This is a genomic window from Niallia sp. M35 (assembly GCF_050971705.1).
Lineage (GTDB): Bacteria > Bacillota > Bacilli > Bacillales > Cytobacillaceae > Niallia > Niallia circulans_A.
Genome location: NZ_JBPCEP010000014.1, coordinates 1 through 57,671, shown reverse-complemented (window position 1 = coordinate 57,671; position 57,671 = coordinate 1). Strand labels below are relative to the sequence as shown.

Annotated in this window: 63 protein-coding genes, 1 pseudogene and 1 other annotated feature (1 of these 65 running past the window's edge); of the genes and pseudogenes, 46 read left to right on the top strand and 18 right to left on the bottom strand. The window is 33.6% G+C overall.

From position 1 onward, the window contains the following. A protein-coding gene (locus NiCM35_RS19335) for a YqzH family protein (RefSeq protein WP_095332911.1) crosses the window boundary here: on the bottom strand, positions 1-11 show its start. 184 nt of this gene lie to the left of the window's left edge; 11 of the gene's 195 nt are visible here — the first part of the coding sequence; it begins with the start codon at positions 9-11; its stop codon lies off the left edge, out of view. Between the two features lie 775 nt (positions 12-786). Between NiCM35_RS19335 and NiCM35_RS19330 the strand changes: the two genes are divergently transcribed. The 12 genes and pseudogenes from NiCM35_RS19330 to NiCM35_RS19275 all read left to right on the top strand — a co-directional run bounded on the left by NiCM35_RS19330 (position 787) and on the right by NiCM35_RS19275 (position 13,989). Beyond that, the gene (locus NiCM35_RS19330) at positions 787-1,248 is read left to right on the top strand and encodes a MarR family transcriptional regulator (protein WP_123257890.1); all 462 of its coding nucleotides are present in this window, start codon (positions 787-789) and stop codon (positions 1,246-1,248) included. A 20-nt stretch (positions 1,249-1,268) separates the two neighbouring features. Next, positions 1,269-2,459, top strand: coding sequence for an MFS transporter (locus tag NiCM35_RS19325; protein WP_433780585.1), 1,191 nt, complete (start codon positions 1,269-1,271; stop codon positions 2,457-2,459). Between the two features lie 257 nt (positions 2,460-2,716). Then, positions 2,717-3,229, top strand: a complete 513-nt coding sequence (msrA, locus tag NiCM35_RS19320; RefSeq protein WP_095332916.1) for a peptide-methionine (S)-S-oxide reductase MsrA — start codon at positions 2,717-2,719, stop codon at positions 3,227-3,229. Between the two features lie 204 nt (positions 3,230-3,433). After that, positions 3,434-5,146: a methyl-accepting chemotaxis protein gene (locus NiCM35_RS19315; protein WP_433780583.1), complete on the top strand. Its 1,713-nt coding sequence runs from the start codon at positions 3,434-3,436 to the stop codon at positions 5,144-5,146. A gap of 287 nt (positions 5,147-5,433) precedes the next feature. Further along, positions 5,434-5,895: pseudogene (locus NiCM35_RS19310) on the top strand (Type 1 glutamine amidotransferase-like domain-containing protein); the annotation flags it as partial. 99 nt (positions 5,896-5,994) lie between these two features. Then, positions 5,995-6,672 carry a VOC family protein gene (locus NiCM35_RS19305; protein WP_433780581.1) on the top strand — a complete coding sequence of 226 codons (678 nt, stop codon included), beginning with the start codon at positions 5,995-5,997 and terminating at the stop codon, positions 6,670-6,672. Between the two features lie 260 nt (positions 6,673-6,932). Then, positions 6,933-7,625, top strand: a complete 693-nt coding sequence (locus tag NiCM35_RS19300; protein ID WP_433780580.1) for a response regulator transcription factor — start codon at positions 6,933-6,935, stop codon at positions 7,623-7,625. A gap of 10 nt (positions 7,626-7,635) precedes the next feature. Beyond that, positions 7,636-9,036, top strand: coding sequence for a sensor histidine kinase (locus NiCM35_RS19295; protein ID WP_433780578.1), 1,401 nt, complete (start codon positions 7,636-7,638; stop codon positions 9,034-9,036). A gap of 221 nt (positions 9,037-9,257) precedes the next feature. Then, positions 9,258-10,010, top strand: a complete 753-nt coding sequence (locus tag NiCM35_RS19290) for an ABC transporter ATP-binding protein (RefSeq protein WP_433780576.1) — start codon at positions 9,258-9,260, stop codon at positions 10,008-10,010. Continuing rightward, on the top strand, positions 10,007-12,535 hold the full coding sequence (locus tag NiCM35_RS19285) for an FtsX-like permease family protein (RefSeq protein ID WP_433780574.1): 2,529 nt from the start codon (positions 10,007-10,009) through the stop codon (positions 12,533-12,535). The genes NiCM35_RS19290 and NiCM35_RS19285 overlap by 4 nt, the downstream gene beginning before the upstream one ends. 763 nt (positions 12,536-13,298) lie before the next feature. Beyond that, complete coding sequence (locus tag NiCM35_RS19280; RefSeq protein WP_163188100.1) at positions 13,299-13,502, top strand: helix-turn-helix transcriptional regulator; 204 nt, start codon at positions 13,299-13,301, stop codon at positions 13,500-13,502. Then, complete coding sequence (locus NiCM35_RS19275; protein ID WP_371473764.1) at positions 13,492-13,989, top strand: DUF3278 domain-containing protein; 498 nt, start codon at positions 13,492-13,494, stop codon at positions 13,987-13,989. The genes NiCM35_RS19280 and NiCM35_RS19275 overlap by 11 nt, the downstream gene beginning before the upstream one ends. A gap of 373 nt (positions 13,990-14,362) precedes the next feature. Here NiCM35_RS19275 and NiCM35_RS19270 read toward each other — a convergent pair whose 3' ends face one another. After that, positions 14,363-15,583, bottom strand: coding sequence for an MFS transporter (locus NiCM35_RS19270; protein WP_164463796.1), 1,221 nt, complete (start codon positions 15,581-15,583; stop codon positions 14,363-14,365). Between the two features lie 66 nt (positions 15,584-15,649). Next, positions 15,650-15,905 (bottom strand) — a binding site (T-box leader). Between the two features lie 304 nt (positions 15,906-16,209). Between NiCM35_RS19270 and NiCM35_RS19265 the strand changes: the two genes are divergently transcribed. Beyond that, the gene (locus tag NiCM35_RS19265; RefSeq protein WP_095334221.1) at positions 16,210-16,515 is read left to right on the top strand and encodes an ArsR/SmtB family transcription factor; all 306 of its coding nucleotides are present in this window, start codon (positions 16,210-16,212) and stop codon (positions 16,513-16,515) included. Between the two features lie 101 nt (positions 16,516-16,616). Beyond that, positions 16,617-17,765: an MFS transporter gene (locus NiCM35_RS19260; RefSeq protein WP_371473803.1), complete on the top strand. Its 1,149-nt coding sequence runs from the start codon at positions 16,617-16,619 to the stop codon at positions 17,763-17,765. 96 nt (positions 17,766-17,861) lie between these two features. Here the strand turns inward: NiCM35_RS19260 and NiCM35_RS19255 are convergent, their stop codons facing one another. Together NiCM35_RS19255 and NiCM35_RS19250 are read right to left on the bottom strand one after the other, a co-directional pair. Beyond that, positions 17,862-18,770, bottom strand: a complete 909-nt coding sequence (locus tag NiCM35_RS19255) for an alpha/beta hydrolase (protein ID WP_095334219.1) — start codon at positions 18,768-18,770, stop codon at positions 17,862-17,864. Between the two features lie 224 nt (positions 18,771-18,994). Further along, complete coding sequence (locus NiCM35_RS19250) at positions 18,995-19,129, bottom strand: hypothetical protein (RefSeq protein WP_433780665.1); 135 nt, start codon at positions 19,127-19,129, stop codon at positions 18,995-18,997. 121 nt (positions 19,130-19,250) lie between these two features. Here NiCM35_RS19250 and NiCM35_RS19245 point away from each other — a divergent pair, with 121 nt between their 5' ends. Both NiCM35_RS19245 and NiCM35_RS19240 read left to right on the top strand, forming a co-directional pair. Next, complete coding sequence (locus NiCM35_RS19245) at positions 19,251-19,700, top strand: OsmC family protein (RefSeq protein ID WP_341182236.1); 450 nt, start codon at positions 19,251-19,253, stop codon at positions 19,698-19,700. A gap of 25 nt (positions 19,701-19,725) precedes the next feature. After that, positions 19,726-19,974 (top strand): YqkE family protein, encoded by a 249-nt coding sequence (locus NiCM35_RS19240; protein WP_371473773.1) that lies wholly within the window; start codon positions 19,726-19,728, stop codon positions 19,972-19,974. 40 nt (positions 19,975-20,014) lie between these two features. Here the strand turns inward: NiCM35_RS19240 and NiCM35_RS19235 are convergent, their stop codons facing one another. After that, the gene (locus NiCM35_RS19235; protein ID WP_433780571.1) at positions 20,015-20,329 is read right to left on the bottom strand and encodes a hypothetical protein; all 315 of its coding nucleotides are present in this window, start codon (positions 20,327-20,329) and stop codon (positions 20,015-20,017) included. Between the two features lie 193 nt (positions 20,330-20,522). Between NiCM35_RS19235 and NiCM35_RS19230 the strand changes: the two genes are divergently transcribed. Both NiCM35_RS19230 and NiCM35_RS19225 read left to right on the top strand, forming a co-directional pair. Beyond that, on the top strand, positions 20,523-21,035 hold the full coding sequence (locus NiCM35_RS19230) for a ribonuclease FAU-1 family protein (RefSeq protein ID WP_235850364.1): 513 nt from the start codon (positions 20,523-20,525) through the stop codon (positions 21,033-21,035). Positions 21,036-21,044: 9 nt separating this feature from the next. Then, positions 21,045-21,431 carry a short-chain dehydrogenase gene (locus NiCM35_RS19225; protein WP_413230972.1) on the top strand — a complete coding sequence of 129 codons (387 nt, stop codon included), beginning with the start codon at positions 21,045-21,047 and terminating at the stop codon, positions 21,429-21,431. Positions 21,432-21,967: 536 nt separating this feature from the next. Here the strand turns inward: NiCM35_RS19225 and NiCM35_RS19220 are convergent. The 3 genes from NiCM35_RS19220 to NiCM35_RS19210 form a co-directional block, all read right to left on the bottom strand. Next, complete coding sequence (locus tag NiCM35_RS19220) at positions 21,968-22,408, bottom strand: hypothetical protein (RefSeq protein WP_095334210.1); 441 nt, start codon at positions 22,406-22,408, stop codon at positions 21,968-21,970. Then, on the bottom strand, positions 22,405-22,611 hold the full coding sequence (locus NiCM35_RS19215; protein WP_047941067.1) for a helix-turn-helix transcriptional regulator: 207 nt from the start codon (positions 22,609-22,611) through the stop codon (positions 22,405-22,407). The genes NiCM35_RS19220 and NiCM35_RS19215 overlap by 4 nt, the downstream gene beginning before the upstream one ends. 141 nt (positions 22,612-22,752) lie before the next feature. Next, a complete protein-coding gene (locus tag NiCM35_RS19210) occupies positions 22,753-23,640 on the bottom strand; it encodes a ribokinase (RefSeq protein WP_433780568.1) in 888 nt (295 codons plus the stop codon). Positions 23,641-23,826: 186 nt separating this feature from the next. Here NiCM35_RS19210 and NiCM35_RS19205 point away from each other — a divergent pair, with 186 nt between their 5' ends. From NiCM35_RS19205 to NiCM35_RS19125, 17 genes are all read left to right on the top strand, one after another. Then, positions 23,827-24,378, top strand: a complete 552-nt coding sequence (locus NiCM35_RS19205) for a short-chain dehydrogenase (protein WP_095334207.1) — start codon at positions 23,827-23,829, stop codon at positions 24,376-24,378. A gap of 31 nt (positions 24,379-24,409) precedes the next feature. Next, positions 24,410-24,739 carry an HIT domain-containing protein gene (locus tag NiCM35_RS19200; protein WP_433780567.1) on the top strand — a complete coding sequence of 110 codons (330 nt, stop codon included), beginning with the start codon at positions 24,410-24,412 and terminating at the stop codon, positions 24,737-24,739. A gap of 216 nt (positions 24,740-24,955) precedes the next feature. Continuing rightward, on the top strand, positions 24,956-25,564 hold the full coding sequence (locus NiCM35_RS19195) for a histidine phosphatase family protein (RefSeq protein WP_433780566.1): 609 nt from the start codon (positions 24,956-24,958) through the stop codon (positions 25,562-25,564). A gap of 284 nt (positions 25,565-25,848) precedes the next feature. Further along, positions 25,849-28,248: a YncE family protein gene (locus NiCM35_RS19190; RefSeq protein WP_433780564.1), complete on the top strand. Its 2,400-nt coding sequence runs from the start codon at positions 25,849-25,851 to the stop codon at positions 28,246-28,248. 127 nt (positions 28,249-28,375) lie between these two features. Then, positions 28,376-29,137, top strand: coding sequence for a GNAT family N-acetyltransferase (locus NiCM35_RS19185; RefSeq protein ID WP_123259255.1), 762 nt, complete (start codon positions 28,376-28,378; stop codon positions 29,135-29,137). 127 nt (positions 29,138-29,264) lie between these two features. After that, positions 29,265-29,795, top strand: coding sequence for an RNA polymerase sigma factor (locus tag NiCM35_RS19180; RefSeq protein WP_433780562.1), 531 nt, complete (start codon positions 29,265-29,267; stop codon positions 29,793-29,795). Continuing rightward, positions 29,779-30,492 carry a DUF4367 domain-containing protein gene (locus NiCM35_RS19175; RefSeq protein ID WP_341160823.1) on the top strand — a complete coding sequence of 238 codons (714 nt, stop codon included), beginning with the start codon at positions 29,779-29,781 and terminating at the stop codon, positions 30,490-30,492. The genes NiCM35_RS19180 and NiCM35_RS19175 overlap by 17 nt, the downstream gene beginning before the upstream one ends. A 412-nt stretch (positions 30,493-30,904) precedes the next feature. After that, a complete protein-coding gene (locus tag NiCM35_RS19170; protein ID WP_123257881.1) occupies positions 30,905-31,306 on the top strand; it encodes a GNAT family N-acetyltransferase in 402 nt (133 codons plus the stop codon). Between the two features lie 42 nt (positions 31,307-31,348). Continuing rightward, positions 31,349-32,203, top strand: a complete 855-nt coding sequence (locus tag NiCM35_RS19165; RefSeq protein ID WP_433780559.1) for a DUF2785 domain-containing protein — start codon at positions 31,349-31,351, stop codon at positions 32,201-32,203. Between the two features lie 2 nt (positions 32,204-32,205). Then, positions 32,206-32,748 (top strand): DUF4269 domain-containing protein, encoded by a 543-nt coding sequence (locus tag NiCM35_RS19160; RefSeq protein WP_123257879.1) that lies wholly within the window; start codon positions 32,206-32,208, stop codon positions 32,746-32,748. Positions 32,749-32,776: 28 nt separating this feature from the next. Continuing rightward, complete coding sequence (locus NiCM35_RS19155) at positions 32,777-33,484, top strand: alpha/beta hydrolase family protein (RefSeq protein WP_433780557.1); 708 nt, start codon at positions 32,777-32,779, stop codon at positions 33,482-33,484. A 207-nt stretch (positions 33,485-33,691) separates the two neighbouring features. Further along, on the top strand, positions 33,692-34,102 hold the full coding sequence (locus tag NiCM35_RS19150) for a hypothetical protein (protein WP_249928295.1): 411 nt from the start codon (positions 33,692-33,694) through the stop codon (positions 34,100-34,102). A gap of 380 nt (positions 34,103-34,482) precedes the next feature. Beyond that, positions 34,483-35,187, top strand: coding sequence for a FadR/GntR family transcriptional regulator (locus NiCM35_RS19145; protein ID WP_095334201.1), 705 nt, complete (start codon positions 34,483-34,485; stop codon positions 35,185-35,187). A 101-nt stretch (positions 35,188-35,288) separates the two neighbouring features. Further along, on the top strand, positions 35,289-36,542 hold the full coding sequence (locus NiCM35_RS19140) for an enolase C-terminal domain-like protein (protein WP_095334200.1): 1,254 nt from the start codon (positions 35,289-35,291) through the stop codon (positions 36,540-36,542). 192 nt (positions 36,543-36,734) lie between these two features. After that, positions 36,735-37,745 carry a zinc-dependent alcohol dehydrogenase gene (locus NiCM35_RS19135; RefSeq protein WP_095334199.1) on the top strand — a complete coding sequence of 337 codons (1,011 nt, stop codon included), beginning with the start codon at positions 36,735-36,737 and terminating at the stop codon, positions 37,743-37,745. A 13-nt stretch (positions 37,746-37,758) separates the two neighbouring features. After that, positions 37,759-38,514 carry a 2-dehydro-3-deoxy-D-gluconate 5-dehydrogenase KduD gene (gene kduD / locus NiCM35_RS19130; RefSeq protein ID WP_095322430.1) on the top strand — a complete coding sequence of 252 codons (756 nt, stop codon included), beginning with the start codon at positions 37,759-37,761 and terminating at the stop codon, positions 38,512-38,514. Positions 38,515-38,624: 110 nt separating this feature from the next. Continuing rightward, the gene (locus NiCM35_RS19125) at positions 38,625-39,989 is read left to right on the top strand and encodes an MFS transporter (RefSeq protein ID WP_095334197.1); all 1,365 of its coding nucleotides are present in this window, start codon (positions 38,625-38,627) and stop codon (positions 39,987-39,989) included. Positions 39,990-41,299: 1,310 nt separating this feature from the next. Here the strand turns inward: NiCM35_RS19125 and NiCM35_RS19120 are convergent. Both NiCM35_RS19120 and NiCM35_RS19115 read right to left on the bottom strand, forming a co-directional pair. Beyond that, positions 41,300-41,563, bottom strand: a complete 264-nt coding sequence (locus NiCM35_RS19120) for a hypothetical protein (protein ID WP_123259138.1) — start codon at positions 41,561-41,563, stop codon at positions 41,300-41,302. A gap of 51 nt (positions 41,564-41,614) precedes the next feature. After that, positions 41,615-42,187 carry a hypothetical protein gene (locus tag NiCM35_RS19115; RefSeq protein ID WP_095334196.1) on the bottom strand — a complete coding sequence of 191 codons (573 nt, stop codon included), beginning with the start codon at positions 42,185-42,187 and terminating at the stop codon, positions 41,615-41,617. 508 nt (positions 42,188-42,695) lie between these two features. On the opposite strand from NiCM35_RS19115, the gene NiCM35_RS19110 reads away from it, so the two are divergent. Continuing rightward, positions 42,696-43,253, top strand: coding sequence for a CPBP family intramembrane glutamic endopeptidase (locus NiCM35_RS19110; protein WP_095334194.1), 558 nt, complete (start codon positions 42,696-42,698; stop codon positions 43,251-43,253). Between the two features lie 1,102 nt (positions 43,254-44,355). Next, the gene (locus NiCM35_RS19105; RefSeq protein ID WP_095334191.1) at positions 44,356-44,901 is read left to right on the top strand and encodes a ribonuclease FAU-1 family protein; all 546 of its coding nucleotides are present in this window, start codon (positions 44,356-44,358) and stop codon (positions 44,899-44,901) included. A gap of 209 nt (positions 44,902-45,110) precedes the next feature. On the opposite strand, the gene NiCM35_RS19100 is transcribed toward NiCM35_RS19105, so the two are convergent. After that, the gene (locus tag NiCM35_RS19100) at positions 45,111-45,419 is read right to left on the bottom strand and encodes a hypothetical protein (RefSeq protein WP_235850363.1); all 309 of its coding nucleotides are present in this window, start codon (positions 45,417-45,419) and stop codon (positions 45,111-45,113) included. Positions 45,420-45,575: 156 nt separating this feature from the next. Here NiCM35_RS19100 and NiCM35_RS19095 point away from each other — a divergent pair, with 156 nt between their 5' ends. Next, a complete protein-coding gene (locus NiCM35_RS19095; RefSeq protein ID WP_123257875.1) occupies positions 45,576-46,553 on the top strand; it encodes an HD domain-containing protein in 978 nt (325 codons plus the stop codon). Between the two features lie 139 nt (positions 46,554-46,692). Here NiCM35_RS19095 and fosM read toward each other — a convergent pair whose 3' ends face one another. Next, entirely contained in the window at positions 46,693-47,118 is a 426-nt protein-coding gene (gene fosM / locus NiCM35_RS19090) for a FosM family fosfomycin resistance protein (protein ID WP_123257874.1), read from the bottom strand. Positions 47,119-47,259: 141 nt separating this feature from the next. Then, on the bottom strand, positions 47,260-47,700 hold the full coding sequence (locus tag NiCM35_RS19085) for a GNAT family N-acetyltransferase (RefSeq protein ID WP_433780552.1): 441 nt from the start codon (positions 47,698-47,700) through the stop codon (positions 47,260-47,262). A 107-nt stretch (positions 47,701-47,807) separates the two neighbouring features. Between NiCM35_RS19085 and pdxR the strand changes: the two genes are divergently transcribed. Further along, positions 47,808-49,211, top strand: a complete 1,404-nt coding sequence (gene pdxR, locus NiCM35_RS19080; RefSeq protein WP_433780550.1) for a MocR-like pyridoxine biosynthesis transcription factor PdxR — start codon at positions 47,808-47,810, stop codon at positions 49,209-49,211. Between the two features lie 82 nt (positions 49,212-49,293). On the opposite strand, the gene NiCM35_RS19075 is transcribed toward pdxR, so the two are convergent. Together NiCM35_RS19075 and NiCM35_RS19070 are read right to left on the bottom strand one after the other, a co-directional pair. Next, entirely contained in the window at positions 49,294-49,851 is a 558-nt protein-coding gene (locus NiCM35_RS19075; protein ID WP_095334182.1) for a cysteine hydrolase family protein, read from the bottom strand. Between the two features lie 100 nt (positions 49,852-49,951). Further along, positions 49,952-50,188 (bottom strand): DUF3977 family protein, encoded by a 237-nt coding sequence (locus tag NiCM35_RS19070; RefSeq protein WP_095334180.1) that lies wholly within the window; start codon positions 50,186-50,188, stop codon positions 49,952-49,954. Positions 50,189-50,482: 294 nt separating this feature from the next. On the opposite strand from NiCM35_RS19070, the gene NiCM35_RS19065 reads away from it, so the two are divergent. Continuing rightward, a complete protein-coding gene (locus NiCM35_RS19065) occupies positions 50,483-50,725 on the top strand; it encodes a hypothetical protein (RefSeq protein ID WP_433780548.1) in 243 nt (80 codons plus the stop codon). Positions 50,726-50,967: 242 nt separating this feature from the next. Here the strand turns inward: NiCM35_RS19065 and NiCM35_RS19060 are convergent, their stop codons facing one another. Beyond that, positions 50,968-51,879 (bottom strand): aldo/keto reductase, encoded by a 912-nt coding sequence (locus NiCM35_RS19060; RefSeq protein ID WP_123257869.1) that lies wholly within the window; start codon positions 51,877-51,879, stop codon positions 50,968-50,970. Between the two features lie 71 nt (positions 51,880-51,950). Further along, positions 51,951-52,091, bottom strand: a complete 141-nt coding sequence (mciZ, locus tag NiCM35_RS19055; RefSeq protein ID WP_433780545.1) for a Z-ring formation inhibitor MciZ — start codon at positions 52,089-52,091, stop codon at positions 51,951-51,953. A gap of 90 nt (positions 52,092-52,181) precedes the next feature. Here mciZ and NiCM35_RS19050 point away from each other — a divergent pair, with 90 nt between their 5' ends. Together NiCM35_RS19050 and NiCM35_RS19045 are read left to right on the top strand one after the other, a co-directional pair. Next, on the top strand, positions 52,182-52,730 hold the full coding sequence (locus NiCM35_RS19050; protein ID WP_123257868.1) for an NUDIX domain-containing protein: 549 nt from the start codon (positions 52,182-52,184) through the stop codon (positions 52,728-52,730). Positions 52,731-52,732: 2 nt separating this feature from the next. Next, positions 52,733-53,902: an endonuclease Q family protein gene (locus tag NiCM35_RS19045; protein WP_433780544.1), complete on the top strand. Its 1,170-nt coding sequence runs from the start codon at positions 52,733-52,735 to the stop codon at positions 53,900-53,902. A 36-nt stretch (positions 53,903-53,938) separates the two neighbouring features. Here NiCM35_RS19045 and NiCM35_RS19040 read toward each other — a convergent pair whose 3' ends face one another. Then, positions 53,939-54,496, bottom strand: a complete 558-nt coding sequence (locus tag NiCM35_RS19040; RefSeq protein ID WP_123257866.1) for a GNAT family N-acetyltransferase — start codon at positions 54,494-54,496, stop codon at positions 53,939-53,941. A 154-nt stretch (positions 54,497-54,650) separates the two neighbouring features. On the opposite strand from NiCM35_RS19040, the gene spoIIM reads away from it, so the two are divergent. The 4 genes from spoIIM (at position 54,651) to xerD (ending at position 57,290) form a co-directional block, all read left to right on the top strand. Beyond that, a complete protein-coding gene (gene spoIIM / locus NiCM35_RS19035; protein WP_123257865.1) occupies positions 54,651-55,319 on the top strand; it encodes a stage II sporulation protein M in 669 nt (222 codons plus the stop codon). 144 nt (positions 55,320-55,463) lie between these two features. Then, positions 55,464-55,928, top strand: coding sequence for a ferric iron uptake transcriptional regulator (fur, locus tag NiCM35_RS19030; RefSeq protein ID WP_095334167.1), 465 nt, complete (start codon positions 55,464-55,466; stop codon positions 55,926-55,928). A 233-nt stretch (positions 55,929-56,161) separates the two neighbouring features. Next, on the top strand, positions 56,162-56,392 hold the full coding sequence (locus NiCM35_RS19025; RefSeq protein ID WP_095334165.1) for a YqzK family protein: 231 nt from the start codon (positions 56,162-56,164) through the stop codon (positions 56,390-56,392). A gap of 4 nt (positions 56,393-56,396) precedes the next feature. Then, positions 56,397-57,290: a site-specific tyrosine recombinase XerD gene (gene xerD, locus NiCM35_RS19020; RefSeq protein ID WP_433780542.1), complete on the top strand. Its 894-nt coding sequence runs from the start codon at positions 56,397-56,399 to the stop codon at positions 57,288-57,290. The last annotated feature ends 381 nt before the right edge of the window (positions 57,291-57,671 follow it).

The window sequence follows — 57,671 nt, the reverse complement described above, 5'->3', positions numbered from 1 at the left end:
AATGTATTCATCTTATCTTTCCTTATTAATGAGTAGTTTTTCTTTTAATAATAAAAAGTGAAAAAATTAGATTATCCGTATAAACACTGAATGTACTAATACCTTTCAAGGAAAAAGTAATATAACTACTATTTTACTACTTTTGGACGAATCTTGATATGTTGAAATAATCTAGAAAAGGAAAAATCCTTCCATTGTGAAAATTAAATACGGAATAGATAGGCACTTTAAAACAAAGTGTCTCAGACTGTAGACAAACTCCTGTATTTTTGGAAATAGAAGTTTAACTAAAGAATATTTATTAACCTCTTTGAATCAGGGGGTTACTTTCCACTCCGGGGGTTCGCTTTCCGTGGGGCTCGCGCTGAGCCGCTTCGGCTTTCAGCCTGCAGGGTCTCAGACTGTCTCGCTAATCCCACAGGAGTCTCACCCCCTCCACTCCAAGCAACGCATAAAAATGCAATTCTACTTCACAAATATCTTTTTGTCTACAAACTGAGGCACTTTAAAACAAAGTGTCTATTTTTATGTTTTAGAAGATTGGCGTGTGATTTAAGGAAAATACAAATGAATCAACTCTTTGGGATAAGTATTAGAAGAAAAACGATTAGAATCTGGTGTATCACAAAATAAGCTAGCAGTTCACGATGGAGTTTTCAGTAAATCTAGAAAAATATTAACCAGTTAATTATTTTTTGTGAAATATGTATTTTATATTGACTATGATAAAATCTTAATATAAACTACAAATAATTAACTGGTTAACAAAAAGATGAGGTGATTTAAATGGACAAAAACACAGAAGCACTAGAGGCTTTAGAACAATTCATCAAGGAAAGAGAAGCTGTTGATAAAATAAGAAAACAGATGAAAATAAGCCAAGAAGAATCAATTATATCGGATTGGACACTGACTCAATTACACATCGTGGCAACTATTAAAGAAAGTGGAAGAGCAAATAATACTACATTATCTGAAAGTTTAAATGTATCTAAACCAGCGATTACAAAAGCTGTCAGGAAATTATTAGAGCATCATATCTTAGAAAAGGTACAAGATGAAGATAACAAAAAAGAAATTTACTACTTGCTAACAAAATCAGGAGAAATGCTTGCTCTTATCCATGCACAACTACATAAACAGGCAAGGGAACGTTATTTGCGTATTTTGAATGAATTTAAACCAGCTGAATTAGAGATCATTATTCGCTTTTTAAATGCTATAACGGAAAGTATAAAGTCTCAATAAGTCTAAAAAGGAGAATATGTATGTCTCGAAAAATGTCTCAAACGAAAATGTTATCTTTATATTTGTTGAGTATTAGTAGTTTTTTCGTTTCTTTAAATCAAAATATTTATACACCGGTGATTCCGCTTATTCGAGATTCCTTTAATGTTTCTATCAGTTGGGTGAATTTTACTGTTAGTAGTTTTATTTTTATCATAGCACTGATTCAAATTATTTTAGGGACTATGATAGATACGAAAAATCAAAAACATTTATTAATACTTAGTTTTATTTTCATTGCTATTTCAACGATTGCCTGTTCGTTTGTAACCAATTTTATACTCTTTATGATTTTTCGGATTGTTCAAGCAATCGGTGCAGGGATTGTCCCTTTAGTGGCAATAAATATGATTTCACACTTATTTGAAGGGGAGAAAAGAGGGAGTGCCATGGGTACGTATCAAATATTGCTCACCCTTGCTCCCGCAGTTGCCCCAATATTAGGAGGAATATTAGGAGAACATTTTGGTTATCCAGGGATTTTCCTATTTCTTTTTATTGTTGCGATCGTCTTGCTGCTGTTTATTATATATACACTTCCTGATAGTGGTGAAAAAGTATATAGTCAGAGAATATCACCAAACTTTATTCAAACCTATCAGGCTATCTTTTCCAACAAAGTAGGTTTTATAACGATAACAGTAAGTTTTTTTATCTTTTTCATTTACTTCGCTATTATCGTATTTTTACCGATACTACTCAACGACCATTATCATATATCCTTGCAAAATATCGGGTTATTATATTTACCTTTAACAGTAAGTATGATTTTAGGGAGTATGCTCTTCAAAAAATTGCAGATAAGAATATCGTGGAGAAAACTGTTTACGATTGTTCTTTTTTTGATGCCTCTGCTCATTATAATTTTTGGTTTACTTCATACGAAATCAATCATAGGGTTAAGTATTCTATTATTTATGTATGGGATAACAGTAGGGTTTGCTTCTCCCTTATTTTCAACGGTTATCAGTAATGAATATAATGAAAACCGTGGTGCTGCTTTAGGTTTGTTTAATTTCATTCGTTATTCTGGTATGGCAGTCGGAGGCATGTTTATTGGATTAAGTCGCATACTACCAAGCTCTTACATCTTTATCTTTTTAGGTGTGTTACTACTTCTTCTTTCTTTATTTCAATATTCAAGTTTAAAAAAGACTTGGAAACAAAGATAGCCTAAACACTATAAACAGTCCATTTTAAGTTTGATTAGCGTTTTTTCTGAAGTGAATGGGTCTATAAATAATAAAGGAAGAGGTTAAATGAAGCATTGTTAGATGTAGTATGACGATAGTGATTTCTCTTTCTTAAGTTTAAAAAAATAGTATCTTTGTACAAAGTATTATATACTAATTTTTATCTAATAAAAGGATTATCACTAATTTTTGATAAAATAAATGATAAGTTCGAACCTATAGGGAGATGAGATAAAATGGAAAAAGCAACTTTTGCAGGTGGATGTTTTTGGTGCATGGTATCCCCATTTGAAGAACAGCCAGGTATTGGCGGTATTGTTTCAGGTTATAGCGGGGGACATGTGGAAAATCCAACTTATGAACAGGTGAAAACTGGAACGACAGGACATTTTGAAGTAGTGGAAATCACATATGATCCTGAAGTCTTTCCATATGAACGTTTATTAGAGTTATATTGGCAGCAAATTGATCCGACAGATCCAGATGGCCAATTTCATGATCGTGGGCCACAGTATCGAACAGCTATTTTTTATCATAATGATAAGCAAAAAGAACTTGCAGAGAAATCAAAACAAGCTATGGCGGCAAGCGGAAAATTTAGCAAGCCCATTGTTACATTAATTGAACCAGCAGCTATCTTCTATCCAGCAGAGGACTATCATCAAGATTATCATAAGAAGAATAAGCAGCATTATAAAGAGGATAGAGAAAAGTCAGGAAGAGATGTGTTTATTAAAGAACACTGGTAAAAAAAGAAGCGAATTTTGCTAAACAAACTGTCTGTAATGATAGATTGTAGCAAAATTCGCTTTTTGTGTTTTCTTTGAGTCTATCTTCCTATGTTTTGTTTGATTATCCTAAACAGCAATAAATATTTTTATTTTTAGGCTAAAGTATTGTCGATACTTGTCGATATGATATAAGGATTAGATCAATGAAAAGAGGTAGCTTCAATGAAATTTTTACAAAATATCAATATTTCTAAAAAAATATTGATTATCATTATGTTTAGTACTATTGGACTGGTGCTGATCGGATTATTTGGAATGTATGGAATAAAAGAGATGGCGAAAAGTTCCAAAGAAATGTATGAAGAAAATCTATTACCTAATACTTACATAGCAAAGATCCAAAACTATCGCCGCACGAACGATAGCTTAGTTATAGAGCTAATGATAACAGAGGATAAAAAGAGAAATGAAGAGTTATTAGAGACTATTAAAAAGAATTCGGAAGAATCGGATAAATATGTCAAAAAGTTAGATGCTATTTCGCTTTCCAAAAAAGAAGAGGATGAATATAAAATTTTTAAAGATGCCTATACAGGCTTTAGAAGTCTTCAAGATGAAGTGATATCATTAGCAAACAATAATTTAAATGACTCTGCCTATAATCTTTATACGAAAAATCTTGAATCGAAGAGAAATATTATTAATAGCCAATTGGATAAACTCCAAACAGCAAATGAGGAAAATGCAGAACAGATATCAAATGAAAATAACAAGTATTATATGAAAATGATATATATTTCTTGGGGAGTTATATTTGTTGCTGTTGTACTTGCTGTATTATTAGGTCTCTATATTTCCGCAATGATTGTTAGCCCAATTAAACGTCTACAGATTTTAATGGAAAGAGGAGGACAAGGAGATTTCTCTGCAAGATCAAGTTATAAGGCAAAGGATGAAGTAGGTTCTCTATCCGATAGTTATAATAGGATGGCGGATGGTATGAAGGCGCTTATCGAAATGTTATCGGAAACGTCCCATCATCTCGCTTCATCATCGGAACAATTGAGTTCCAGTTCAGAAGAAAGCAGCAAAGCAAGTGAACATATTTCTGAAACAATCCAGCAGCTTGCAGAAGGGTCTGAAACACAAATGAGATTGATGGAATCAAGCTCAGCTGGTATCCGTAATGTAAATGAAACGACTGGACATATAACAGTGCGTGCAAAAAAAGTGGCAGAAACAGCAGAGCAAACAGCGGATGTATCGCATGAGGGTGCAAAACGTATTTCAGAAGTAACGACACAAATGAAATCCATTAATAATAATGTGGTGACGCTTGCTGAATCAATAGCTACATTAGAAACTAGAATAAATCAAATAGGAGATATTACTATGGTAATATCGGACATTTCTTCCCAAACCAATTTATTAGCATTAAATGCAGCCATTGAAGCGGCAAGAGCTGGAGAACAAGGAAAAGGTTTTGCTGTTGTAGCGGATGAGGTAAGGAAATTAGCGGAACAAACTGCTGGATCGGCTGAGCAAATTACTGGTCTCATCAGCCAAATTCAAATTGATTCTAAGAATACTTCCTTATCGATGACAACTGCTGCAAATGATGTAGATGCAGGAATAACAATTGTCCAAGATGCAGGAGAATCATTCCATAGAATCGAACATTCTGTACAAGAACTAGTTATATTAGTAGAGGAAGTAAGTCAATCGCTTGATCAATTAAAAGAACATACGAATACAATCAATGGTTCGATTTTGGAAGTGAATTCGATGGCAAGTGAAGCAGCAGCAAGTACAGAAAATGTATCTGCTGCAACCGAAGAACAGGTTGCATCCATGCAAGAAATAGCAGCTTCTTCTACATCATTAGCACAATTAGCTTCCGATTTACAAGATAAGATAAAGCAATTTAAAATATAAAATTTCATAGAGAATTGCTTAAAAATGTATAGCAGTTCTTTTCATTTAGTATTCGAATAGGTATGTAAGCAAATATAAACCCGAACTATTATACGGAAATGTTAGTGGGAATTTCGTATAATAGTTCGGTTTTTTTTATTCAAAAGAAATGAAAGAATGATAGATTTAGAACTTGATCTAGAGGTTGTAGCACAACCCTTTCTTATGTGTTCAAAGGAATATCGTATAGTAATAGCGTATTTAAAAATCTTTATCCTTTTGGCTATGTCCTCAAAATATAATGTAAAATTAATTATAGTATTCCGAAAAAAGATGCACATGCTCTAATCGAAAATGCTTCCGTTATATTCTTGTTGGGTGGAGATACACTTAACTTAAATAGTTTTTTGCAGGAATATGAACTGTTTGATTTGATTCGAAAAAGCAAGGCTGTTGTAATGGGGGCAAGCGCTGGTGCAATCAATATGTCCGCAAAATGGTTATGCTCAAAACATTTTGGCTATGAAGTGGAAATAAGCACTGTATATGATGGAATTAGTCTTGGCAATTTTTCGATTCTGTCTCATTTTGACCTAGAAAATAACCTTGCATTGGTTCAAAAAGAACTATCTCCTTTATCAGAGGAAATTGACATTTATGCATCGAATAAAGATTGTGCTGTACGAGTAAAGGAAGATAAAGTGGACATTTTAGGTGAGGTGTATTTAATTTCCCACTCAAATATTAAGAAATTAGAGGAGACTCTCTAATTTTTATTGAAGTGTAAGCAATACTTTAGACTACTAAGGATGATATATATTAGAATTAACGGAGTATTAGAAATATTAACGAAAGTGGGGATATAGATAATGGAAGTAAAACTGCTAACTCTGCAAACGAATAATATCAAAGAAATGAAGAGTTTTTATGTAGAGACTCTTGGATTTCCATTGATTAAGGAAGATAGTCATAGCTTTTGCATTAAAGCGGGTTCAAGCAAATTGAAATTTACATCAGAAAATGTATTGGGTAATCCATATTACCACTTTGCTTTTAACATTTTTGCTAATAAATTTGCAGAAGCAAAGTCATGGGTAAAAGAAAGGGTTGCATTAAATGTTAATGATGAGGGAGAAGATGAAGTGTATTTTTCCAATTTCCAAGCTCATTCTCTCTATTTTTATGATCCTTCTGGAAATATAGTAGAGTTTATTTCAAGGAACTCTATTTCCGAACAAGATGAGGCTCCTTTTTCTAGTGAAAGTGTCATAAACATCAGCGAGATAGGGGTAACGGTCAGTGATGTAGCAGCCGCAGGGAAAAGATTGATGAAAGTGGGAATTAATGAACGGGATAATCAACCTTTAGATCTAACATCCATCAACTTTATGGGAGAAAAATCAAAAGGCATCTTCTTAATCCTTAATAAACCAGGAAGAGAATGGTTCTTCTCTAATAAAATTTCAGCTGTATTCCCTCTGGAAATTATCACCTCTCAACATCACACAATCGTGGTTGATGTAGAAGGGAATTTAGAAGTTAGCTAGAATGAATATAAAAATTTTTCCTTGTTGATAAATTCAGAGGTTGGAAAAGATATAAATCTTTGTATGGGAGATTGGTAAAAAAGTATTTGAAAGATTAATACCTTCTAAATTTAATAGGAAGTATATGGTACCAAAGGATCATCCTACTTTTAAAAACATTGCATTGACAATCACTATAGCAAAATATAGACTCAAATTATAATAGGTAAATATGGAAATTAATGGACGGTGATCTGTTGATAGATGGAGGAGTGGCTGAATTGACTTTCAACAACATTTTAATCGTGGATGATCATGAGGAAATTATCCTATTGATGACAGATTTTCTTGAAATAGAAAACTATCAAGTCTATAGTGCAAAAAATACGAATGAAGCGAGTGATATATTACATCAAACAAAAATAGATTGTATTCTTCTAGACGTTATGATGCCAGGGATGGATGGATTTAGTTTTTGTAAAAACATTCGCAAAGAATCTGATATCCCTATTCTATTTTTAAGTGCATATGAAACAGATACTGATAAAATTAGAGGTCTTACACTTGGAGCAGATGATTATATTGTTAAATCCGCTAGTCCTAGTGAAATAGTAGCTAGGATTAAAGCTGTTGAAAGAAGAATGAGTCTTACAAGAGAGCGTGGCTTAGGGGAAAAAAAGATACTTTCCATCGGCAATCTAATATTAAACAAAAACACAAGGTCAGTAACAGTTGGTACACAAGAAGTGGACCTTACAGCCATTGAGTTTAATTTATTAGAATATTTTATGGAGAATGAAGGAATTGTATTATCCTATGAACAAATAATTGCAAGAATTTGGCATGATGAATTTACAGGGTATCACAGTGTCCGCGTTCATGTTGCTAATTTAAGGGAAAAACTAGCTGTTTTTTCTTCTATTCCGGAAATAAAAACGATTAGATCAGTTGGTTATCTATTACAAAAAGGATGATAACGTAAATATGCATAAAATAAGTTTTAAGTTATTGATTTTTATTAGCTTTCTCGTCATTTTTTTTGTTCCAGTATCAATAACAAAGTTAATTTTCCATAAAGTGATAGATAACCACTCTCAATTTGATGATATAACCTATGAGAGGAACGAGTGGATAGAGAAAAATGTTTTGGATATGGATGGCAGAGTATTCTTTGAAGAAGATTGGCGAGAGCAGTTAATCCATAAAGCGGAGGAAGATAATGTAGAATTATTTATTATTAATCGAGAAGGGGAAATAACCTATACAAAAGGAATAGTAGAATCCAGAAATGCATTAATTGATAAAAAGGATGATCAAACAACAGGCGTAAGATATGAACAATATGATTTTGGTGGTTTTGATCAATATAATATATATGCTGAAGATTCACTAATAGCTTCTGTATATATTAGTTACCCAATATCGGATCAGGCAGTGATTAATAACCATCCAAATTATGATCTCGCAATATTAACTGGGATAATTACAATTGTTGCTGGTTTGATTATCATCTTCTTTCATAAAAATTTGATTAAGCCATTGTCTGCTCTTAATCGTTCTTCTCAACAAATCTCTAATGAAAATTATCATGTTACTTTGCCAGCTTCCAGAATTAAAGAAGTGAACAATAGTACAGAAGCTTTTATGAAGATGGCGCATAAACTTGAATTAGCAAAGCAGAAAAATAAACAGTTGGAGGAGGAAAGAAAACTATTTGTTTCTTCTATTGTTCATGATTTGAGAACACCTATTTTTTCGTTAAGAGGTTTCTTGGAAGGATTACAGAAAGGGATTATTACAAAAGAAAAAAAGAAAATACAATATGTTGAAATGTGTTTGAAACAAGCTGATCATTTGAATGAATTAGTTTCATCATTGGCTGATTATTCTAAAATTGAAGGACAAATTAAGCTGGGAAAAATAACCACTTTCACTATGCTAGATATAATATCTGATGTGAAAGAACTGTTGTATTATAGCTTGGCTCAAAAAAATATAATGGTTGAAGTAAATATTGTAACGAATAAGCAAATTAGTGGTGACTTTTCATTGCTGAAAAGAGCTTTTGAAAATATATTGGCTAATAGCATCCGCCACAGCCCAGAAAATGGAACAATCGAGGTTATAATAAAAGAGGATAAAGGCTATGTAGAGACCGTAATTGTAGATAATGGAGAAGGTTTCGTTGAAAGTGAATTGGATTATGTATTTAAACCATTATATAGAGGAGAATCTGCAAGAAGTGGTCCAAATCAAAGGATGGGACTAGGGTTAACCATTACACATGTAATCATTCAAAAACATGAAGGGATTATTAAAGCGACTAATGATAAGAAAAAAGGAGCAAAAGTGATTGTACGGATCCCTATTAATGGTTCAGCATAATATACTTCCTCAAACAAAAAAGAATCGACAATGGAAAGAACTATCTATCCATTGTCGATTCTTTTTTTTCGAGTAAACGCAGGTAACTATTTTTTTTCGAGTAAACGCAGGTAACTATTTTATTTTGATAGTAAATGAATGTTTCTTGATAGAATCTTGATAAATCTCTGATCCTGCCTTTATATTGCCTAATTATAATGGGAATGAAGGAGGGATTCACAATGAAAGTTCTAGAAGTCAACAGACTATCAAAAAAATATGGACATGGTCTAAGTGAAATAAGAGCTCTTGAGCAAATAAATTTAGAGGTTGAAAAGGGGGAATTTGTTGCAATAATGGGAACAAGTGGTTCAGGAAAATCGACATTGTTAAATATGATATCTGGGCTGGACACTTACGATGAAGGGGAGGTTCTTATAAGTGGTGAAAATATAAAAGGATATTCCGATTATCAATTGACACGCTTACGAAGTGAAAAAATAGGGTTTATTTTTCAATTTTTCCATTTAATCCCTGTGTTATCAGTATTAGAGAATGTTACCTTGCCAGGTATGCTAAAGCAACACAAAAAAGGAGACATAGAGAAAAAAGCCATTGATATATTACGTTTAGTCGGATTAGGCTCATTTATCCATTCTAAACCAACCCTGTTGTCAGGTGGTCAACAACAAAGGGTAGCAATTGCCAGAGCACTAATAAATGAACCTGACTTGATTCTGGCAGATGAACCTACAGGAAGTCTTGATTCAAAAACATCAAAAGAAATGATGGCAATCCTGCAAAGATTTAGTCATACCTTACATCATACTATCGTGCTGGTAACACATGATCCAACTGTTGCGGCCTATGCAGATCGTGTAGTTTTTATGAGTGATGGGAAAATTGCGGATGTGCTTTCATTAGCTAACACGAATCTAGAATGTCAGGAGAAAATAAGAATTATCTCCTCGAAAGTAGAGGGTTTAGGTGTATGAAGCAATTATGTAAAGCAGCAGGGAAATTCTTGTTATTCCATAAAACGAGACATCTTTTTTTGATTATTGGTGTGACATTAGGTGTTGCCTTAATTATTGCTATACAAGTATTAATTGCTAGTATTGAAGCATCCAATGAAATAGCAATTAAGGAACAATATGGAGACTATGATTTAGTAGTAGGATATCAGACGGCAGAGAAATCTGTTTCAGCAGGTGAAATAGAAGAAATGAAAAATCTAGAATCTGTTGAGAAAACTACTCGCTTTCTATATCCATATTTAGACAAAGAGTCGGAAATGAATATGTTGGGGGAACCAATATATGCAGGTTTTGAGAATGAAGAATTAGCATTTGAATATCCGGTTGTCTCACTAGCAAAAGGTGCATTTCCCCAAAAAGAGGAAGTATTGGTTTCTTCCCAATATGCGAAACAACATCAATTAGAAATAGGCTCAACTGTGGAAATGAAATTTCCTCCTAATGGTACGAAAGAAGTGACTATCTCTGGATTTACTGTTGATAATCAAGCACTAAGTAATATGGCTATTTTTGATTATGAATGGCTTCAAGAAGCAACTTCTAAAAAGAATCATACGACGGCAGTGATTATCCAATTGGACAATCATGAAAATAAGCAAATGGTCATTAATCAATTACGTCAAATAAATCCAGAGTTTTTTATCGACTCACGCAGTGAAATCGATAAGGAGCGAGAAAATATCGGCGGGATTGGTCCAGTTATTCAAGGTCTCAACATTGCCATTTATCTAGTTAGTGCTTTAATTATCATTAGTACGATGCGTATGTCAGTTCAAGAGAAGCAAAAGGAATTGGCGACATTAAGAATATTAGGTTTTGAAAGAAAGCATATCTACTGTCTTGTACTGATTGAATCCTTGATATTAGGATTCATATCTTTAGTCGCAGGATTAATTATTGGGATTTTGCTTCCTGTAGGAGCACTCGATTTCTTTATAGATAGAATGAATGTCGGGCAAGGTGTGATTATCTTCCCATGGTCTGACTTGTTAATGAATTTAGGAATATTTAGCCTTGTCATTTTATTTTCTTCACTTGTTCCTGCTTATCAAGCAAGTTTAGCACCGCCGGTAGTTGCTTATCGTGGTTCAAGCAAAGTTCAGGCTTTATCCAAAAGATATACCGTAATAAGTATAGCTATTAGCTTGGTTACTGCTGTTGCCTATTTGATAAATGTTTACTTCATACAGAGCAAATCAATGTTTGTGATAAACGGAGTGTTATTCATTGTTTGTGCGTTTACGAGTATACCGCTTATGTTTGCTTTCAGTGTTAAATTGTTAGATTGGATTGCTAAGTTTATTAGGATACCAGTAGAATTTCTATTAGCCGCTCGAAATTTATTAAGGCAATTAAACAGGAATGTACAGCTTTCAGCCATTTTTACAATTGGTATTGTCATTACGGTAATTGGAATGGTTATTTTAACTACTATAAAAGATGAAACGACTGATATGATAAAAGAGAACAATCCAAACGATTTGAGAGTAATTTCCGTTGCTTCAGAATTAGCAGAAGGATTTCCGTACTCTTTCTATGAAAAAGTGGAGAAAGATCCTGATCTAGAAGCATTTTACTATACGAATGAAGTGGTTTTCTTAATAGAAAATCTCCCTCCAAATAAAAGGGAATTGTCTGAAGTAGTATTAGGCATTAGTGGAACAGACCTTCAACATAGTTTTGATTCTGGTAGTATTAAGACTGATGGTTTATCAACTCCAGAAGAGATGAGTGAAAATGGCGTTATGCTAACAGAACAAACGGCTGAGGAGTATGGATTTAATATAGGAGATACTATTATAGTGAATGTGTCAGAGGATTTTAATGAGTTAGATGAAAAAGAGTTTGTAGTAGAAGGAATTATTACTGATACCGAGCATATTGGGGATGCTGACTATCATTTTTTTACAACTAGAGAAAATATGAAAGCAATGTTTGGGATTGACACACTTTATCAGGTAGAAATGAACATTCTGCATGGAGATAAGAAAGAAAAAGTTAAGTTGATTCAATCCTTATTACAGGATCCTGCATATTCCAATACAATTCTCTATAGCCGTGCTGAAGAGTTGGCAGAGTTGGAGCAGCAGTTCCTTCAACGAGTATTCCTTCTTTACTTGGCAGTAGCCATGATGATTATATTTACTGTTATTGGGTTAATGAACAGTACTGCCAGCAGTATTAAGGAAAGACTGAAAGAACTTAGTATGTTGCGAGTATTGGGGAGTACTAAGAAGAGGTTACTTTCATTATTACTAATGGAAGGCGCATTACTAACAACAACAGCTGGTGTATTAGCGATTGGATTATCTACTTTATCGACATATTGCTTCATTCAAGGCTTGGATGCCAATACATTTGCAGTATTACCAAAACTTCTGTTGGGATTATTTTTATTATCACCTTTGATTGGTTTAGGAGCCGTCTTAATTCCCGCACTATGGGCAACAAGATTAGACCTAATGAAAGGAATGAGAGAATAACTTGATTAAATTTGATAAAGTTATAGTTTTAAATCTCTTGATAACAAATTAATTGATTGCGGCTTGCTTTTTTCAAAAGTTCCAGTTATTAATGTGGTTCTTAAGCTGTTTATTGTGTAGAAAATGGAGCAAGTTTGTAAAATAAAAAGAAATAAAGAGACTGGGACATAAGTATTTCAATTAAATTTAATCTCGAACAATTATACGTACACACTAAAAAAAATTCGTATAATTGTTTGGTTTTTTTATTTATTTTAAGAAAGAAGTTTTGTGGTAATCGCACGCAGACTGAATACACTGCGCTTTCCATGGGGCGAGCGCCAAGCCTCCTCGTCACTACGTTCCAGCGGGGTCTTGGACTTTCTCGCAGCTCCCATAGGAGTCTCCGTGTATTCAGTCTGCTCCGTTTTATTTTCTTTTGAAAAAAATGCTGGAACTAAATAATCTTTAAAAACGGAGTGAAATGGAGCGGAGGACACTCAACTCCTGCGGGAAGTAGAGCAAAGCCTAAGACCCCACAGGCTTGAAGCCGAGGAGGCTTAGGTTGCTCCCCGCGGAAAGGGAGTGTCTGTAGCGTAATGGAACGAATTGGTTTCCCTACTAATTTAGAGATTGTTCGTCTTTATCCATTAATTATTTTGTTATGTCCCACTCTCTTTTTAGTTGGGATAACTAGTCTATGAAAAAATGTCATGTATAATTGACATTTTATCAAAATGTCATATATAATGTACTTATAGGTCTTCGTGAAAGGATGTCTAACTTGAACAGGGTCAAAGAGTATAGGAAACATTGCAGTTTAACCCAAATTGAACTCGCTAAGAAAGTAGGTGTAGCAAGACAGACCATTAATTTAATTGAGAATGATAAATATAATCCCTCTTTGTCTTTATGTATTTCCTTAGCCAAGGAGCTTAACACAGACCTTAATACACTATTTTGGGAGGATAATACTAATGAGGAATAAGATACTTAATCGTTTTATAGGGGTTTATGATGATCGAGATGAATACCAGCTCTATGAAATCCATAAAGAATTAGCCTTTTCTGGAATTATGCTGTGGTATTTGACTACACTATTAATGATTATTAGTCTCATTATCGACACAATTCATCATACACTTTCATTTGCAACTCCTTCGCTTTTCATTGTTAATATGATTTATGCAATTTTGACACTTATAAAAATAAGAAAAAAGCAGCTTGATGAAACGGATTGTGCTTCTATAGAAGAGTACGAAGAAAAGAAAAAGCAATTGAAAAAAACGTCATTCCTAGCTGGCATTCAATGGGGCTTAAGTATGTTAATTTTGATGGAATATGTATTTCCGTATTTGTCAACAGGTGAATTAAACCTTGAGTGGTGGAACGTATTAATCTGGCTTTTAGGTGGAATGTTATTTGGTATGACAATGTATTTGTTCTCTAAATCAAAGCTGCAGAAACACTTTTGATATAGTTCGGCTTTCGCTGTAAGATCCTGAACATATGATACTTGCTTATAAAGGGAGCTTATGATCCAAAAGGGTATAATAAAACGAAGATAATACTAATTATTGAGAGACATAGAAACATGGAAAAAGATTGTATTTATTATTTTAGCTGTATTATCTCATGTTTCTTTCATTTGGCTGTCCTTAACTAATGTTGAATACAATAATGCTGGAAATGCAGACAAAAAGAATTACTCGTATTCCTAATAAAAAATTAGTTTAGTTTGCTGGCAAAAGTCCTTGAGAGTAATCCCATTCTCAAGGACTTTTGTATTTTTGCTGTATTCAAGATCTAATTATAAAGAAAAGCATTAACCAGTATATGTATTCAATATTATTCCTCCATATAAAACGCTGCTTTCGAAGGCCGTGTATTAAAGATAAATAATATAATCGTTACTGCAAACATTATGATGCTTCCTAATATGATAACAGACTTAATGGAAATCATTTCAGCCATTATCCCAAAAAGTATGGTCGAAATAATGATAAAAAAGGCTTCAATGCATCTGTACACACTGCCAACCCTTCCCATTACATGTACGGGAATATTCTTTTGATAAAATGTGTTAAATCCTGTGTTGAGAAAAGCCATCGAAAAGGAAAGAACAAAAAAACCAATTGCCGCTATCAAAAAATTAGCGGAAAATGCATAAATCATATACCCGACTGATACCATCAAGGATCCAAGTCCAATCAGCCAAGAGGTAGCAACCTTTTTAACAATTATGATATTAACTAGTGCGCCAACAATTATCCCCGCACCAGCAATACTCACGAGAAATCCATAATCTCTCTCTGACAATAGAAGTACTTCTCTTGAAAACGCTGCTTCCAGTGAATCTACTGCAGTTGCTAAAACCATTATTGTACTAAAGAGTAAATAAATAATGATAATATAGAGATGGTTCCGGCTAAAATCTACAACTAATCTCCAATCTTGTCTTAAAATCTTTAAAGATATTTTTTTATCTTCTGTTTCAATAAAATCATTTCTTTCAATATTTGGCAGAATAAGTGTGATAAGAGCTGAAATGAAAAGAGCTATTGCATTACTATAGATGGCAAAATTAGGTGTACCAATCATAAATAGCATTCCCGCAATGGCAGGTCCTATCACAAATGCTCCAGAATCAATTAAGCTTCGAAGTGAATTAAACCTTTTTCTTTGATCTGGAGGAATTAACTTGGTAATGTACGGTACTGACGTTTGTTCATACATGGAACTAGCTACATTAATAAAAAAAACGATTGTATAAATGGCAGAAAGAGATGATAGGGAAGGCAATAAGGCAATGAACACTGCTTGGAATATGTTCAGCAAAACCATCAAATGCTTTTTATTCAATCGGTCTATTAAACTACCGGACCAAAAGTTTGTAAAAAATGCAGATAGAGCCCTAAGTATATATAACCCCGAAACAGCAAGTACCCCCATCCTATCAAGAACGATTAAATTTAGCGCTATAAAATAGACCCATTCTCCAATACTGGAAATACCAATGCTTGATAATAAGATAGAAGGGTATTTCCACGACTTCACTAACTTGTTTATACGCAATTTATTTCCTCCTTAAAATGCAAAATTGGATAATAAAAAAACTCACCCCCAAGATTTAGTCTTGAGGACGAGTTGCTGCGCGCCGTGGTGCCACCCCAGTTTGACAATATGTTACCATATTGTCCTTTGTAGGTACGGTATGAAGAACATACATATACCCTAGCTCGATAACAGGAGCATCTGTCACACCATCACCCATATGGATCCGATGTGCCGCTCAGAGGCTTGCTTCCAACCATTATTCTTACTCCTTTCCACCAACAGGAGCTCTCTTTGAAGAATTGCATGATTGTACTCTTCTCTTCATCGCATGTATTTGTTTGTGGCATTTTAATGTTATTTACCATATCAAACCTTCGCGGGGATGTAAAGAAATTTTAATATGAATGTGTATATTTACTTTTTTTGAAGGGGCAAGGTAGCTCTATTGTATTTACGATAACAGGGGGTACTTCAATTTCTGCAAGCTATGCAAGTGCTTAAAAAGCCATATGACTATTGAGTTCTTCTAATAACTCCTGCGTATCAATGATGTATTGAAATCTTAATGAAATAAAGGCTATATTTTGTGATAATAGTATACTAGTAAGTTTACCAAACTTGCTATATTTTTCAATAAAATGTATGATAGTTTTATGATTATCGAACAAAAAAATAAAGATCAAATTAAAGTACAAATATTTAAGGCTTTGGCTGATGAATCCCGACTAGAAATTATCCGGATTCTTAGAGATCAAAAAACAGAATTAAGTTGTGGAGAGGTAGGTGAAAAAATTAATATTACAAAATCAACAGCTTCATACCATTTTAAAACTCTAAGAGAGGCGGGACTAACATCAACTCGTAAAGAAACTCGAAATAAGTATGTTAAATTAAATTTGGACACGTTTGAGAAGTATTTACCTGGTTTCCTAGATTCATTGTAATCTAGGGTGTTTTTTTGCAATACAGTTCGATAATCATTAAACTATAGAACAATGGAGTGACAGTTTTGAATAAGAAAATATCTATTACTTTTTTCTTAATTATGTTTGTTATTGGTACTGATACTTTTTTAATATCGCCACTAATCCCAACTTTACAAAGTGCTTATCACATACCGATAAGTTGGTCAGGATGGTTGGTAAGCAGTTATGCTTTGGGATATGCCATTTTTGCTTTAATAGCAGGACCAATCTCTGATGGAGCAAATCGCAAGAAAATAATGATTGTTGGTTTGGCTGGATTTTCTATATCCACTTTTATGTGTGGACTGGCAGCAAACTTTTGGACCATGATTATATTTAGATTGTTGGCAGGAATAAGTGCTGCTTTTGTAACACCGCAAGTCTGGGCTTCGATCCCCATTTTGTCTAGGCAGCAAGACATTATAAAAATAATGGGCTATGCAACTGGCGGTTTGGCTTTTTCTCAATTAATAGGAATTCCGATTGGAAGTTTATTGGCAACCTTTAGCTGGCATACCCCTTTTTACATAATTTCTTTTTTTTCTATTTTTTTGATTGTAGTTGTTTTCTATTTTATGCCTTCCATTAAAGCCATAAAGGATAGTGAAAAACAATCAGTTTTCAAGCGATATCGAGGTATATTTAAAACGGAAAATTCCATAAAATATTTCACAGCTTATTTTATATTCCAAGTAGGTAATTTTGCTGTATTCTCTTATATTGGTACTTGGTTTTCCAATCGTTTTTCGTTAAATGTATCTGAAATTGGCTTAGCAATGATGGTATTAGGACTTGGCAATATTATTGGCTCTTTTTTTGGGAGTGGATTGGTGAAAAAGTTAGGAGAACCAAAATCTTTACTCGCAGCCTTAGTAATGTTAATTTTGTTTTACTCAGCACTTCCATTTGTACCCAATTTGTTTATAGGGGAGTTGTTTTTCTTTTTCATATTCTTAATTAACGGAACTCTTTTTCCAGTATTTATGAGTATTTTGCAAAGCTTAACACACTCAGCTCGTGGGACTGTTTCCTCTTTAGCGAATGCTGCTATGTATGCGGGGACAACCATTGGCGGAGTTATTGGAGGGATTCTTTTTAGCCGAATTTTTGGTTTTACAGCAATAACATTTTTTACGGTAATCATGTATTTAACCTCTATTCTCTTATATAAAAGCAGTGGATTATTTAAAAACAGGCAAGATGAGCTTTCCAAGAAGGCGATCTTATAACAAATAAAGAATTAATTATAAGAAAAGCCATCGTTTCGATGGCTTAATCTGAATACATTATTATTTAGTAGAATTAATGTTGTTAAGCCTTAAATTTTAACTTTGCACATATTCCTTTAAAAAGTCATCGACGGCTTTTTCATAAGCCTCTTTGTTTTCATTATAGCTTTGAGCATGTGTACCATTAACAGCGAAAAATAATTTTTTCGGCCCCTTTTTTTTATCGAAAAGTTTTTGTGTCATTTCTGGCAAGATAAAATCATCTTTCTTGCTATGGATAAATAACATCGGACTTTTTATTTTATCAATGACAGAGATAGGGGAAATATCTTTAATCGAATAGCGAGCTCTGGCACGTAAGAATAAATTAGCGATAGGAATAAAGACTTTTCCAGGCAGTTTTATTTCCTGTTTGATGACATAATTTAACAGCTCCTTGAAATCGGAAAAAGGACAATCTGCAATATAGAAATCGGCTCCATCCTCGATTCCTCCAGCATAAAGAATCATTGTTGCTGCACCCATCGATTCCCCATGAATCCCTAAAAGTATATCTTTTCCTTTTTCTCGTTTAAGCCAATCGACAATTTGCTTTAAGTCGAATTTTTCGTAATAGCCAAAGCTTGTATTTTTCCCGCCCGATTCTCCATGTCTGCGATGATCATAAATAATACCGTTGAAGCCTCTTTCTAAAAATAGGTTCATATACTTAATCGAACTCGTTTTATTTTCCGTGACTCCATGGGAAATAATGATATATTTCTTCGTATCAAAAGGCTCTACTAGGATTGCTTTTAAATCATAACCATAAGGAGATGGAATGGTAATTTCTTGTTTAGTTAAATTTTCATAAGAAACAGGGTCTAATCTACCAGCTTCTTTTTCTCTATTTACAATAAAATCATTGTCTTTTTTCTTCATATACATTAATCGATTGGAACAGTATAAACCAATGGAAGTAATAAATAATAACACAGAAAATAAATAACGAAACAGCTTTCTCAAACCGATTCCTCCAGTAAGTTGAAAAATTTAGCAGAAACTAATTTGAGTGTATCATTTCTTTAGAAAGAAACAAAATGGACAACTTCTTTAATTATTAAAAATTAGACGTATACAGATGCATGGTATGATAAAAAATTTTATGCGAAATGAAATAAATGGTTACAAATAAAGGCAGATGAGAGAGAAGAAGCCACACCTTCATAGAAGGTGTGGTGAAGAATAGATTATTGTTTAGAATTTTGTCTGTTTGTTGGATGAATGGCCTTTTCTAATTCTTCTACGGCAATTGTTTGTTTGACAGTATCTGCATTAGGCTTACCAGCTTGACTGTAGCCTTTGTCACGTTTCTGAGTCATCATTCTTTCCTCCTTGTGTAGAAGTGATGATACTAGCAATCGTCTTAGTATCCAATTCTCTAATATAACTTGAGTAAAAAAATATGTTATTATACATACAGCATAGTAAAAAGAAGGGTGAATTATGGCAGAACATCATTTTTATTTAAAAGCTGATTGGCCAGGATATCGAAATGATATTGGGACAATCGAAAGTGGCAATTTAAAAACAAAAATATCGATTCCAAAAGAAATGGAAGGACCTGGTGTCGGTACTAATCCAGATGAAATGCTTCTCGGAGCAGCAGCAACTTGCTTTATTATTACCCTTGCTGCAATGATGGAAAGAAGTAGACTTGAGAAGGAAAGTTTAACATTAGAATCAGAAGCAGTAGTTGATGTCACAAACGGTATATTTACTTACCAGAAAATTATTCATCGCCCGAAGATTGTGCTCAAAAAAGACGCTGCTGAAAAAGACATAAAGCTTGCGGCAAAACTTGCGCACAAGGCGGAAGCAAGCTGCATGATTACAAGAGCAATTAAAGGGAATGTAGAAGTCGAATTAGAAGAAACAATAGAACTTGCACTGTAAAATCCAAAGAAGGAGGGGGATTCAGATGGTAAAGCAGCGGAGACATGTACCAAAAACAAAACAGGAGGATAAGCCTGTTACATTAGGGGATCTTCTAAATGAACAGTTAGCAGATCAACTGAAAAATAAAAAGCAAGAACTAAAACAACAAGAAGAGGCCAAGCAAAAAGCAGAAGAAGAAAGAAAAAGAGAAGAACGTCGACAAAGAGAAAAAAATAAAAGTTTTGAAGAACTGTTAAATGAAAATGCAATGAATTGGAAGGATTTTAAGTAAGAAGAAAAGGATATCGATAAAGGTATCCTTTTTTTAATAATTACTTTATTTCTGTTGTTTTGGTGAAATTTTCTTCTTTTATTTGACTATTTTCTAGGGGAAGCAAAGCTTGGAATTCTTGAAATAACACAACAATTTCCGTTTGTTCATTGATTAAAGCAATATTGGCATCATAGTCTTGTTCAGTCTGATAGGTCGTGATTTCCAGCCATTTTGTCGGATCATCATTACTTTGTAAATAGGTTGTTGTTGAATTGATATACTTGCGATAGATGTTGCTTGCTTTCTCTTGAATATAGAAATATTCTTTGATTTTATCGATTGGTATATGATATTCATATACTTTTACATACATTTTCTCTCCTCCTTCGTTTTTAATTAATTTGTGATTCTTATTTTAGCATGTTTACAAAGCCATTTAGTGAGAATGTATCAAGATAAGAATATTTTGTGCTGAATATTCTGTGGATTTGATCTGGATAAATGTTTGTTTTGCCTATAATATAGGGGAAAAAGAGTTAAGTTGAATCGAATTTGGAGATGGTAGAGTGGTAAACTTGCAATTAAAGGGTAGAGAAAACATAGTCGAACGGAAAATTCGCTATGATTCTACTATAGAAGAATATCAATGCAAACTTCTTCAATCGGATAAAAGGAAAATCACCCTCTTGCATCAAGTGGAAAAGTCATTTGAAATGAGGAAAGGCAAACAAAAACTAGTTATTCCGAAAGGGACCTATACGTTTGCTTATTATTGGTTGGATCAGCCATATAATTTATATTTTTGGCGAGATACAACTGGAAAATATTTAGGAGCGTATTTCAATATTGTGAGAAAAAATTGGTTTCAAAATGATATGGTTATCTATGAAGATTTAATTATTGATATTGTCATTAAACCTAATCAAATGTATTATATTTTGGATCAAGAAGAATTACCTCAGCCCATTGAAACGTTTGAAAAAGGGTTTGTTCAAAAAGCATTACAACAATTGTTAAAGCGGAAAGATGGTATTCTTACAGAGGTTTCTAGAGAAACAGCAGATTTTTTTCGCTCATAAAATGGAGCTATGTACTTATTTAGCTTAAATTGGCGGAATTTATTTGAAAGGGTGAAAAGCTTGGCTATTACCCACGAATTTGGGATCATTCAAAATTTCAATAAACGGCATGTATATAATCATTACACCCCTGATCTTTATGATTGTATACCTGTAAATGATCATTTTATACAAGAGTTGATAAAACCATTAGCAATGATGAAAACATATTTCCATACATATGAACGACCGGCTAATGGTTTGGCCTATTACGGAATAACACTTATACCTCCTGAATCATTACCAATATTTTTAGATATTGTTGCGGATAAAAAATCAGGGGAGCTTATCGATCTAGCTCGAAAAATAACAGCAGCGCAGGAAGCAGAAAAATACATGATTCACTATGGGATTTAAGCCATAGTAAATCATGTATTTTTGTCGCTTTATTTTTTACTTTTACTTTGAAAATAAGGAATATCCAGAAACGTAAGACCTATTGCTAAGCCTAGACAGGTAAAAGAAAATGCAAAAGTCTTCTGATCCGGATGAAAAAAATAAGAAAATAGATAATTAACTAAGCTGAATAAGAGAAAAAAGCAAATACATTGCGATACCTTCTTCGCCAATAAAGACCAGCTAAAGTTTTTCTTCCACGTGAATACTGCCATCCATAGTAAGTAAAATATAAAACAAAATAGGAATATGATATATCCAATGATAAAATAAAAGGGAAACGTGGTATTAAAATCTTTATAGATAAAATAAAAAGCTATTCCAGTTAGGAGGAAAAAAATAATATATAAAAAAAGGGTTAGCCTGCTAAAAAAATTATTCATATTACACCTTTTTCTAACTTTTATTAATACTATGATTCTAGCATTACACTACAATAATTATAAGCGAAAGTGGTAGATTAATCCAGCAGGCTAAAATAAATGTCAGTAAGAGAGTTAAACTTCATCCTCATCATCCAAATCTCTTCCTTTTTTATTCCGTAAATAATAAGTATAAAGTACAGGTATGATCCCGCATATAAATACTATTCCGCCAATAAGAACACCATTTACGATACGCTCTCTATCAGAGAGGATTATCAGAATTCCAATAAGCACGGAAAGCAGAGTGACAATAGTAATAGAAAGAGATAGCCCCTTTTTAGGGTCCTTTTTGCTGTTTTCATGATCGACGCTTATATTCATTGATAGATAAGCTGAAATGATGCTAGTAATAATAAATACATACCATAACGGATTGTCTCTCATTCCAGCTAAGCCCTTTGTAATAAGGTCATAAGCTAATATGCCAATAATTCCAAGCGTTTGAATGATATAGGCTACTTTAATATTTTGTAAGTTTTTCATAATTAGACGTTCATCTTTTATTTTTTTCATTTTTCTTCCTCCTTGTCTACCCAAAATAATTCATCTAATGTTCTGTTGAGGGAATAACAGAGCTCAAGACAAAGTTTTAAAGTAGGATTGTATTTTCCTTTTTCAATAAGACTGATTGTTTGACGAGTAACGCCAATCTTATCCGCTAATTGCTGCTGGGTTAAATCTGCTTGAATTCTTGCAATTTTAATATGGTTCTTCAAGGCAATCCTCCTTATTGATGGAATGTATATATTACATTATAACCAATATATATTACTTAATGCAACATATATATTCCGTTTGGTGGTTATTGATCCATAAAAAAGAGAGAATCACTACTTAAATTCTCTCTTTTTAATCATCTATTTTTTAGTGAACGCCATTACTTCTTGCGAACTTGGAATAGAAGAGGAGGCCCCTTTCCGTGTTACAGCAATGGCAGCAGCTTTTGCAGCCATTTGCAAGGCACTTTTTATTTCCTCCTGCTGGGAAATTTGACTTAAAAAGTATCCTAAAAAGGTATCGCCAGCAGCGGTTGTATCAACTGCATCTACTTTAAAAGCGGCTTGTCTATGTTCTTCGACACTATCTTTATAAATTACGCCTTCTTTGCCCAATGTTAAGACGATTTTTAGCTGCTTGTTTAAGGATAAAAGTTTTTGAAAAATATTGTAATTTGTATGTTCGTTCGTAATGGCTTTTGCTTCTATTTCATTTAATATTAAGTAATCAATTTTTGAAAAATCTAGGGTGGTAATTGTCTCATCGATAGGTGATGGATTAAGGGCAATTTTTAATCCTCTTTTGTGCGCAGTTTCCACTATGTATGCTAAATCGTTTATTTCATTTTGCAATAACAGTAAATCGTTCTGGGAAAAATTCGCTAAAACTTGGTTAATATGATCGATCGTTATTTCTTTATTTGCTCCGCCTAATAAAAGAATACAGTTTTCTCCACTAGCAGAGACTTGAATAATGGCGTGGCCAGTTGTGTTCCCATTCTCATCAATCCAATCAACATTTACATTTGCTTCCGCTAATACTTCTTTTAAAAATAAGCCGTCTTTTCCAATATTTCCTCCGTGGTATACTTGTGCTCCAGCTTTAGCAAGTGCAATTGATTGATTTAATCCTTTTCCGCCTGGAAATTCATCATAATTCGTAGAAGATAAAGTTTCGCCAGCAGAAACAAAGTGAGGAACCGAATATACTTTATCAATATTTAAAGAACCAAAGTTCAAAATCTTCAAGTCTTTCACCCCATAGTTTTTAACTTATTTATAGAATATCACTGATTCTACTTTAAATAAACGGGTTAAGTTTGTTAAAGTAATAAGATAAGAGGAATTATTAGGAAATTTTAGGAGCGTTTTGGGTAGTAAGCAAGAAATGATAAATGATTGGGTAAAGGCTGATTTAAAAGGAGGAGTAATAATATGAAGCATGCCTTAATTATTGGAGGCACAGGAATGCTTTTTGATGTGTCTGGATGGCTGGCTGAGCAAGAGGATTGCAGATTATCTATTGTTGGCAGAAAAGCTGCCCCAATAAATAGTTTAATAGATATCCTGGACGATAAAACGAAAATAACCCCCTTGCTGGTTGATTATACAAATCACACTGCGTTTAGGGAGAAATTAGAATGGACTATACAACAGAATGGACCAATTGATTTGGTTGTAGCATGGGTTCATTCGATAGGAAAAAATGCTTTGAATATAGTGAAGGACGAACTTTCCGAAAGCGGACAGAAATGGCGTTTGTTTCACATTACTGGGAGCAGTTCGGATTTGTCCAAAATAAAGAAGGAACTAACGATTCCCCCTAATTGCAGCTATCATCAGATTCAATTAGGATTTATTGTGGAGAATAGCGCTTCCAGATGGCTTACACATAAAGAGATTTCTGCTGGGGTGATCGATGCGATACAAAATAATTGGCAGAGAAAAATAGTAGGCGTAGTGGAACCATGGGAGAAGAGACCATAGACAATGTTTAAAAAGGAATGGAGGAAAAAAGATGACAGAAGATTTTTATTGTGATGAAGTTCTTAGTGGAAAAACAAAGGTTAGAAAAGTGATGGAAACAGAAAATGTGTTAGCGTATTATCATACAAAACCCTTTTATCCAGTTCATATAGTAGCAATTCCCAAAAAACACATCGCTTCTCTTATTGCATTAGAAGAAGGAGATAATCATTTACTATTGGAGCTTTTGGGCGTTGTAAAGCAAGTAGCTGCTAGTGTAACCAAGGAATATGGTGCATGCAGAGTTATCACCAATCTTGGCAAGTATCAAGACTCCAAACATCTTCATTGGCATATTGTTCACGGCAAACCGCTAAGGTAAATGGTCGAATCTAAAAAAATAGTAAAATATCATTATTCATTTTAAATACTGAATATTTCTGAAACGGAAATTATTTAATAAGGGAGATTACAAGCTAGGAAGGGGCGCCCCCTATCCTTATGTTCACTACTGAAAAAGGGTTTTATGAAAATTTCACCGGTAAAAGGAATAAAAACCATTTTGTTGTTCAGAAATGGTAGATTAGGAGATCTAGAAATGCTAACCCTTTACATAACAAGACATGGAGAAACACAGTGGAATATAGAAAAAAGAATGCAAGGATGGAGTGATTCAGACTTAACGGAAAAAGGAAAAAAGAATGCAGTATTATTAGGTGAAAGATTGAAAGAGATAGAATTTGTTGCAATCTATACAAGCCCTAGTAAAAGAACGGTCGCAACAGCGAACCTTATAAAAGGAGATAGGCAGATTCCGATTATTTTAGATGATCATTTAAAAGAAATTAATATGGGAAAATGGGAAGGAAAGAAAGCAGAATATTTGAAAGACAGCTATCCAGAAGCATTTGATTTCTTTTGGAATGCCCCTCATCGTTACAAATCCAGCGATGGCGAAGATTTTTTTGCAGTGGAAAAGAGGGTTAAACAAGCATTAAATATAGTGAAAGAAAATTATGCTTCGGGTAATGTTCTGCTTGTAACGCACTCCGTGGTGATAAAGTTATTACTAGCAATTTTTAAAGAGCTGCCAATGGAGAAAATCTGGGAACCACCTTTTATTCATGATACTAGTCTTACTGTTATAGAAATCAAAGGTGATATGGGCAGGATTGTATTAGAAGGAGATCTATCACATAGGATGTAGAGATATTTTGACTACTCCTGTTTATATTTTTTACCACCATTTTATGCTTAAGGCATTAACTTTTTAGATGACTATTTTATATAAAATGTTGAGGACGGGAAAAAGATAAAATATGGAAGAAGATTACCGATAAAAAAGAAGAAAGGAGAATTAATGTCGTTTAAAATCAGCAAAAAAAGATTTAAAAATAATTGAAAGCTTGAATTTCAATTGTCTTTTATATTAAGTATAAAATTAATGAAACTAAACAACGATTATAGAGAGACTTACAGGGGGAGAGTTTTTTGCGAAAAAAAGTGCATTTATTTATAGCTATTATACTGCTGTTATCATTATTTGTTCCTTATGGTTCTAACAGCAAAATAAAGGCAGCTTCAAATGCGATATCGATTAATTTCCAAGCAGATGATGCAGTGATTGATCCAAATCGCCCATATATTTATATGGTAGAAACAGGTAAGCCTCTTTTGCAGAGAGTAAATTATCTAACGGGAGAAATAAAAAAGATAAATCTTAAATACCCAGCAGAAAAAGTGGAAGTATACAAGGACAAAGTCTATGTGACTCAGCATTTAATGAAACATTCATATTATACGGAAAAGGGCTTAAAAGGAGCCATTGCAGAAGTGGATGCCGGAAATTTTACTTTATTAGATACCTTTCCAATATCCACAGATCCATGGGATATTGCGATAGATCAGAATGGCTACCTTTATATAACTCCTGGTTCTAATCAATGGGAAACTATTAAGGTTTATTCCTTAAATTCGAAAAAAGAAGTAGCAGAAGATGCTGGCGATGATAATACATCCATTTACATGGAATCTAGTATTTCCTACAATGAAAAGTTACACCGTCTTTATACATTGGACTCAGAAACAAGTCCAATAGATGCCTATGCCTATCTAATTGATAATGGCAAGATTGTAGACCATTATGACTCCCCATATCACGGAGACTATCATTTAAGCTCGGAAATGGTTATAAGCCCAGACGGACAATATATGTACAATATGAATGGGGTTGTATTTCGTTTATCAACTGTACAAGAAGAGGATATGACTTTCGATTTTGAATATAGAATGGCCTATGATGAGGAAAATAATGAATATGAAACTTTTAATGACATTGCCTTTGATGATTCTGGAAGCAGAACTTATATAGCTAGTAGTTTTGGGGGGATAGATGTTTATGGCTATGGATCTGCCGATTATTACTATTCATTAAAAGAAGATTATTTTGTTCATTCTCTCTTTTATCAAAATGGATTAATTGCTATCTATGAAGATGAGAACGGAAATAATTATGTAGAGTATATGAAAAACACTGAGCCGTCTTCCTTTGAATTAACGGATTCATTGTTTTATGATGTTAAAAATGACGAGTGGGCAAGTTTAAGACAAGATAGTAGTAATCTGGAAATCGATTCTGAACTTTTATTCTTTTTTAATCAGGGGATTAGATGGAAGGATAGAAATGGAATAACTCTTATGGAGGGGGATAAGAAGATTCCTATTCAAATAGAGTCTGATGATAATTATTTGCATATACTCCCAGAATTATTAACAAAGGGAAAAAAATATAAATTAACGATAAATAAAAATGCTATTACCGGTTATGCAGGCAAAAGCTTGGATCGTGATATTGTCATAACATTTGGGACGATTGTTGAACCAGTGTCAGAGGTGTTTCTGGAAAAAGATAGTTCACAAGCGCCCAAGATGTATACATTTATTGGAGGAACTACGGGAGGAAGCAATCCTCTTTATGAGTTTTATATAAAAGAGGGAAATAGTTGGAAAAAAGTACAAAGTTATAGTAGGAATAATAAGCTAGAATGGCATCCAGCAAGTACTGGAACTTTTCAATTTAAAGTATACGCGAAAAGTTCTGGTAGTAGGAATCTTTATGATTCTGTACGCGAATTTAGCCAAAAAGTTACAGATACAATAAAGCCAAGTATTACTATTACACAAAAAACTAAGAAACCAACAAACCGAGATATAGAACTCGAAATAACCGCAAAGGATAATTTGGGAATTCGGTATATCCAGCTACCTGATGGGAAGAAAGTGAATAATGAAAACGTAAAGTATATGGTGAAAAAGAATGGAACATATACCTTTACTGTTGTAGATTTGGGAGGAAATAAACAGGTTAAGTCTATAACCATAAAAAATATCGATAAAACACCTCCAAACGAACCTCAAATTAAGGAAGTTACAGATAAGTCGACAACTGTATCAGGAAAAGGAGAAGTAAATGCAAAAGTTGTAGTACTGGCAGGTAAAAAGGAACTAGGAAAAAGTACCGTACAAAAAGATGGTCGTTTCCAAATAAAGATTTCAAAACAAAAGGCAGGAACCAAATTAGTAATTAAGATAATAGACGCAGCTGGGAATAGTACATCCAAAGCAATAAAAGTTATCGACAAAACTCCTCCAGCAATGCCAAAGATTACGACAAATGTAACATCGAAGACGACACTTATTGCTGGAAAAGCAGAAGCGAATGCAACTATTACTATTTATAATGGAAAGAAATTCGTGCAAAAAACAACAGCTGATGCAAAAGGTTCCTTTAAAATGACAATCAAAAAACAAAAGAAAAATACAAGCTTATTGATATATGCACAAGATAAGGCAAAGAATAAGAGTCAAGCAACAAAAATAAAAGTGAAATAAAATAATAGGATATCGTTTGTGTAAGGAAAGACGATATCCTATTATTATAGTTTTTTCCATCGTTTCTAAAATTCGAAGTTTTGGCAGAAATGAGTGAACATTTTGAGATGGGGAGTGGAGAAACATTTTGAATAAAATAGAGCTGATTGAATTAACCTCAGAAAATATACAAGCAAATGGCTGCTATTGTTTAAGAAGCAAACAGAAGTCAACAGGCTATCAAGCAAAAAAAGCATGGTTAATGGATCAATTTGGACAAGGATTGAAATATATTCAACTAATGGAGAATGACAAGCTCGCCGGTTTTATTGAATATACACCCATTGAACATTCCTCCAGAGTAGTATATGGGGAAAATTACTACATCATCCACTGTCTATGGGTAAATATAACGGGTAAAGGCTATGCAACTCAGCTAATTGAAAAGGTAATTCAAGATGCAAAAGATCATAAAAAGAATGGCGTTATCGTGGTAACAAATCCAACAACCTCTTGGACGCCAAGTAAGGAAGTTTTCTTAAAAAATGATTTCACTGAACTAGAAGATGCTCCCTATGGATTCGAGTTATTAGTCTACAAAATAAATGAAGCAGCAAATCCATATTTTCCGAATGATTGGGAAGAACGACTGACTCGTCATAACAATCAATTAACCATACTCCGTACAGCGCAATGCCCCTATATCGATATAGCCATCGATAATGTAATAGAAGCTGCTAGTAAATTACAAATAAAGGCAGAAATTCAGCATCTCCAAACACGTGAAGAATTATTAAAGCTGTCGCCAACTCCATATGGTGTTTATGGAGTAATTTTTAAGAATCAATTAGTCGCTTATCACCGGCTTACAGTTCATTCTGCGATGAAAAGAATGAAGGAATTTATATAAACAGAGAATTACCGAAAGTGGACCTCTTTGCAGGAATCCACTTTTTATTTTTGAAAATATTTAAAAAAAGTAAAACTTTTTAGAACTCTATCCGTCTATACATAGAATTTTTAATAAAGGAGGGGAAATGGTGGAAAATGAGAAAGATAAAATCATCTTTGAATGGTATGAAAAGTATGGAGAAGCTATTTTTAAATATATTTTCATCATGATTCAAGATTATCAGCAAGCAGAAGATTTAACAAACGATACTTTTTTGAAAGCTTTTATTCACTTGGATACATTTAAAAGGAATGCAAGTGAAAAAACGTGGCTGTATCGGATTGCTCATAATCTCACCGTCGATATGATTAGAAAAAAGAAGCCGGTAATACTGCTAAAAGAAGCTTTTCTATTCAATAAAGATAAGAATCCATTACCTGAAGAGATGCTGCAAATTAGAGAACAATCATTAGAAATTTATAAGGCGTTAAGTACTTTGAAATCAACTTATCGAGAAATCATTATTCTAAGAAAACTAAAAGAGTTCTCTATTGAAGAAACAGCAGGGATTTTAGGATGGTCAGAGGCTAAAGTGAAGTCAACTTTATTTCGAGCAATGAAAGCTTTGGAGAAAGAATTAAAAAAGGAGGGAGAATTAAATGGAAAAATTATATAAGGAACAACTAGATGAGGAATTGAGGGACTTAGAAGCTGATATATATTGGGATAAAGAACGAAAGAATACTTTGCATTTAAAGCTGAAAGAGCAGATGAAGAATAATCGGAAAACGAAAAATGCACTTCAACCATTCCCTTTTGTGGCAATTATAGGAGCAGCAGTGATCCTCTTTCTTTTCACTCATATGGAAATGGAATCACTCCCATTTGAAAAAGGGGGAGCAAAAAATGCAGCTTTCGATATGGAAGCGAACCGAGGTGAAAGAGTAGCTTTTACAGCTGAGGAGCAGATTAAACTTGAAAGTAAAACAACCGTATACCTGTCGGAAGAAGCAACTTTACCATATAACCTAAATACTAATAATCTATCTTCCATTGTAGTTGCCGGTGAACCAAAAATAAGTGCGAGAAAAGAAAAGAATTCTATTCTAGTTAATGTTGATTATCCGTTAAAGAATGGCCAAAATTTTTCTATCCGAACAGAAAAAAAGCCTAATAATATGCGAGGAAACGGAATAAACAGTGTAGTGAAAAAAGAATATGAGATCACGATTAATAATCAAGAGGCTGTTTTAGTAGATATGGAGAAAAAGCCAAAATTAATACTAAAAACAGATAGATACCAATATACTATCTCGGGTGTAAAAGATGTAAGAGATTTAATCAAAATTGCTGAAATGATTGAATTTTATTGAAGAACAGAATGATAAATTTGTGATTGGAAAATTAATTGTTATTGCTAGCGAGGAAAATCCGAATGGTAAAAATAAGGGAGAGTTAATACGTTGAGAAATAGGGGTTCTGTTGTTATGGATGTAAAACCTAATATCGTAGCTAAAAAAGTGCAAGAATATTTTGCTAGAAAGCATTCATCTTAGAAAAAGTGACCTTTTTATCGAAGGTCACTTTGCTTTTTTGGTTTTGGAAATTTAATCATATTTTGAGGTTTAATGGTATAATTTTGAAGGGGAGCGAATCGAGTTTTAATCTTAAACGCTTATGCTAAAAAAGCATCATAACAGGTTGAATGGAATGAATTTGAATTTTGGAAATTGTTCTTGGCTGACAAAATTGACAAATAAAATAAAAAATAAGTAGGCAGACGACATGAAAATAGAAATACGAACATCGCGAGAGAAACCAATAAAGGCTTGCGAGGTGATAGAACTATATAAAAATGCAGGATGGTGGAAGGAAAGAACGGAAAAGGATATAGAAAAAATGTTATCCCAAACATTTGCTGTAGGTGCATGGGAAAAGAACAAGCTCATTGGGTTTGCAAGAGCAATAACGGATGGGATTTTTAGAGCGTATATAGAGGATGTCGTTATTTCCAGCTCCTTTAATCGGAAAGGAATCGGCACAAAGCTAATTGCTAAAATGGTAGATGAATTATCCAATATTGATGTTATCAGTTTATTTTGTGAGGAAGATTTAATTCCCTTTTACAACAAGAATGAGTTCAAAAAAAGCAACTCACAGTTTGTCATGCATAAAGTAAACAGATGAAAAAGGGACATATATTTCCCTAGTTTTGATAGGAGGGAGAATTTGAATTTAATAGAAAATATATTTCCAATGAAGGAACAAGAGTTAAAGTACTTCTTAGCAAATAAAAAAATGAAAGAGATAGCATCGGATGAAAAAACAAAACAGAAAGTCATCCTGTCCATGCTTAAACATATTGGCTCCCCTGATAGCGAGTTAAGAGATAACTTGATTTATCAAACATTTTGTCAGTTTATATTGGAATCCAAACTAGATAACGATCTGTTAACTGAAATATTAGATATTTGTATAAGGGATCAATTTTTATTTAAAGGAATTATCGAAAAGAATACAGATTCTGTTTTCACTCGTTCTTTCACCTCTTTATTAATAGCACTTATACTTTATCAAGATAATCGCGATAATTTCTTATCAAGGGCAAAGGTTCTTGAAGTGAAAGATAAGTTGATTAGCTATGTAAATCTTGAAAAAGATGTAAGGGGATATGTTAGAGAAAAAGGATGGGCCCATAGTATGGCACATGTAGCTGATGCTTTCGATGAACTTGTCAAAAATACAAAAATGAAGCAAAGTAATTATCCGGAAATAGTGAGGGCGATTTTGGGTAAAATCTATCAGGCGGAAAGTGTTTATATTCATGATGAAGAAGGGCGCATGATTATTCCCATTGTACAAATGGCAGATAACGGGTTAGAGAAGTCAGTGTTGGAATCTTGGATAAAAAATAGGAGGAAGGAGTTAGAGAAAGATAAGAATGAATTAGAGGAAGTAAATTATTGGTTTTTGGTAGCAAATTACAAAAATTTCTTAAAAAGTTTATCGCTGACAATAATAGATAAACCTTCCTTATCTTCTCTACAGTCAGTCGTACTCCATGCTATAAAGGAGATTTATTAACGATGGACTGGACACTATTTGATACGCCAGATTATTTACAGGGAGGTAGTGCTAAACAGCAGCAAGCATATTTAGCATTGAAGAAATTAAAAATAAATGAAATTTTACATTCTTATAAGCCAATTCTTTGCGGAACCATTCCAATTGGAGTGGATATAGAGTCTTCCGACTTAGATATTATAATGGAAGTCTACGAATTTGAAATTTTTAGCCAGATTGTCATCGATTATTTTGGAAAAATGAATCATTTTCGTCTAAAAAGATTAATGATTAGAGAAGTGGAAATAATCAAAGTAAATTTCTATTTTGATGGTTTTGAATTTGAATTGTTTGGTCAGCCTATCCCGGTTAAGCAGCAATATGCGTATCTCCATATGATAATTGAACACGCCGTTTTAAGGATAAATCCATCCATAAAAGAAGAAGTACTTATACGAAAGAAACAAGGTTATAAAACAGAGCCAGCTTTTTGTCAGGTTCTAGGGTTAAAAGGTGATCCTTATCAGGCGCTGATTGAATATGGGAAAGAAAAGAGATTCATTTAAGTATCAGTAGAAAAAGGAAGGGACAACAGTGAAAAGAAAAATAATCGGTGAATGGAAGTTTTATCATTCAAAAAATATTCATAATAAAGACAAAATTGTAATCTTATATCATGGTTGGGGTGGAACAGCGAAGGGATACATAGAGTTGGCCGAAAAAGTGGCTCAAGAAGGATATGGCGTATTAATTCCTGACATCCTATATCACGATGAAAGATTTCCTATAGAAGATCACTTTGGTTACAACATTACTCAGCAGTACTTTTGGGATACTATTTTCCATACTATTGATGAATTTAATGAGTTTTTAAGCGTAGTAGGTGTAAAGAAAAACAGTATCCTATTAATAGGCAATTCAATGGGGGGATTTATAGCCAATGGTATTTTTGCGAGAGAGCCTGACATAAGAGGCTTAGCAAATATCAATGGATCGGGTTCCTTCCTCCTTACAGAAAAATTATTTCGAATACGAGATGATAGAGAAGAGATGTCTCAAGAAGAAGAGGAGCTAATAAAGAAATACGATCCAATAAGCACAACGAGGAGTCTATCACCAGTTCTTCTTATGCATGGAGATAGTGATACGATAATTCCAATCGAGGGTCAAGAAAATTACTATAAGTATCTTAGCCAGGAGAAGGGACGAACCAATGTGGAGTGTGAAATTTTTAAAAAAGTGAATCATGCATTTACACCGGAAATGGTAGAGAAACTTATTGCTTGGTTAAAGGAAATTTAAAAAAGGCTGAGGGGATAGGATGGACTTAATATTTATACGACATTAAGAGGGAGAACATACACTTAACTTCCTGCTAGTTTACAAAAAAGAAATCCTTCTCTCACAAAAAAGGGGAGGGGTCAAGCTAATAAGCTAAAGGAACGTTTGCCTTTAGCCACTCAGGATATTGTGTTTATTAGCCCCTTAGTAAGGACATTGGAAACAGCTATGCTATGGACTGATGAAGTCGATTGTCAAAAAATAGTAACTCCTTATGTTTCTCCAAGAATGTTCCCTCTCTTAACGAATAAACAAACCTTGCCTTGTGATCTAATGATGGAAAAGGAGAAAATACTAGATATTTTTCCTGTCTTTGAACTAGACGACAATCCTCCTGCGTCATTATGGGAGAAAGGATTTAATACAGTCATAGACGAGGATATCCATATAATAAAAGAAAGATATCAAGAATATGCAGACCTACCATTAAATGCAAATAGAGGTGGATCCTTTAAATTTATTCAGTTAATTATGAAGATTGAAAGCTTAGCTGATATAAAGTTAAATTATTTTGATTTGCAAGTTGAAGTGAATAAGATGATGTATTCAACCTTAGAGTATCAATTGAAATTTTTTTAACAGACTTAAAGCAAATATCTTTTAATAATAATAATTTAGTGTTAACTTTTAAAAATGCAAGTATGGTTTATTGTCTATGAATATCAGAAAAGAGAACGTGACGGTGTATCGAGTAGTGTTTTCACTGATATCAAAGTTGGTTTTACATATATTTATTATGAAAAATGGCTTTTGTATTTATTGATAGCATCGCTTTTAGTTAACTTTTTTATAGCAGGATTCGAAACAGTACTAATATTCAAATATTAGGAAAAACTTAGGGAGTAATTAATGAAGAATATAATATTAGGTAATATCGTATGAAAGCATTTACATTTTTAAAGGTCTATGATAATATAATTTCATAACTTGTAGGACATGAGACAAGAGAGGGAAAAAGAATGGGACTTAATTCCATTGATAAAAAAAATATTGTTAATTCAGTTTATGAACAATTAAAAGAACATATTATTAACGGTACTTGGCAACCAGGAAGTAAAATTCCTTCCGAAACGCAATTACAGAAATTGTTTAATGTAAGCAGAGTGAGTATTAGAAGCGCCATACAGCGTTTGAGGGATTTAGGAATTGTTGTTACATATCAAGGAAAGGGAACTTTCGTATCAGATGATATTAATGGAAAAAGCATCAATGATTTTGTTCCGGTAATGCATCTTAGCGAAGAAGAATTTTTTGACATGATGGTATTTCGCCAAACCATTGAATTCAAATGTTTAGAATTAGCTGTACAGAATGCAACAAAAGAAGATATTGATAATATTGAAGAGATTCTAAATGATATGTTTCGATATAGAGATGACTATAAGAAATATTCGGAAATAGACTTTAATTTTCATTTAGCTATAGCTAAAGCGTCAAACAATATCGTTTTTTATAGAGTGATGCATTCAATTAGAGATTTCTATTATTATTATTTAGAAGAGTTAAATAGAGTGATTGGGATTACTTTAGATAGTATTGAAGCACATTTGCAAATCTTTCGAGCTATTCAAAATAGAGATGCAGAATCTGCTAAAACTAGTCTTAGTAAATCCATGGAAAGTAATATTGAAATTATAAAAAAAATAAAGAGTTCAAGAAAATAATTCACCTCTTTTGATAGAGGTAATTATTTTTCATGCCAAACTTGTAGGACAACTAACGAGTTGATGATATTTTAATTCAAAAATTAGGAAGGAGCAATGAAATGAATCACTTAGAAATTCGTGATGTAAAAGTAATACTAACTGCACCTGGAGGAATCGATCTAGTTGTTGTAAAGGTTGAAACAAACGAACCAGAATTATATGGACTAGGGTGTGCAACCTTTACTCAAAGAATATTTGCCGTAAAATCAGCTGTTGAGGATTATCTTAAACCATTTCTTATTGGGAAAGATCCAAGAAGAATTGAAGATATTTGGCAGTCTGCAAATGTAAGCGGATACTGGAGGAACGGCCCAATTATGAATAATGCACTTTCTGGGGTCGATATGGCTCTTTGGGATATTAAAGGAAAATTGGCAAATTTACCAGTCTATCAATTATTAGGAGGTAAGTGCCGGGATGGAATTCCTCTCTATCGACATGCTGACGGTCCAGATGAAGTGGCAGTGGAGGAAAACATCATAGCCCTTATGGAAGAGGGTTATCAGTATGCTCGTTGTCAGATGGGCATGTATGGTGGGAGTGGAACCACTGATACAAGGTTAATAGCCACTGTTTATGAGAAATCTAACAAAATAGTTCCAAAACGATCACCTAAAACATCATTAGCCGGATGTTATTTTGATCCAGAAGCATACTCGAAAAGTATAGAAAAACTATTTGATCATCTGCGCTCTAAGATCGGATACAATATGGAATTTATCCATGATATTCACGAAAGACTTCCAGCAATTGAAGCTGTAAGATTAGCAAAAAAATTGGAACCTTATCATCTCTTTTTCCTAGAGGATCCCGTTGCACCTGAGAATATTGAATGGTTGAAAATGATTAGACAACAGACGTCTACCCCAATAGCAATGGGAGAATTATTCACGAATGTGAATGAGTGGAAAAGTTTAATTGCTAATCAGCAAATCGATTTTATTAGATGTCATGTTAGTTCGATTGGCGGTATTACACCAGCTAAGAAACTAGCCACTTTTAGTGAACTATACGGGGTACGTACTGCTTGGCATGGACCAGGTGATATTTCACCTGTAGGAGTAGCAGCTAATCTTCATTTAGATTTAAGTACACCTAACTTGGGCATTCAAGAATGGACTCCATTCAATAATGCGTTGGAAGAAGTTTTTCCGGGGTGCCCACAAGAAGAAAATGGCTTTGCTTATGTAAATGAAAAACCTGGATTAGGAATAGACATTGACGAAGAAAAAGCAAAGAAATTTCCCGTTGCAGGTGGAATACCGTCCTGGACTTTAGCACGTATACCAGATGGAACTGCTGTAAGACCATAATATGATTTTCTTTAATTAAGTATGAGTCAACAGTGTAAAGCTTTGCTAGAATCATAAGGCGGTTCAAAGGTGGATATCTTATTGTCGTAATGAAACTATTTTAGGAGAGTTGGTAAGTATGTTGCTCTTGGTATCATAGAAATAGTATCGGTTTAATAATGGATATTTATAGATGAAAAGGAGTGATTTCTAATGAAAGTAGGAGCTTATGTAAACTCTATGCAAGTAGAAATGATAGAAAGAGAGATACCGACTCCTAAGGAGGGAGAGGCCTTAATCAAGGTATCTTATGCGGGAATATGTGGAACGGATATGATGATTTATCATGGATTACATCCAAGAGCAAAAGCACCATTAATATTAGGACATGAGTTTAGCGGTGTAGTGGAAGAAGTGGTGGAAAATGAACAGATAAAAAAAGGGGATAAAGTAACCGTTGAGCCACTTTTAAGCTGCGGAAAATGTGCAGCTTGTACTAATGGCCAAATGCATGTTTGCGAAAAATTGCGATATATAGGGATTGATCAAGATGGTGGCTTTGCTGAGTATACTACTATTCCGATTAACAGACTAAGAGTACTACCGGATGGAGTTACAGAGAAAGAAGCGGCTATGCTTGAGCCTTTGGCTGTTGCGATACATACTGTTAGACGTTCAAATATGAAAGTCGGAGACACGATAGCAATTCTGGGTGCCGGACCCATTGGTTTGCTTATTGCTCTTATTGCGGAACGGGCAGGAGCAGGAAAGATATTCATTTCTGATGTAAGTACGATGCGTCTAAAGATTGCCAGAGATATGGGCTATGAGGGCATAGATGCAAAAACCATGGATATTGTTCAAATAGTTAAAGATTCAACAAATGGTGTAGGAGCAGATGTGGTATTTGAAGTAGCTGGAAATCAAATTACAGCTAATCAAATGATTGATTGTATCAAGTATCAAGGGGAAATCACAGTTGTTAGTGTTTATAAAAAGCCCCCTACTATTAATCTTGCAAGTATGCATTTTAGAGAAATCTCACTTAAGACAACAAGGTGCTATAGTTCAGATGACTTTACAAAAGCTATTGAGTTACTTGGCCAGCGTAATATAGATCTTAATCCATTAGTCTCTCATGTCCTTCCATTAGAGGACATAAAACAAGGTTTTGATTTAATGGAAAAACCAGATGAATCATTAAAAATTTTATTTAAACCATAAGGAGTTGGTGAAGATGACGCAAGCGTTTGATTTATCAGGAAAAGTAGCAGTTGTTTCAGGAGCTACTCGGGGAATTGGTCAAGGGATTGCTATTGGACTGGCAGAAGCTGGTGCAGATATTGTGCTTTTACAACGAAGTGATGATACATCCACTGAAGAGAAAATAAAAGCATTAGGTGTTCGTTGTAAAATTATTCAATGTGATCTCATGAATCTGAATGAAGTAAAGCAAGCAATTCCAAAAGCCATTGAGACTATGGGCTCAGTTGATATCCTTGTAAATAATGCTGGGATTCAAAGACGTTCACCTGCAGTAGATTTCTCTGAACAGGATTGGGACGATGTATTAAATGTGAATTTAAAGGCAGTTTGGATTCTTTGCCAACAAGCAGGAAGACATATGGTTGAAAAAAACAGTGGGAAAATTATTAATATCGCATCTCTTGCTTCGTTTCAAGGTGGTCTGTTTGTTCCAGCCTATGCTTCTGCTAAAGGGGCAGTGGGTCAACTTACAAAGGCTCTTGCAAATGAGTGGTCATCACAAGGTGTAAATGTGAATGCCATTGTTCCAGGTTATATTGCTACAGAAATGAATACTGCTTTAATCAATGATCCTGTACGCAGTAGACAAATCACAGAAAGAATACCTGCTGGTCGATGGGGAAACCCAGAAGACTTCAAAGGTCCCGCTGTATTTCTAGCATCTGATGCAGCCAATTATGTGCATGGTCATCTGCTTGCAGTTGATGGCGGATGGTTGGGCCGTTAATTAAAATAGCTTTAAAATTTCATCATGTCTTGTTTAACTAGTCTAAAGTGGTTATGACTTTATTGTCATAAAGAATGATTACCATAAAGGGGAAAAAGGGGGAGACTAGTATGAGTTTAGAAAGAAATAATTCTATAAAAGATTTTATTCCAGCACCAGCAATGAAAAAAACGAATATTCGCTGGATGATTGTATCTATGTGTTTTTTAGTCACCACTATTAACTATGCAGATCGGGCAACAATTTCAATAGCTGCCTCACCTTTACAAAGTGATTTAGGGATTAGTGCTATAACAATGGGGTATATTTTCTCTGCATTTAGTTGGGCTTATGCTCTTGGTCAAATTCCAGGAGGTTGGATTTTAGATAAGTTTGGAACAAAAAAAGTTCTTTTTTGGAGTCTATTTCTTTGGTCAACCTTTACTTTATTACAAGGGTTTGTTGGATTTTTTAATGCTAGTACTGCCATAGTAATGCTATTTATTCTAAGATTTATTGTGGGGCTAACTGAAGCACCTTCTTTTCCTGGAAATAGTCAAGTAGCTGCATCTTGGTTCCCTGATAATGAACGTGCAACTGCATCAGCTATTTTTAGTGCCTCAGCGTTTCTTGCTATAATTATTTTTAACCCATTTATGTCCTGGATAACACAATCGTTTGGTTGGGAATACGTTTTTATTATCATGGGCGCATTAGGTATAATGATTGCTTTAGTTTGGTTAAAAGTAATCCATAATCCGAAAAATCATCCGCATGTTAATCAGGCAGAACTGAACTATATAGAGCAGGGCGGCGGGATACTAGAGATGATGGAGAAGGGAGCCAATAAAGAAGTCAGTGGCATCAATTGGTCACATATTAAACAGTTACTGAAAAGTCGTATGTTAGTAGGAGTATATATTGGGCAGTATTGTATTTCAACACTTACTTACTTCTTCATGACTTGGTTTCCTGTTTATTTGATTCAAGAACGAGGGATGTCTATCCTTGAAGCAGGATTTGTTGCGACATTACCTGGACTTAGTGGCTTTTTAGGTGGAATTTTAGGAGGGGTCTACTCTGATTATTTATTAAGAAAAGGTAAATCTCTTACTTTTGCCCGTAAAACTCCTATAATTATTGGTATGATTCTTTCAGCAAGTATGATTATTTGTAATTATACTGATGCAGAATGGCTAGTTGTAGGGATTATGGCCTTAGCTTTCTTTGGTAAAGGATTTGGACAATTAGGCTGGGCTGTAATGGCTGACTGTTCTCCAAAAGAAATTGGAGGGATAAGTGGAGGCTTATTTAACACTTTTGGAAATATTTCAGGGATTACAACACCTATCATTATAGGTTACATCATTGCTGCAACAGGTTCCTATAATGGTGCGTTGGTTTTTGTTGGAATTAATGCAATAGTTGCTATGATTAGTTACTTATTTATTGTTGGAGAAATAAAACGTGTTGAATTAAGCAATTCTGCTAAATAGGAACTTAATGCAAAATAACCCTATTTTTGAAAGGGTTATCAATATAGTGGGATTAGAATAATTAAAACTTATTGGATTCTATTCGATTATTATATATATCGGGATAGTTTTTCTAATTAATAACAAATAATTAAGCAATGAAAAAATATCAGGAATAGTAACAGTTGTCAGTGCAAATTTCACTGAATAAAAAATTCTAAGAAGTTATTTCTTCTTCACACTAAAAAATAAGCGTGTCTTATAAAACAAATGAGGTTTGTTATGGGAGAAGGAATTTACAAAACTCTATAGAATATAAAAGTTAGTTACAATATGAAAGTGTTGTCTGAATTGAATTACTCATAATTTATAAGGACCTTCTTCTATGAAAGAGAGGTTCTTTTTTTATTAACTAGTAGGAGAATAGTATTAATTATATTGATAAATTTACAGAAAGAGTTTTTTAGGGGAGAGAATGATGAAGAAAGCACAGCTAGTTATTGACGCTCAAAATGGGATGTTTCAAGAAGGGGATGTTGTTCATAATAGTAAGAATAGAGAATCAAACTTAGTTGATAATTGAATCAAAACAATATGTCTTTGATGTTTTATACGATGAGGAATTAGGATAGATTGTTCAAACTCCTATTGTCAAATTGGAGGATGTATAGTTAATTACATTCCTTGCCAATCTAAAATCTCGGCTATTGAACTCTCTGCAAGGATGACCTTTAAAGGATGAAACCTGTTGCTAATGGAATCTGCTTAACTTGTAACGAAGACACATATGAAATGCAAACATAGAGAATAGCATGAATTCTATAATTTTTTTAATACAATGAGGTTGATAAATCTCATTATATTTCTACCCTCCACCCATAGATTTATAATCGCAGTGAGAAGTACTTGCGGAGCAACAAAATTTGCAAAATTTTATTACTTAACTTTTCACTGTTTTTCTAAGTTTTGTATAACTAAATATCGTTTGCAAAGAAGAACACTAACTATTAGCAGAAAAACTAAAATAGAAACCAAGAGATATTACGAACGAGGAAATTTAGATGCTTTAAAGAGAAGAAACTCGAAAACAGAGAAAATAAATCCAATTGTGAGTTTCTTCTCAACATAAGATAATACAAATCCATGTCATTATGTAGGATATAAGTAGTAATGTACTATTTAATTATCTAAGAAGTTTTTGAAAATGTATTTTCAATGAAGTAAACAACATTGAAAAATATAGCGTCAAAAATAAATGAGTGAAAGAAAATCTAAATTTTTTGCTGACATGTGGAAGTTTTCAGTATGTGTAAATCATACTCATATATGATTTATTTACTATTAAATGTTACCCAAACTTTATAAATAAATGAATCCTCTACCTTTAATCCTGGACGAATATTGAAACTTTTTTCTGTATGAACAACATAATCAGGATTAGAAGCTAGGAAAAATGAAAGAGCATATGCTATTTTATAATCTGGTGTAATATACCCATTTATTGTTCTACCATGTATTTCGTTTGCTATAGAATCAGCCCATACCTCTGATTCTCTTAAAGTTTCAAAAATAATACTTTCTTTTTTCCATTCTATCTCCATCATTTACAACCTCATTTCTTTATTTCTTATGTTTCGGTTTATTCTTTAGGGCATTTTGCAAGTTAAATATCGATAACCATATCTTTCCGGATTTGTACCCGTTATATGCCAAGAAAGATTAACTATATCACCTTTTTTGAGTGGATAACTTTGACCCTTAATTTGATAATTTTTCATGCTTCCATGAAAATTATATGATGCTCCTTCGGAATGAGGTTCATATGGTGTGTTTATAGCTTTACCGTTTACTGCTGCAGAGGGCATTTTAACTACTACAATTGGACCCAAAAATGATCTAGCTGAAGAAGTTAAATGAAACCCCCACATTAAAGATCTATAACTACCTGTGAGATTTTTAACTTGCATTGTTACAGTGGCAACATTATGTGAATGAGTTCTATTACAACTAGGTGGTCCTAAAGAAATTGCAGCATCAGGGCTACTCAGATTGTTAGGTCTATCTTCAACTTCTAAATCACTAATAATTTCATTTGATCCTTCTTTAATTATCTCATTCTCAGAAAAACCACCACCCTGGTACTCTTCTGCATTTCCTATACCAGTATTAGTGAATAGAAGTAACAAAACTGCTAATATTCCGGATTTTATTATTTTCACTATATTACCTCCCACATGATTTTTGGTATTTTGATTCCATTTTAAGGATAACACACCTATTTTTCTGAGTATACAGAAAATTTTGATTATGTTCATTTGATATTAAATTTAACTTATTATGATATAAGAATAAAAATATACTATGTCGCAATCTAAATAAAAAAAAGGAGGAAAGAAGTGTACCTATCCTTCCTAAATTGATAATTAAATAGATTCTTTTTATCGTATGTACTGGTATTATTATTAATTAATAAAGAATGTTTCTTTTTGTAGGTTTATAAAAAGATTGATCATTTAAAACAAAGTTCGATTATTTAAAATAAAGTTTGATAAAAATATCTATTTTGTATAGTAGTTCTTTGTTCCGCAATCGGGCCAGATTGTTGTATAAAAAAAGGGGGAGTCACAAATTTTAGTAAAAACAAATAAAAATTATATTTGGGTATTTTTCATTATCTTTTTTGTTCTTTGGTGTGTGAGAGAATTATGGTTAGTCCAATACTTAGACATGATGGAGTCCATACCAAGGGCTATAACATCAGCAGTTATCAAAATAGCCATTTGGGTCACTCCTGTTATATTTTTGGTTAAAGTTATGGAGAAACATAATCCGTTATCCTATTTAGGCTTACGTTACAATTTTAAAAAGGGGTTAAAATGGGTATGTTGGGTGTCTTTAGTTTTCATATCTTATTTTGTAATTTTAAATTTTATCGTTTTAAAAAGTAATATTGATTTTCAAATGGGGTTGCATGAGTGGCTTAATATAGTTCTGTTGGTGGGAATTACTGAAGAAATTGTGTTTAGAGGTTTTTTACTAAGAAAATTAATGGATTCTTATAAATTCTGGATAGCAAACACAATTACAGCTTTGCTCTTTGTATCAATTCATTTCCCGATTTGGTTTTATAAAGACCTATTCGAGTTTTCATATCTTTTAAATGGCATAACAACGACCTTTGTTTTAGGTATTATATTGGGATTTATATATAAAAAGAGTAACTCACTTTGGTCAGTAATTATTGTTCACTCTTTATATAATTTGTTAGTATCACTGTTCTACTAACGGGCGCGATTGTCATTTTATATTTTATAGTATTCGTTCTCTTTAGGGCTTAACTCTAAGTTCACCTATTTGTTCTAACAGTTATATCTGCGTCTGCGCTAATAATCAAGAGAGACATAGTAAATCCTAAGGCTATAATTGAAGTGAAAATAATCTTTTTTTATACATTTTTTTCCTCCCGTTATTTTTAAAAATTTTCATCACAAACCTATTTATATATAGTAGTAATATTATAATTAATTATAATAATATACACACATATATATATATATATATATATACTATATATTGGTAAAGTTTACTAATATTGGAATTAGGAGGGTGCTATGTTTATCATGAAATTAACAAACAACTTTTTTATCAGGCTATTAATTTGTTCTGTTTCTTCAGCTTTTTTTCTTGCTTTTTTTTTGTTTTACTTTATTAACTCGGTTCCATTTTCCTTTTTCGACTCTTTTGATTTAGCTTCATTCATGTTATTTTTTACTATTTTTAGTTTAATCTATCTAGTAATAGGAGCGCCAATTCAGTTTTTCTTTAGAAAGTCCCTAAATAATTCCTATATTAAAAATTTTGTATTATTTTTTATAGTAGGTTTTATAGTTAATTTGATTTTCTTTCCGATTGCTACCGATCTAAATCCCAAATTTTACTTAGACCAAAATTTTTACTATATGATCATCTCTAGTAGTGTAATATTCTGGTTGAATGATTTAATTTTCTTAAGAATTAATCACGAGAAATTAAAATTCTAAAATCATATTAATAAATATATCAAGAGCCGCATTATCTAGTATTTCTTCTAATAGTTTTACTTTATGATGTTTATAGAGATAATAAATTACAGTTAGGTTTCGTATCAGTATATTTTTTTGCTAAAATGCCTTGACCATATTTCTTGTTTTAATTATGTAAGGTTACAAGTGAAAAAACAACGGGAAGTCCACAAGAATTCTATGGCAATGTACATAAGTACAATCTTCCATAGTCTAAAATGTACCCTATGTAAAGGACAAAAAAAGCCTAGACTACGTTAAGTAGAGATGATTTTCCGAAAGAGACAGATTGGTTTCAGATATCATGTTGAATAGGATGGGTGTATATGCAGGTAAAAAGAAAATTTGGTAACCATAAAAACTGGAAACGGATAGTAGAAAAGCAATATGCTCAAACGTTTATGAAGACAGAAGAGTTTACAGGATATTTGGCGCTCTTTCATTCAATAAAGGTAGTGGAATCAGTAACAAAAAGGTATGATCAGAAAGCTGTGTGTATCCTTGATGATGGCTATATGTGGCTTCATCAGTTTCCCTTATATAAACATCATTCTGTCACTACTATGTTTAATGCAAATGGTGATATTGTGCAGTGGTATATTGATATTTGTCTGGAAATTGGAATAGAGAAAAATGTTCCTTGGATGGATGATTTGTTTTTAGATATTGTAATGCTTCCATCTAACGAAATTTATTTACTGGATGAAGAGGAGCTGGAAAATGCATATAAAGAAAATTCAATCACGAAACAACAGTATAACCTAGCATGGGAAGAAGCGAACGGCATTATAGAACAATTAAAGCTTGATCAATTCACCTTATTAGCATTAGCTAAAGTACAGAAAAAACAAATGGAGAGGCTGTTAAAATAATTAGAAAGCATCCTTATACCAATTAATTTATTAAACAAGATAGTTCCAATTTATACTTTTTTAATTTGAAAGTGTTTTGTCTTTTTATAAGTTTACTAATATTTCTCTCCGTTATCTAATTTCAATATGAAAAGAAAGGTTAGTGGGTGAGGCTGAACAAAAAAGCAAATAAAAACCACTAAACTTCAAGTGGTTTTCGTAAATTTATATTAATTTCCCATTATAAGCGTGCCTAGTATGTGGTAAAAAACAGGGAACAAAAACAATACTACATTGGCAATTATACCTACTAATGATAGGGTATCTCTACTCCGTTTATACCCTAAAAAGCCGATGACTGCTCCAATAGGACACACAAAAAGCGGCATAAGCACAGGTAATCCTTGAATCTTCTCCAACGGAATGATGTCTGTAAAAAAATTAACAATCAATAGTCCAAGGACAATTGGAAAAAGAATCGATAGTACACCTAAAAAGCTGCTTTTATTGCTTTGTTTTTCTCTGATATTCTGATGCACATTCATACTCCTTTCAAATTGCTTTTCATAAATTCATTTTTTGAAAACATGACAGGATAAAACTTTATATGTATACTTTACTATACAATTATTGGAAGTGTATGTAATTTTTTAAAAAAAGTTGTATTTTTACATTTAATAAGAGGGAGAATAATTTTGCTAATATCTGATAAACTGTACGGGAATTTTGAGATAGAAAAAGTTTTAATAGAATTAATAGAAAGTAAGCCAATCCAGCGATTAAAAGGAATTCATCAAGGGGGAGCAAGTTATTTAGTAAATGAAAACTGGAATGTCACGCGCTATGAGCATTCAATTGGGGTTATGCTTTTAATCCGAAAGCTTGGAGGTTCGATAGAGGAACAAATTGCTGGTTTATTGCATGATGTGTCTCATACTGCCTTTTCCCATATTATTGACTTTGTCTTAGATAAACAGAATGAGAATTATCATGAGGAAATATTTCTTTCTGTGATAAAGGATTCTGAAATACCGATAATCTTAGAAAAATTTCATTATGACTATGAGAAAATAATCGGAGACGATTCTAAATGGACCATTTTGGAGCAACCTGCACCAAAATTATGTGCCGATCGTGTGGACTATACATTACGAGATATGTATACATATGGAAAAATATCGTTAAAGGAAGTAGAAGGGTTTTTAGAAAATATTGTAATAGTTGAAGGGAAAATGTGTTTACAACATGTCGATTCGGCAGAATGGTTTGTTGAAACCTATTACAAAGAGGTCATCGATTTTTTCATGCATCCGTTAAATATTTATGGATATGACCAGTTAACAAAAGTTTTAAAAGCAGCATTAGCTCATAGCATCCTACAATTTTCTGATTTTCTAGGGGAGGATAAGGAGTTAATTCATAAAATAAGTACAGCCAAGAATGTGGAGCTCCAAATGCTATGGAATAAGCTCCATCCCAGTGTGAAAGTAGTCGAAGATGAAGAGGATTTTGATATCCATTTAAAGAATAAGGTTCGACTTATTGACCCATTAATTTTCTGCCGAAATAAACTAATAAGTGCTTCAAGCCTTTCGCAAAAAATTCAAGGGATGAATCATGCAGCTTTGCAAAAAGCGAGTAAAGGTGCTTATGTAAAAGTGATAGAAGCGTAAGGGAGTTGTTTTATTGGTTACTCTTTTCAATCCCTTCTGTACTAACTTTTAAGCATGCAAAGTAAATCCATATATCGTTCTAATAGATTAATAGATAACTATTGCCTCTGACTTACTGCATGATTCTTAAATTTAATGGTTAATCCCTTTCGAAAAAAGTCATATGTTGTTTTTCGGTTTTATAGTAATGGATGCGGTCACTTAATGTTCCAGTATGAAATTCGAATTTATGGCCATCTGGATCAGTAAAATAAATGGATTTTTTATCTTTTTCATCTCTTTCTCTGCCATCGAGAAGGGAAACATTAAGATGCTCTAATTTTTTTAATGTTTTATCATAGTCAGCTTCCTCTATCGAAAAGGCAATATGTGTATAAGAATGGTGAATCTCGTTTCTTGGAATATCTTTCTCTTCATTTAAGGCTAACCATATTCCGCCTAAATCAAAATAGGCGGTAGAACGACCTTTTACTAACAATTTTGCATCAAATACCTGTTGGTAAAAAAGAATAGATTTTTCTAAATTGGAAACAGAAAATAAAAAGTGATTAAGTCCTTTTATCATTGTAATCCCTCCTGTTATTATCATTTTTTAGAGTTAAGGTAAATCCTTTTTTAATAGTAATACAGTATATTAAAAGGATACTAGTTATTTAATGATAAAAGAGACATTTCCTTAAGCAGCAAATGTCTCTTTTGCTTTCCATTAAATTTTTTTCAGATAAACATAGCTTACTTTATCATATTCCATTTTCTCTTCATAAAAGCGATGGGCATCGATTCGCTGTAAACCAGAGGATAAAGACACGATAGGATAGTCATTAGCGACAGCCCACTCATGAACATAGTTTAATAATACCTTTCCATATCCTTTCGACCGCTGCTTGCTGTCTGTAATTAATTCACATACCCAGATAAATTTGCCGTTATACAAGGTTATCATAGGCATAAACCCACAAAGGGCGACAATTTCATTCTGATTATAAAGTGCAATCAAACGGTAGTCTTCTTTTTTAACAGACTCTGACACTAATGTAAGATAAGTATCCAAATTTAATTGCGTTCTCAATTGTTTCATAACAGGAAAAGCTTTTTCCCATTCTGCTTCAGAAGTTAATTCTTTAATAAGTAATTGGTCATTTAACATATCCATTCCTCCCTTTCTATCTCTAATGTAATGGCAATCTGGTATAATCTAAAGTGCCAGAATTGTTCTTTTTAAAGGTATCAGCTGAAGGGAAGGAGTGGAGACTAATGCTAGAATTAACACCAATTTTACAGAAGGATAGTGGTAATCCCCTTTATATGCAGTTAGCGGATTTTATTAAACAAGAAATTATGAATAAACATATTTCACCGAATGAAAAATTGCCATCGAAAAGAAAGCTGGCGGAACATTTGCAAATTAGTTTAAACACAGTCCAATCGGCCTATGATCAACTTTGTGCAGAAGGATATGTGGAAAGTATTCCACGAAGAGGATTATTTGTATTAACTATTGATGAAGAATTTCGTAGCCGGCTCGATACTGAAGAGAATAAGGAAATGCAAAAGGTAGAACAGGCAAATCCTGTGAAAATAGACTTTAATTCAGGAAATGTCGATAGTAGCTATTTTCCTTATAATACTTGGAGAAAGCTTTCTATGCAATCGATATATGAAGACCAAAACTTCTGGTTTTCGAACGGAGATCCACAAGGGGAATTTAATTTAAGAGAGGAGATTGCTAAACACTTATATGCGACAAGAGGCGTAAACTGTCATCCTGACCACATTATTCTAGGTGCAGGTACGCAAATGCTAATTGGGTTAATTGGTTTATTGATCGGAAGGGATAAAACATACGCTCTTGAAAATCCAGGCTATCATCGAATTAGAGTTGTTTTACAAGATATGGGGATTAACGTTTTACCAATTTCGGTTGATGACAATGGCATGAATGTTTCACAGTTGAATAAGAGTAAAGCAAATATTGCTTATGTAACTCCTTCTCATCAATTTCCATATGGAATGATTATGCCTATTACACGTCGATTAGAATTGCTTAAATGGGCAGAAAAAAAAGGCGGTTATATTATAGAAGATGATTATGATGGGGAGTATCGCTATAAGGGAAAGCCGATTCCGGCACTTCAAGGACTAGATAAGAACAATCGGATTATTTATCTAGGAACCTTCTCAAAATCCTTAATTCCATCCCTGCGCATAAGCTTTGCTGTCCTCCCAAAATCTTTATATTCTACATATAGGAAGCATTTTACCGTGTATAAACAGACTGTTTCTCGCATGCATCAAGACACTTTGTATCGTTTTATTAAAGAGGGCCATTGGAATAGTCATTTAAATAAAATGAGAACATTATATCGAAAGAAGCGCCAAGTATTACTGCAAACGATTCAACATTATTTAGGTGGATTTGTAAAAGTGATTGGAGAAAATGCTGGTCTTCATATTGTTTTAGAAGTTTATACTGAGTGGACAGAAACACAATTAATAGAAAAGGCATTGGCCTGTGGAGTTAAGGTATATCCGCTTTCCATGTATTACTTTGAGAAACGCTATACAGGTAATCCAAAAGTAATTTTAGGGTATGGGGGATTAACAGACGCAGAAATGGATGAGGGTATTGGTTTACTGAGAAGTGCTTGGGAGATCTAGAGTGATTAATGAAATTAGCTAAACAAAAGCCATTTTTAAGATGACTTTTGTTTAGGAATTTTAGATTATTCTTGCGAGAAAATTATCGATATGTATCATGAGTAGGCGTAAATAAATCCTCGGCAGCATTGCGAACTATGGAAAAATGATCGACATTATAATGGCCATGTAATATTGTATTGTGATGCTTTATAATGGTCTCGGCAGAAAGGATAGAAGAATCGGTTGTGGAATGTCCATCCCCAACTAGGGTGACATCCATATGATTAACCGTTGCTGTTCGGACCGCTGTATCAATACAATAAGGAGTTTCGCACCCCATAATAACAAGATGGCGCATTTCTTTTTCCTGTAGATACTCTAATAAACCTGTTCCATAGAACGCGTTGGTTGCATATTTATCAAAGATTTTAACTTCGCGAGGGACATTTATATCGGGGTGAATGTCAAATCCAGGTCCTTTTCCTCCTGCAACATCTTTATCTCTTACAAAAATGATCTCTATCCCTGATTCAATAGCTTTCTTTATTACTAAATTGATTGTTTCTAATAAACCTTGTTTGTTATAGACTCCTTTTGCTTCTGCATTTCCTTCAACCAGCTCTTGTTGAACATCAATAATTAATAATGCTTGATTCAATCGAAAAACCCCTTTAAGTAAAGAATAGTAGTAGCTTTTTAACTACGATATTATATTCGCGATTGTGGAGAGGTTTTCCTTTTGGAGATTAAATAAACTTTTAGAGGCTTTTTATTCCAAGTATTAATTTGAAGGATTTTCCATTTTTAGTAGCTTGCTTAAATCCTTCTTTTGAGTCGATAATAAGCACTGTTTTTCCAATCCAAATTCTAGTATATAGTGATTGAAATTTAATAGGTCTCTTTATTCCTTTTTCCTCAAACTCTGTTCCATCTTCTAATTCTGTTTCTGTTCGTATAAGCCATTTGTTGCCTATACCAAATTCTATGTATTTCAAACTGAATCCCCGTTTCTCCTATTTAGTTAAGGTGTTATTTCGATAAGAATAATATATTGGTGTTAAAATAATCGTTCAAAACCAAGATGAAAACCGCTTTTCAAGAGACAGAGCCCAAAAAAAGGTGTTCATAAGCAAGATGAAAACCACTATTCAGTAGACAGAGCTCGAAAAGGTGTTCATAAGCAAGATGAAAACCACTATTCAAGAGACAGAGCTCGAAAAAGGTGTTCATAAGCAAGATGAAAACCACTTTTCAAAAGACAGAGCTCGAAAAAGGTGTTCATAAGCAGGATGAAAACCATTATTCAAGAGACAGAGCTCGAAAAGGTGTTCATAAGCAAGATGAAAACCATTATTCAAGAGACAGAGCTCGAAAAGGTGTTCATAAGCAGGATGAAAACCATTATTCAAGAGACAGAGCTCGAAAAGGTGTTCATAAGCAAGATGAAAACCATTATTCAAGAGACAGAGCTCGAAAAAGGTGTTCATAAGCAAGATGAAAACCATTATTCAAGAGACAGAGCCCAAAACTAGCGTTCAAAACCAAGATGAAAACCACTTTTCAATAGATAGAGCCCAAAAAAAAGTGTTCATAAGCAAGATGAAAACCACTTTTCAAAAGACAGTGCTCAAAACTAGCGTTCAAAACCAAGATGAGCTCCGCCCGCCTACAAAAACAATAAGTAAAATTGGCATTCATCCATCATAAAAAATGGTTCATAGAAAAATTCTATGAACCATTCGGGGAACAAGCTCCGTAAAAAACACTTATCCTATTAACGATGTGCTTCATAAACAGATGCTTTGGAAATCTTTTTAATGAATGCTATTTCATCCGCAGATAGAGGGGCACTGTTAACTGCTTTTGCGTTAGCGCGAAGCTGTTCTGCTGAGCTTGCTCCAGCAATGATGCTAGCAACAGCGGGCTGAGCTAAATTATATTGCACGGCAGCCTCTGTAAGTGTACGATTATCTAAGAATTTTTGTTCCAGTGTATGTAACACTTCTGTTAGTTCTTCACCAGAATAATCTAAATAGCCTTTCTCCGATAGTTTTTCACGATATTTAGGGCTTAATAGACCTTTTGCAACCGGTCCGCGAGTGACAACACTAATATTGTTTTCGGCAAGTAATGGCAGTGCTTCTTCCTCAGGACGTCTGTCCAAAATGCTGTATTGCATCATCACAGAAACAATCGAAGAACGTTTCACATATTCGCGAATGACATTAGGACGAATGGAGGAAATGCCATAATAATGAATAAATCCTTCTTCTTTTAATTCTTCAAATGCCTCAATCGTTTCCTCTATCGGATCTGCCATCGTGCCTCCATGCAGCTGATATAAATCAATATAATCTGTGCCAAGGCGCTTTAGGCTTTGTTTTACTTGTTCTTTAATATAGGCTTTACTTGCATCCCAAACCCAGCCTTCTTTTCCTTCTTCCCACTTATTGCCTACCTTTGTAGCAAGAATGACATCTTCGCGATTATTCTTGAAAAACTGACCGAGCAATTGCTCATTTTTCCCTTGATCATATAGATCCGCTGTGTCAAAATAATTAATTCCTTCTTCAAGTGCTGCTTCTAAAATTGGGAAAGCAGTTTTTTCTTCGGTACCGAGACTCATACAGCCTAGACCTAATTTGGAAACAAATAAGTTAGAATTGCCTAATTGAGACTTTTGCAAAATTGAACACCTCTCCACTAAAGATATCTCTTATTGTACGAAAGATGCTGTTTATTCACAAAGAATATGGCTTATTTTTGAGAGCTGTCAGCATTTGCGTTTATCCAATCTTTTACATAAGTAAATTCCGTTTGGTATTTTTTAAGAATATAGCGGATTTCCCAATCCTTTCCTGATAAAATAATTCCTTTTTCCTGGATATATACTTTCAAAAGCTTCCCCCAATCCTTTCCATTGAACAGAAATGAAGTATAATAATCTATATGTCAGAGCTTTGGCTTAATAGAACAGGAGTGTGTCAAATGAGTACATTGGAAGAAAAAACATTAAAAACAGAGCATATTTATAGCGGGAGAATCATTCAAGTTCAAGTGGATGAGGTCGAATTGCCGAATGGGAAAACGTCCACGCGCGAACTTGTAAAGCATCCAGGCGCGGTTGCTGTAATAGCGATAACGGATGATAATAAACTAGTTATGGTAGAACAATATCGAAAGCCGCTTGAAAAAGTAATTGTGGAGATTCCTGCTGGGAAATTAGAAAAAGACGAAGAACCAGCTCTTTGTGCTAGAAGAGAGTTAGAAGAAGAGACGGGATATGAATGTGAATCTCTGGAATTGGTAAGCTCATTCTATACTTCCCCAGGATTTGCTGATGAAATTATTCATGTATATGTGGCAAAAGGATTAAAGCAAAAAGAAAATGCAGCCGGACTTGATGAAGATGAGTTTGTGAATGTATTAGAAATTACACTAGATGAGGCATTGGAATTTATCAAAGAAAAGCGTATTTTTGATGCTAAAACGATTTTTGGGGTACAATATTTACAAATTGCAAATTTAAAGGAGTAAAAATGAATTCGTATTACACTGATTTACATATCCATATTGGTAGAACAAAGAGCCGGAAACCGGTAAAAATAACAGCATCAAGAAACTTAACTTTAACGGCAATCATAGAATATGCCAGTAAGCAAAAAGGTCTTGATATGATTGGGATCATTGATTGCCATTCTCCTGAAGTAATATCGGAAATGGAGGAGTTAATAGCACAAGGGAAGATGCTGGAATTAGCCGATGGTGGGGTAAGAATGGAAGGGATTACGATTATTCTTGGCTCAGAGCTCGAAATATATGATTCTTTCTGTAATGGTCCTATTCATGTGCTATGCTATCTACCGACATTGGCTAAAATGAAGGAATTTTCTAATTGGATTTCTCACCATATGAAAAATGTAACATTAAGCTCGCAGCGCCTTTATATCAGTGGAAAGGAATTACAGTATAAAGTAAAGGAATTAAATGGATTATTCGTTCCTGCCCATGTCTTCACACCGTTTAAAAGTTTATATGGCAGCGGAGTTAATCGTTCCTTTAAAGAAGTTTTAGACGAGAAAATGATTGATGGGATTGAGCTTGGTTTGAGTTCTGATACCGAGATGGCAGACCAAATCAGAGAATTACATTCTTTTTCATTTATAACCAATTCTGATGCCCATTCTTTAGAAAAAATGGCTCGGGAATATCAGGTCATGGAAATGGAGGACGCTTCTTTTGCTGAATTTGCAAAAGTTCTTCATCAAGAAGAAGGTAGAAAAATTATTGCCAATTATGGATTAGATCCGAAATTAGGTAAATATCACGAAACAGTTTGCATGAAATGCTATGCTCCATTTTCGGAAGCGACAGGGATCTGCACAGAATGCGGAAGTCATAAATGGGTAAAAGGGGTGGCAGCAAGAATTAGCGATTTAAAAGATGCAGCCAGTGCACCTAGTAGACCTCCGTATATTCATCAAATTCCGTTAGAATATATACCTGGATTAGGAAAAAAAACGCTGCAAAAATTGCTAGATTATTTTTCAACTGAAATGCAAATCATTCATGAAGCCCCCTATGAAAAGCTAGTGGAGGTTGTGCCAAAGAAAGTGGCAGATTATATTGTTGCAGCGAGAACGGGAATGGTAGACTTGCAAGTTGGCGGGGGCGGCAAATACGGCAAGGTTAGAGTAGATAAGTTATAGCAAAAATCCCACATCACAATTGTGGGATTTTCTGCATTATGCCAAAGAATAAAGACAAATATCTCTTAATTCTGCTGTATCGGCACTTAGTGTTTCATTTTTCAAAATCCCATCTAATGAGAAGCCAAGTTTTTCTGGGATAGCACGGCTTTTCATGTTGGTGGAATCTACTCGTATCTCAATACGATTAGCCTCAAGTGTACTTTGTGCGAACTGTATTAATGCTTTTGTACTCTCGGTAATATAGCCTTTTCCTGTATGAGCTGAATCACACCAATAGCCTATTTCAAACACGCGGACTTTCCAATCGATCGAATGTAGACCGGTTGATCCAATAAATTCATTTGTTGCTTTTAAATAAATATGTAATCGAATAGCTTCTCTTAAAATATATTTGGCATATGATTCTCGTACGCCTGCTTCCACTTCCTCTAGTGTTTGCTCCTGATTGGCAAAACTCATCCAAGGTTTAAAGTCTTCTTTAGACCGCTGAATGCTTTCATATACATCTTTGCCATCTCCTGGCATACAGGGGCGTATGACTAGCCTTTCTGTTTCGATCGTTTCTGGTAAATCGATTAATATTGGTTTCAAAACACTCACCTCCATTTGCTAATTCTATCGATCTCTATAATCAATAATATAATAATCTTATTATTTTTTCATTTCCATTAATAATAGATTTATAGTCATATGCCCTTTTTTTTTGCATAAACATTAACTAACAGAATTGGCGGGAGGAAAGGCAATGAAAAAGAAAAAATATCAGAATATCCTAGTGAATCATATACGCGATCATTCCTCAATTTACTTATTTATCATTGTATTGTTTTTAATGGGGGTTATTTTTGGTGCAATTGTAGTGAATAGTTTGTCTCTCTCCCAAAAGGAAGATCTCTATTATTATTTAACACAGTTTTTTGGACAGGTTTCAAATGGACAGGTAGCGGACAGTAAAGATTTGTTTTTTCAAAGCTTTTCGCATAATAGTAAGTATATAGGTTTTATTTGGCTGTTAGGTATTTCGATCATTGGATTGCCTATTATTTTAATTCTACTATTTATTAAAGGGATGGTAGTTGGTTTCACGGTTGGCTTTTTAGTAAATCAAATGGGATGGCATGGATTTTTACTATCATTTGTGTCGGTTCTGCCACAAAATCTAATTGTTATTCCAATTTTTATAATTTCTGCTACACTATCAGTAGCATTCTCTTTTAAAATGATTCGCCAGCAATTTATGAAGAAAAAGGGAGAACCAATGCTGCCGCTGTTTGCTAGATATACTATTCTTCTAATAATGGCCTTTATAGTAATCGGCATTGCTGCTGCAGTAGAGGCATATATTTCGCCATTATTAATGAAAGCTGTCATTAATATGGTACAATCTATTATTATTACTATCCCTTTTGGATAGTGGGAGGCTTGTTGATTTATTATCGATGATAGTCATTATAAATTAATAATTATTATTAATTGTTATTTATAATAATTTTTATTAGGATTCTTTTCCTACTTCTGTTATAATGAGATGGACAGTGGCTAGGGAGGGACTTTCGGAATGGAAAGTAGAATAGATAGAATAAAAAAGCTGTTGCATTCTTCGAGCTATAAATTAACTCCCCAAAGGGAAGCAACAGTTCGAGTATTATTAGAAAATGAAGAAGACCATCTCAGTGCAGAAGATGTATACTTACTCGTTAAAGAGAAATCTCCTGAAATTGGATTGGCAACCGTATATCGCACACTTGAACTACTAACGGAATTGAAGATTGTTGATAAAATAAATTTTGGTGATGGTGTTTCTAGGTATGATTTGAGACAAGAAGGTGCAGCCCACTTTCATCACCATTTAGTATGTATTGAATGTGGAGCAGTGGATGAAATTCAAGAAGATTTACTAGGAGATGTAGAGAAATTAGTAGAGCGTGACTGGAATTTTAAAATTAAAGATCATCGTCTAACATTTCATGGTATTTGTCATCGTTGCACGGAAAAAAGCGAGGATGTTTCATCCGCAGAATAAACCTTTTCAGTTGAGAAGGTTTTTTATTTTTGTTAATTACTAATCGAAAATAGGAATGTTACCTTTATCGCATTTACATAAGATACCAAATGAAAAAGTGGAAGTAAATTATTCAACGCATAACGCTTTAAATAATATTTATTTCTATTATAATAAGAATAATAGGTCCATTAGGTATATTAAATGTCCAATCTGGCATAGCTTGTATTATAGAAGTTATGGAGGGATTTTGGATGAGATGGACAAAAGCAATTATAAATACACTAAAAGTATTTCTCCTATTTACAGGATGTACGATTCTTTTTTATTATGCAATCGTTTGGTTTAATCAAGAATATCAACAACTACATCGCTATGATGAGCCATCAGGTTCTGCCATCAAGGTGAATGCAGATAATACTCTGGAAACAGAAAAATATTCATGGAGGGATCGAATATTCCTGTTTTACTTAAATGGGGAATAGTCCTATGGAAGATCAATTAAAAGATTTTATACATTATTTATTAGTGGAAAAGGGTTTAGCGAGTAATACACTTGTATCATATGAAAGAGACTTGAAAAGCTATATAAAATATATGAAAAATGTAGAACAATGTAAGCTCAAAGAAATACAGCGTTGCCACATTATTCGCTTTTTAGGTTTTTTAAAGGACCAAGGAAAGTCCTCTAAAACAATCGCACGACATATAGCATCTATTCGTGCATTTCATCAATTTTTATTCCGCGATCGTGTGCTTGAAGAGGATCCAACTGTACATATTGAAACACCGCAGGCAGAAAGAACATTGCCAAAAGTTCTTTCTATGGAGGAAGTAGAAGCACTGCTTGATTTTCCTCATAAAAATGACCATTATGGACTCAGAGATAAAGCGATGCTTGAGCTTCTCTATGCAACAGGAATCCGTGTGAGTGAGTTGATCAATTTAAATATGGATGATGTTCATCTTACAATGGGGTTTATCCGCTGTATAGGAAAAGGGAACAAAGAAAGAATCATCCCTATTGGCGGAGCAGCTACGAGGGCATTGGAGGATTATTTGCATCAAGGGAGACCAACATTTTTAAACCAAAAGAAATCCACGGAGCATTCCTTGTTCTTAAATCACCATGGCAATCGATTAACAAGACAAGGCTTTTGGAAAATTTTAAAGCGTTTAGGGAAGGAAGCCCATATTGAAAAAGAAATAACACCGCACACATTAAGACATTCGTTTGCAACTCATTTATTAGAAAATGGTGCTGATTTAAGAGCGGTGCAGGAAATGCTCGGTCATGCTGATATCTCGACAACTCAAATATACACCCATGTAACAAAAACTAGATTGAAAGATGTATATAGTCAATTTCATCCTCGTGCCTAGTGGGCGGGAGAGAGTTTTTATTTAAAAGGGTAAATAGTAAGGAGAAAAAGACACTGTCAGCAACTTATAAAACAGTAGCAGGAAAAGTATAGTTTACGGATAGCTCCTTGGATAAATTGAAGTCTTGGGGCTATTTTTGTTGTATTTAAATGTACTCTTCTTCATCAGCTTCATTCAAATATAGTTTTTTTTACTCGGCTCCATTTCCATATATTTTGTTTATTCGGATAAGAATTCTCTAAGTATTTGTATCTTTCTAAAAGTCCTCAATTCTAAGTATTCTTTCAATAAATCCTCATTAAGAAAACTCCTTTTTTCGTTATTTAACTTTCACATTTATAAAAGCAATAAAATATTAAATCCATTTCATCCTTATAAGGC

Excerpts from the sequence above, each read along its gene's own strand:
- NiCM35_RS19330 (WP_123257890.1), top strand. The coding sequence starts at position 787 with ATGGACAAAAACACAGAAGCACTAGAGGCTTTAGAACAATTCATCAAG.
- NiCM35_RS19325 (WP_433780585.1), top strand. The coding sequence starts at position 1,269 with ATGTCTCGAAAAATGTCTCAAACGAAAATGTTATCTTTATATTTGTTG.
- msrA (WP_095332916.1), top strand. The coding sequence starts at position 2,717 with ATGGAAAAAGCAACTTTTGCAGGTGGATGTTTTTGGTGCATGGTATCC.
- NiCM35_RS19315 (WP_433780583.1), top strand. The coding sequence starts at position 3,434 with ATGAAATTTTTACAAAATATCAATATTTCTAAAAAAATATTGATTATC.
- NiCM35_RS19305 (WP_433780581.1), top strand. The coding sequence starts at position 5,995 with ATGGAAGTAAAACTGCTAACTCTGCAAACGAATAATATCAAAGAAATG.
- NiCM35_RS19295 (WP_433780578.1), top strand. The coding sequence starts at position 7,636 with ATGCATAAAATAAGTTTTAAGTTATTGATTTTTATTAGCTTTCTCGTC.
- NiCM35_RS19290 (WP_433780576.1), top strand. The coding sequence starts at position 9,258 with ATGAAAGTTCTAGAAGTCAACAGACTATCAAAAAAATATGGACATGGT.
- NiCM35_RS19285 (WP_433780574.1), top strand. The coding sequence starts at position 10,007 with ATGAAGCAATTATGTAAAGCAGCAGGGAAATTCTTGTTATTCCATAAA.
- NiCM35_RS19275 (WP_371473764.1), top strand. The coding sequence starts at position 13,492 with ATGAGGAATAAGATACTTAATCGTTTTATAGGGGTTTATGATGATCGA.
- NiCM35_RS19265 (WP_095334221.1), top strand. The coding sequence starts at position 16,210 with ATGTATGATAGTTTTATGATTATCGAACAAAAAAATAAAGATCAAATT.
- NiCM35_RS19260 (WP_371473803.1), top strand. The coding sequence starts at position 16,617 with ATGTTTGTTATTGGTACTGATACTTTTTTAATATCGCCACTAATCCCA.
- NiCM35_RS19250 (WP_433780665.1), bottom strand. The coding sequence starts at position 19,129 with ATGATGACTCAGAAACGTGACAAAGGCTACAGTCAAGCTGGTAAGCCT.
- NiCM35_RS19245 (WP_341182236.1), top strand. The coding sequence starts at position 19,251 with ATGGCAGAACATCATTTTTATTTAAAAGCTGATTGGCCAGGATATCGA.
- NiCM35_RS19240 (WP_371473773.1), top strand. The coding sequence starts at position 19,726 with ATGGTAAAGCAGCGGAGACATGTACCAAAAACAAAACAGGAGGATAAG.
- NiCM35_RS19235 (WP_433780571.1), bottom strand. The coding sequence starts at position 20,329 with ATGTATGTAAAAGTATATGAATATCATATACCAATCGATAAAATCAAA.
- NiCM35_RS19225 (WP_413230972.1), top strand. The coding sequence starts at position 21,045 with ATGTACTTATTTAGCTTAAATTGGCGGAATTTATTTGAAAGGGTGAAA.
- NiCM35_RS19220 (WP_095334210.1), bottom strand. The coding sequence starts at position 22,408 with ATGAAAAAAATAAAAGATGAACGTCTAATTATGAAAAACTTACAAAAT.
- NiCM35_RS19205 (WP_095334207.1), top strand. The coding sequence starts at position 23,827 with ATGAAGCATGCCTTAATTATTGGAGGCACAGGAATGCTTTTTGATGTG.
- NiCM35_RS19200 (WP_433780567.1), top strand. The coding sequence starts at position 24,410 with ATGACAGAAGATTTTTATTGTGATGAAGTTCTTAGTGGAAAAACAAAG.
- NiCM35_RS19195 (WP_433780566.1), top strand. The coding sequence starts at position 24,956 with ATGCTAACCCTTTACATAACAAGACATGGAGAAACACAGTGGAATATA.
- NiCM35_RS19180 (WP_433780562.1), top strand. The coding sequence starts at position 29,265 with ATGGTGGAAAATGAGAAAGATAAAATCATCTTTGAATGGTATGAAAAG.
- NiCM35_RS19175 (WP_341160823.1), top strand. The coding sequence starts at position 29,779 with ATGGAAAAATTATATAAGGAACAACTAGATGAGGAATTGAGGGACTTA.
- NiCM35_RS19170 (WP_123257881.1), top strand. The coding sequence starts at position 30,905 with ATGAAAATAGAAATACGAACATCGCGAGAGAAACCAATAAAGGCTTGC.
- NiCM35_RS19160 (WP_123257879.1), top strand. The coding sequence starts at position 32,206 with ATGGACTGGACACTATTTGATACGCCAGATTATTTACAGGGAGGTAGT.
- NiCM35_RS19150 (WP_249928295.1), top strand. The coding sequence starts at position 33,692 with ATGCTATGGACTGATGAAGTCGATTGTCAAAAAATAGTAACTCCTTAT.
- NiCM35_RS19145 (WP_095334201.1), top strand. The coding sequence starts at position 34,483 with ATGGGACTTAATTCCATTGATAAAAAAAATATTGTTAATTCAGTTTAT.
- NiCM35_RS19140 (WP_095334200.1), top strand. The coding sequence starts at position 35,289 with ATGAATCACTTAGAAATTCGTGATGTAAAAGTAATACTAACTGCACCT.
- NiCM35_RS19135 (WP_095334199.1), top strand. The coding sequence starts at position 36,735 with ATGAAAGTAGGAGCTTATGTAAACTCTATGCAAGTAGAAATGATAGAA.
- kduD (WP_095322430.1), top strand. The coding sequence starts at position 37,759 with ATGACGCAAGCGTTTGATTTATCAGGAAAAGTAGCAGTTGTTTCAGGA.
- NiCM35_RS19125 (WP_095334197.1), top strand. The coding sequence starts at position 38,625 with ATGAGTTTAGAAAGAAATAATTCTATAAAAGATTTTATTCCAGCACCA.
- NiCM35_RS19110 (WP_095334194.1), top strand. The coding sequence starts at position 42,696 with ATGATGGAGTCCATACCAAGGGCTATAACATCAGCAGTTATCAAAATA.
- NiCM35_RS19105 (WP_095334191.1), top strand. The coding sequence starts at position 44,356 with ATGCAGGTAAAAAGAAAATTTGGTAACCATAAAAACTGGAAACGGATA.
- fosM (WP_123257874.1), bottom strand. The coding sequence starts at position 47,118 with ATGATAAAAGGACTTAATCACTTTTTATTTTCTGTTTCCAATTTAGAA.
- NiCM35_RS19085 (WP_433780552.1), bottom strand. The coding sequence starts at position 47,700 with ATGTTAAATGACCAATTACTTATTAAAGAATTAACTTCTGAAGCAGAA.
- pdxR (WP_433780550.1), top strand. The coding sequence starts at position 47,808 with ATGCTAGAATTAACACCAATTTTACAGAAGGATAGTGGTAATCCCCTT.
- NiCM35_RS19065 (WP_433780548.1), top strand. The coding sequence starts at position 50,483 with ATGAAAACCATTATTCAAGAGACAGAGCTCGAAAAGGTGTTCATAAGC.
- NiCM35_RS19050 (WP_123257868.1), top strand. The coding sequence starts at position 52,182 with ATGAGTACATTGGAAGAAAAAACATTAAAAACAGAGCATATTTATAGC.
- NiCM35_RS19045 (WP_433780544.1), top strand. The coding sequence starts at position 52,733 with ATGAATTCGTATTACACTGATTTACATATCCATATTGGTAGAACAAAG.
- spoIIM (WP_123257865.1), top strand. The coding sequence starts at position 54,651 with ATGAAAAAGAAAAAATATCAGAATATCCTAGTGAATCATATACGCGAT.
- fur (WP_095334167.1), top strand. The coding sequence starts at position 55,464 with ATGGAAAGTAGAATAGATAGAATAAAAAAGCTGTTGCATTCTTCGAGC.
- NiCM35_RS19025 (WP_095334165.1), top strand. The coding sequence starts at position 56,162 with ATGAGATGGACAAAAGCAATTATAAATACACTAAAAGTATTTCTCCTA.
- xerD (WP_433780542.1), top strand. The coding sequence starts at position 56,397 with ATGGAAGATCAATTAAAAGATTTTATACATTATTTATTAGTGGAAAAG.